47 protein-coding genes and 1 tRNA gene (1 of these 48 running past the window's edge) are annotated in these 56,024 nt (G+C 70.8%); 35 read left to right on the top strand and 13 right to left on the bottom strand.

Annotated elements, in window-relative coordinates; translation table 11 throughout:
• Positions 1–154 precede the first annotated feature (154 nt).
• The 4 genes from ACWCRD_RS32285 to ACWCRD_RS32270 all read right to left on the bottom strand — a co-directional run bounded on the left by ACWCRD_RS32285 (position 155) and on the right by ACWCRD_RS32270 (position 2,074).
• Positions 155–424 (bottom strand): hypothetical protein, encoded by a 270-nt coding sequence (locus tag ACWCRD_RS32285; RefSeq protein ID WP_450969273.1) that lies wholly within the window; start codon positions 422–424, stop codon positions 155–157.
• A 195-nt stretch (positions 425–619) separates the two neighbouring features.
• Positions 620–847 carry a DUF3107 domain-containing protein gene (locus tag ACWCRD_RS32280; RefSeq protein WP_030929216.1) on the bottom strand — a complete coding sequence of 76 codons (228 nt, stop codon included), beginning with the start codon at positions 845–847 and terminating at the stop codon, positions 620–622.
• Between the two features lie 152 nt (positions 848–999).
• Positions 1,000–1,644, bottom strand: coding sequence for a TetR family transcriptional regulator (locus ACWCRD_RS32275; RefSeq protein ID WP_115906081.1), 645 nt, complete (start codon positions 1,642–1,644; stop codon positions 1,000–1,002).
• Positions 1,645–1,849: 205 nt separating this feature from the next.
• Positions 1,850–2,074, bottom strand: coding sequence for a hypothetical protein (locus ACWCRD_RS32270; protein WP_450969272.1), 225 nt, complete (start codon positions 2,072–2,074; stop codon positions 1,850–1,852).
• Between the two features lie 164 nt (positions 2,075–2,238).
• Between ACWCRD_RS32270 and ACWCRD_RS32265 the strand changes: the two genes are divergently transcribed.
• The 13 genes from ACWCRD_RS32265 to ACWCRD_RS32205 all read left to right on the top strand — a co-directional run bounded on the left by ACWCRD_RS32265 (position 2,239) and on the right by ACWCRD_RS32205 (position 17,404).
• Entirely contained in the window at positions 2,239–3,300 is a 1,062-nt protein-coding gene (locus tag ACWCRD_RS32265; RefSeq protein WP_450969271.1) for an alpha/beta fold hydrolase, read from the top strand.
• A gap of 8 nt (positions 3,301–3,308) precedes the next feature.
• Complete coding sequence (locus ACWCRD_RS32260) at positions 3,309–4,610, top strand: DUF3152 domain-containing protein (RefSeq protein WP_450969270.1); 1,302 nt, start codon at positions 3,309–3,311, stop codon at positions 4,608–4,610.
• 56 nt (positions 4,611–4,666) lie between these two features.
• Positions 4,667–4,759, top strand: coding sequence for an Ms4533A family Cys-rich leader peptide (locus ACWCRD_RS32255; protein WP_311736786.1), 93 nt, complete (start codon positions 4,667–4,669; stop codon positions 4,757–4,759).
• A gap of 185 nt (positions 4,760–4,944) precedes the next feature.
• Positions 4,945–6,663, top strand: a complete 1,719-nt coding sequence (locus ACWCRD_RS32250; RefSeq protein ID WP_450969269.1) for an ABC transporter substrate-binding protein — start codon at positions 4,945–4,947, stop codon at positions 6,661–6,663.
• Positions 6,664–6,667: 4 nt separating this feature from the next.
• Positions 6,668–7,672 (top strand): ABC transporter permease, encoded by a 1,005-nt coding sequence (locus tag ACWCRD_RS32245; RefSeq protein WP_450969268.1) that lies wholly within the window; start codon positions 6,668–6,670, stop codon positions 7,670–7,672.
• Positions 7,669–8,667 (top strand): ABC transporter permease, encoded by a 999-nt coding sequence (locus tag ACWCRD_RS32240; RefSeq protein ID WP_450969267.1) that lies wholly within the window; start codon positions 7,669–7,671, stop codon positions 8,665–8,667. The genes ACWCRD_RS32245 and ACWCRD_RS32240 overlap by 4 nt, the downstream gene beginning before the upstream one ends.
• Positions 8,664–10,403, top strand: a complete 1,740-nt coding sequence (locus ACWCRD_RS32235; RefSeq protein ID WP_450969266.1) for a dipeptide ABC transporter ATP-binding protein — start codon at positions 8,664–8,666, stop codon at positions 10,401–10,403. The genes ACWCRD_RS32240 and ACWCRD_RS32235 overlap by 4 nt, the downstream gene beginning before the upstream one ends.
• 190 nt (positions 10,404–10,593) lie before the next feature.
• On the top strand, positions 10,594–12,321 hold the full coding sequence (locus ACWCRD_RS32230) for a DUF3492 domain-containing protein (RefSeq protein ID WP_450969265.1): 1,728 nt from the start codon (positions 10,594–10,596) through the stop codon (positions 12,319–12,321).
• Positions 12,318–13,823 (top strand): hypothetical protein, encoded by a 1,506-nt coding sequence (locus tag ACWCRD_RS32225; protein WP_450969264.1) that lies wholly within the window; start codon positions 12,318–12,320, stop codon positions 13,821–13,823. The genes ACWCRD_RS32230 and ACWCRD_RS32225 overlap by 4 nt, the downstream gene beginning before the upstream one ends.
• A gap of 175 nt (positions 13,824–13,998) precedes the next feature.
• Positions 13,999–14,958: an NAD-dependent epimerase/dehydratase family protein gene (locus tag ACWCRD_RS32220; RefSeq protein WP_450969263.1), complete on the top strand. Its 960-nt coding sequence runs from the start codon at positions 13,999–14,001 to the stop codon at positions 14,956–14,958.
• Positions 14,946–15,695: a spherulation-specific family 4 protein gene (locus ACWCRD_RS32215; protein WP_450969262.1), complete on the top strand. Its 750-nt coding sequence runs from the start codon at positions 14,946–14,948 to the stop codon at positions 15,693–15,695. The genes ACWCRD_RS32220 and ACWCRD_RS32215 overlap by 13 nt, the downstream gene beginning before the upstream one ends.
• Positions 15,696–15,758: 63 nt before the next feature.
• Positions 15,759–16,937: an adenylyltransferase/sulfurtransferase MoeZ gene (gene moeZ / locus ACWCRD_RS32210; protein WP_450969261.1), complete on the top strand. Its 1,179-nt coding sequence runs from the start codon at positions 15,759–15,761 to the stop codon at positions 16,935–16,937.
• Positions 16,938–17,179: 242 nt separating this feature from the next.
• Complete coding sequence (locus ACWCRD_RS32205) at positions 17,180–17,404, top strand: hypothetical protein (RefSeq protein WP_450969260.1); 225 nt, start codon at positions 17,180–17,182, stop codon at positions 17,402–17,404.
• A 163-nt stretch (positions 17,405–17,567) separates the two neighbouring features.
• On the opposite strand, the gene ACWCRD_RS32200 is transcribed toward ACWCRD_RS32205, so the two are convergent.
• The 3 genes from ACWCRD_RS32200 to ACWCRD_RS32190 all read right to left on the bottom strand — a co-directional run bounded on the left by ACWCRD_RS32200 (position 17,568) and on the right by ACWCRD_RS32190 (position 23,629).
• On the bottom strand, positions 17,568–19,124 hold the full coding sequence (locus tag ACWCRD_RS32200) for an alpha/beta hydrolase (protein WP_450969259.1): 1,557 nt from the start codon (positions 19,122–19,124) through the stop codon (positions 17,568–17,570).
• Between the two features lie 135 nt (positions 19,125–19,259).
• Positions 19,260–20,813: an alpha/beta hydrolase gene (locus ACWCRD_RS32195; RefSeq protein ID WP_450969258.1), complete on the bottom strand. Its 1,554-nt coding sequence runs from the start codon at positions 20,811–20,813 to the stop codon at positions 19,260–19,262.
• Between the two features lie 77 nt (positions 20,814–20,890).
• Positions 20,891–23,629: a lysylphosphatidylglycerol synthase domain-containing protein gene (locus ACWCRD_RS32190; protein WP_450969257.1), complete on the bottom strand. Its 2,739-nt coding sequence runs from the start codon at positions 23,627–23,629 to the stop codon at positions 20,891–20,893.
• A gap of 186 nt (positions 23,630–23,815) precedes the next feature.
• Between ACWCRD_RS32190 and ACWCRD_RS32185 the strand changes: the two genes are divergently transcribed.
• The 6 genes from ACWCRD_RS32185 to ACWCRD_RS32160 all read left to right on the top strand — a co-directional run bounded on the left by ACWCRD_RS32185 (position 23,816) and on the right by ACWCRD_RS32160 (position 34,702).
• Positions 23,816–24,202 (top strand): MGMT family protein, encoded by a 387-nt coding sequence (locus ACWCRD_RS32185; protein WP_450969256.1) that lies wholly within the window; start codon positions 23,816–23,818, stop codon positions 24,200–24,202.
• Between the two features lie 257 nt (positions 24,203–24,459).
• Positions 24,460–27,864, top strand: a complete 3,405-nt coding sequence (locus tag ACWCRD_RS32180) for an ATP-dependent helicase (RefSeq protein WP_450969255.1) — start codon at positions 24,460–24,462, stop codon at positions 27,862–27,864.
• Positions 27,865–27,983: 119 nt separating this feature from the next.
• Positions 27,984–31,556 (top strand): UvrD-helicase domain-containing protein, encoded by a 3,573-nt coding sequence (locus ACWCRD_RS32175; protein ID WP_450969254.1) that lies wholly within the window; start codon positions 27,984–27,986, stop codon positions 31,554–31,556.
• A gap of 10 nt (positions 31,557–31,566) precedes the next feature.
• Positions 31,567–32,979 carry a dipeptidase gene (locus ACWCRD_RS32170; RefSeq protein WP_450969253.1) on the top strand — a complete coding sequence of 471 codons (1,413 nt, stop codon included), beginning with the start codon at positions 31,567–31,569 and terminating at the stop codon, positions 32,977–32,979.
• Between the two features lie 156 nt (positions 32,980–33,135).
• The gene (nudC, locus tag ACWCRD_RS32165; protein ID WP_450969252.1) at positions 33,136–34,080 is read left to right on the top strand and encodes an NAD(+) diphosphatase; all 945 of its coding nucleotides are present in this window, start codon (positions 33,136–33,138) and stop codon (positions 34,078–34,080) included.
• Positions 34,081–34,093: 13 nt separating this feature from the next.
• Positions 34,094–34,702, top strand: coding sequence for a class I SAM-dependent methyltransferase (locus tag ACWCRD_RS32160; protein ID WP_450969251.1), 609 nt, complete (start codon positions 34,094–34,096; stop codon positions 34,700–34,702).
• 41 nt (positions 34,703–34,743) lie between these two features.
• Here ACWCRD_RS32160 and ACWCRD_RS32155 read toward each other — a convergent pair whose 3' ends face one another.
• Entirely contained in the window at positions 34,744–34,986 is a 243-nt protein-coding gene (locus ACWCRD_RS32155; protein ID WP_115906059.1) for a mycoredoxin, read from the bottom strand.
• Between the two features lie 183 nt (positions 34,987–35,169).
• Between ACWCRD_RS32155 and ACWCRD_RS32150 the strand changes: the two genes are divergently transcribed.
• The 5 genes from ACWCRD_RS32150 (at position 35,170) to ACWCRD_RS32130 (ending at position 39,064) form a co-directional block, all read left to right on the top strand.
• Positions 35,170–37,365 (top strand): ATP-dependent DNA helicase UvrD2, encoded by a 2,196-nt coding sequence (locus tag ACWCRD_RS32150; RefSeq protein WP_450969250.1) that lies wholly within the window; start codon positions 35,170–35,172, stop codon positions 37,363–37,365.
• Between the two features lie 166 nt (positions 37,366–37,531).
• Complete coding sequence (locus ACWCRD_RS32145) at positions 37,532–37,855, top strand: hypothetical protein (RefSeq protein ID WP_450969249.1); 324 nt, start codon at positions 37,532–37,534, stop codon at positions 37,853–37,855.
• A gap of 175 nt (positions 37,856–38,030) precedes the next feature.
• Entirely contained in the window at positions 38,031–38,399 is a 369-nt protein-coding gene (locus ACWCRD_RS32140) for a WhiB family transcriptional regulator (RefSeq protein WP_010984500.1), read from the top strand.
• Entirely contained in the window at positions 38,396–38,719 is a 324-nt protein-coding gene (locus ACWCRD_RS32135) for a hypothetical protein (protein WP_450969248.1), read from the top strand. The genes ACWCRD_RS32140 and ACWCRD_RS32135 overlap by 4 nt, the downstream gene beginning before the upstream one ends.
• 135 nt (positions 38,720–38,854) lie before the next feature.
• Complete coding sequence (locus tag ACWCRD_RS32130) at positions 38,855–39,064, top strand: hypothetical protein (RefSeq protein WP_450969247.1); 210 nt, start codon at positions 38,855–38,857, stop codon at positions 39,062–39,064.
• Positions 39,065–39,221: 157 nt separating this feature from the next.
• Here the strand turns inward: ACWCRD_RS32130 and ACWCRD_RS32125 are convergent, their stop codons facing one another.
• Both ACWCRD_RS32125 and ACWCRD_RS32120 read right to left on the bottom strand, forming a co-directional pair.
• Positions 39,222–40,583, bottom strand: coding sequence for an ABC1 kinase family protein (locus ACWCRD_RS32125; RefSeq protein WP_450969246.1), 1,362 nt, complete (start codon positions 40,581–40,583; stop codon positions 39,222–39,224).
• Positions 40,576–41,808, bottom strand: a complete 1,233-nt coding sequence (locus ACWCRD_RS32120) for a TOMM precursor leader peptide-binding protein (RefSeq protein WP_450969245.1) — start codon at positions 41,806–41,808, stop codon at positions 40,576–40,578. The genes ACWCRD_RS32125 and ACWCRD_RS32120 overlap by 8 nt, the downstream gene beginning before the upstream one ends.
• A 253-nt stretch (positions 41,809–42,061) precedes the next feature.
• On the opposite strand from ACWCRD_RS32120, the gene ACWCRD_RS32115 reads away from it, so the two are divergent.
• From ACWCRD_RS32115 to ACWCRD_RS32100, 4 genes are all read left to right on the top strand, one after another.
• Positions 42,062–42,658 (top strand): M48 metallopeptidase family protein, encoded by a 597-nt coding sequence (locus ACWCRD_RS32115; RefSeq protein WP_450969244.1) that lies wholly within the window; start codon positions 42,062–42,064, stop codon positions 42,656–42,658.
• Positions 42,659–42,775: 117 nt separating this feature from the next.
• On the top strand, positions 42,776–44,425 hold the full coding sequence (locus tag ACWCRD_RS32110) for a TerD family protein (RefSeq protein WP_450969243.1): 1,650 nt from the start codon (positions 42,776–42,778) through the stop codon (positions 44,423–44,425).
• An 11-nt stretch (positions 44,426–44,436) separates the two neighbouring features.
• Positions 44,437–45,117, top strand: coding sequence for an AIM24 family protein (locus ACWCRD_RS32105; RefSeq protein WP_030929135.1), 681 nt, complete (start codon positions 44,437–44,439; stop codon positions 45,115–45,117).
• Between the two features lie 18 nt (positions 45,118–45,135).
• The gene (locus tag ACWCRD_RS32100; protein ID WP_099931192.1) at positions 45,136–45,891 is read left to right on the top strand and encodes an AIM24 family protein; all 756 of its coding nucleotides are present in this window, start codon (positions 45,136–45,138) and stop codon (positions 45,889–45,891) included.
• Positions 45,892–45,972: 81 nt separating this feature from the next.
• Here the strand turns inward: ACWCRD_RS32100 and ACWCRD_RS32095 are convergent, their stop codons facing one another.
• Together ACWCRD_RS32095 and ACWCRD_RS32090 are read right to left on the bottom strand one after the other, a co-directional pair.
• The gene (locus tag ACWCRD_RS32095; RefSeq protein WP_450969242.1) at positions 45,973–46,494 is read right to left on the bottom strand and encodes an NUDIX hydrolase; all 522 of its coding nucleotides are present in this window, start codon (positions 46,492–46,494) and stop codon (positions 45,973–45,975) included.
• Entirely contained in the window at positions 46,491–47,945 is a 1,455-nt protein-coding gene (locus ACWCRD_RS32090) for a zinc-dependent metalloprotease (protein WP_450969241.1), read from the bottom strand. Before ACWCRD_RS32090 ends, ACWCRD_RS32095 begins: the two co-directional genes overlap by 4 nt.
• A 193-nt stretch (positions 47,946–48,138) precedes the next feature.
• Between ACWCRD_RS32090 and ACWCRD_RS32085 the strand changes: the two genes are divergently transcribed.
• The 4 genes from ACWCRD_RS32085 to ACWCRD_RS32070 all read left to right on the top strand — a co-directional run bounded on the left by ACWCRD_RS32085 (position 48,139) and on the right by ACWCRD_RS32070 (position 51,352).
• Complete coding sequence (locus ACWCRD_RS32085) at positions 48,139–49,251, top strand: SDR family oxidoreductase (protein WP_450969240.1); 1,113 nt, start codon at positions 48,139–48,141, stop codon at positions 49,249–49,251.
• A gap of 94 nt (positions 49,252–49,345) precedes the next feature.
• Positions 49,346–49,804: a molybdenum cofactor biosynthesis protein MoaE gene (locus ACWCRD_RS32080; RefSeq protein WP_450969239.1), complete on the top strand. Its 459-nt coding sequence runs from the start codon at positions 49,346–49,348 to the stop codon at positions 49,802–49,804.
• Between the two features lie 262 nt (positions 49,805–50,066).
• A complete protein-coding gene (locus tag ACWCRD_RS32075) occupies positions 50,067–50,198 on the top strand; it encodes a hypothetical protein (RefSeq protein WP_389076984.1) in 132 nt (43 codons plus the stop codon).
• A 59-nt stretch (positions 50,199–50,257) separates the two neighbouring features.
• Positions 50,258–51,352 carry a YlbL family protein gene (locus ACWCRD_RS32070; protein WP_450969238.1) on the top strand — a complete coding sequence of 365 codons (1,095 nt, stop codon included), beginning with the start codon at positions 50,258–50,260 and terminating at the stop codon, positions 51,350–51,352.
• A gap of 18 nt (positions 51,353–51,370) precedes the next feature.
• On the opposite strand, the gene ACWCRD_RS32065 is transcribed toward ACWCRD_RS32070, so the two are convergent.
• Positions 51,371–51,913: a PPA1309 family protein gene (locus tag ACWCRD_RS32065; protein ID WP_450969237.1), complete on the bottom strand. Its 543-nt coding sequence runs from the start codon at positions 51,911–51,913 to the stop codon at positions 51,371–51,373.
• A gap of 166 nt (positions 51,914–52,079) precedes the next feature.
• Here ACWCRD_RS32065 and ACWCRD_RS32060 point away from each other — a divergent pair, with 166 nt between their 5' ends.
• The 3 genes from ACWCRD_RS32060 to ACWCRD_RS32050 form a co-directional block, all read left to right on the top strand.
• A complete protein-coding gene (locus tag ACWCRD_RS32060; protein WP_450969279.1) occupies positions 52,080–55,013 on the top strand; it encodes a UPF0182 family membrane protein in 2,934 nt (977 codons plus the stop codon).
• Positions 55,014–55,054: 41 nt separating this feature from the next.
• Positions 55,055–55,128, top strand: a tRNA-Met gene (locus tag ACWCRD_RS32055).
• A 205-nt stretch (positions 55,129–55,333) separates the two neighbouring features.
• Positions 55,334–56,024: the 5' portion of a sel1 repeat family protein gene (locus tag ACWCRD_RS32050; RefSeq protein WP_450969236.1), read on the top strand. The gene runs 1,121 nt beyond the window's last position; only the first 691 of its 1,812 coding nucleotides appear in the window; its start codon is at positions 55,334–55,336; its stop codon lies off the right edge, out of view.

Raw genomic sequence — 56,024 nt, 5'->3', positions numbered from 1 at the left:
CTGGATCAAGACCTGGAACGAACAGGCCCGGCCCTTCAAGTGGAGCAAGACCGCAGACCAGATCATTGACCGCATCTGCCGCTACTGCGACAGGACCTCCGGACCGCCTCACTAGCTCTCGCTTCCCTGGTCGTCCCGGTCGTCCCGGTCGGGGTCACGCCGGCGCTGATCGCCGGCGGAGTCTCCCGGCCGGGCGCACCAGCAGGGAGAGTGAGGCCGCGGAGACGATCGCCGCGCCGAGCAGGATCAGCAGGAAGTTGCCGGGGTCCAGCGCGCTGTGGGTGACGAAGGCGCCGAAGAGGGCTCCGGCGACACCGGTCGCGAGCACCAGCGAACGGGTGGGCAGACGGTCGGACAGACGGTGCAGCGCCGCCCCTGCCAGCACAAGACCGAGAAGTGCGGAACCGAGCGCTTCGAACAACATCTTGGAGTCCCTCCCACACGGCCACACTGCCCATCACGGTCGTAGCCCGTCATACCCGTGACCTGCGGAATGCAATCCTCCTCTGTGAGCGAGTTGTGCTCCACCTGTGGAGAAAAAAATCTTGGGGGGGAAAGTGAGAGGGGCCCGGCGACCTTCGGTCGCCGGGCCCCTCTCCGGTGATGTGCTGTTGTGCGCCTACAGCGCTCCGAAACCCACCTTGCGCGGGGCCGGCTCGCCGAGCTCGACGTAGGCGAGGCGCTCTGCCGGGACGAGGACCTTACGGCCGTGCTCGTCCACGAGGGTCAGCAGCTGCGACTTCCCGGCCAGTGCCTCGGCCACGACCCGCTCGACCTCCTCGGCACTCTGACCGCTCTCCAGAACGATCTCGCGGGGCGCGTGCTGCACGCCGATCTTGACCTCCACGGCTATGTCCCTCCGACGGTCAGTGAAGTGCGCGACCTTTACGCGCCGTACCCAGCACACATTAGCCCGGTGAGGGGACGTACACCCTCCGCGCCTGCACGCCAGGAGCGAACAGTGGACGGGAACAAACGGCCTGTACGCGCGCGTGCGGGTCAGTGGTGCTGTTCGGTGCCGTGCAGCGGGAAGCCCGCGATACCGCGCCAGGCGAGCGAGGTCAGCAGCTGCACCGCCTGGTCGCGCGGGACGCTGCGGTCGCTGTGCAGCCAGGACCGGGCCACCACCTGGGCGAGGCCGCCGAGACCGGAGGCCAGCAGCATCGCCTCCGCGGGCGAGAGGCCGGTGTCCTCGGCGATCACGTCACGGATCGCCTCCGCGCACTCGTTCGTGACCTTGTCGACCCGCTCGCGGACCGCGGGCTCGTTCGTCAGGTCCGACTCGAAGACCAGGCGGAAGGCGCCGCCGTCGTCCTCGACGTACGCGAAGTAGGCGTCCATCGTCGCCCGTACGCGCTGCTTGTTGTCGCTCGTCGAGGCGAGTGCCCCGCGAACCGCCCCGATCAGCGACTCGCAGTGCTGGTCCAGCAGTGCGAGATAGAGGTCGAGCTTGCCCGGGAAGTGCTGGTAGAGCACCGGCTTGCTGACGCCGGCGCGCTCCGCGATGTCGTCCATCGCGGCCGCGTGGTACCCCTGCGCCACGAAGACTTCCTGTGCGGCGCCCAGCAACTGGTTCCGTCGGGCACGGCGCGGCAGGCGCGTGCCCCGCGGGCGTGCCGCCTCTGTCTGCTCGATGGCTGTCACGCCGCCTCCCAAAATCGTCCACATGCGGTGTGCGCCGCGCGGCCATCGTACTTTTCGGTAACCCGGTCGTGCGCGGTGCGAGCGCAGAATTTCACGGACCGGACGGCGGCGAAAGCCGTACAGAGGGTTTCAAAGCAGGCCGAAGCGGGCAGCGGGTCGCCCCGTTCCAGCTCAGCGCCACCCTCCGCCGCCCCGTAAGCGCTTGTCAGCGGTAGTCGTCCTCGTCGATGGAGACGACACGGCGCTGCTCGTCGAGGTCGGCCTCGTTCGCGCGGGCCGGGTCCACGTCCTCGAGAGGGTCGTCGCGGTCGGGCACGAGGTGGGCGTACTGTTCCGCGGCGTCGTTCTCGGGGGCCTCGACGTCGATCTCCTGGGCTTCCTGCGTGTCCTCGTCCTCGAACGTCTCGGGATCGGTGGGGTCTACGGCCATGGCTGGGCTCCCTTCCTACGACTGTCCCTGGAAGAAGCAGGGACCACAGCGGGTGCCCTCTTTATGAGCCTAGGAGACACCCGATCCGGACGCCATGCGCTGTGCGTGCGATCTGTGACGGCGAACACATGAGTCACTGCGTGATCGTCTCGTAACATTGCCGCATGTCTTCGACCGAGCTGCCCTCCGTGCCGGCGACCACAGCGCTCCCGAAGGTGGCGCCCGTCAGGGTCGCGGACGGTGAGCGGCTCAGGTCGGTCGGGCTGCCGGGGATCACGCTGTCGGTGCGGTCGAGACCGCCGGCCCGTGCGGGACTGCCGCCCGCGCTGTACGTGCACGGGCTCGGCGGCTCCTCGCAGAACTGGTCGGCGCTGATGCAGCAGCTGGAGGGCGTCGTCGACGGCGAGGCGATCGACCTGCCGGGCTTCGGCGACTCGCCGCCGCCGGACGACGGCGACTACTCGGTGACCGGGCACGCGCGCGCGGTCATCCGTTTCCTCGACGCGGCCGGACGCGGGCCCGTGCACCTCTTCGGCAACTCGCTCGGCGGCGCCGTCACCACCCGCGTCGCGGCCCTGCGGCCCGACCTCGTACGGACGCTCACGCTGGTGTCGCCGGCGCTCCCGGAGATCCGCGTCCAGCGGACCGCGGTCCCCACGGCGCTGCTGGCGCTGCCCGGTGTCACCGCGCTCTTCACCCGGTTCACCAAGGAGTGGTCCGCGGAGGAGCGGGTCCGCGGGGTCACGGCGCTCTGCTACGGCGACCCCGGGCGGGTGACGCCGGAAGGTTTCCGCAATGCGGTCGAGGAGATGGAGAGGCGCCTCCAACTGCCGTACTTCTGGGACGCTTTGACGCGCTCCGCGCGCGGGGTGGTGAACGCCTACACGCTGGGCGGCCAGCACGGCCTGTGGCGCCAGGCCGAGCGCGTCCTCGCCCCGACCCTGCTCGTCTACGGCGGCCGGGACCAGCTCGTCGGCTTCCGCATGGCCCAGCGGGCGGCCCGCGCCTTCCGCGACTCCCGTCTGCTCACCCTGCCGGACGCGGGGCATGTGGCGATGATGGAGTACCCGGACACGGTGGCCCGGGCCTTCTGCGAACTCCTCGGCGAGACGGGACAGTTGGCCGACGGAGTCCGGTCCGGCGAACCCGCGGCCGCGGTTTCCTCCGACGGAGGTGGTCCGGTCGTCGACGACGACGAGGCCGCCGCCGAGAGTGCGGGGAGCTGAGGGCCGACGTGGGACGCCACAGCCGCCGCGGGGGCGCCGCCGCCGCGAAGGGTGACGCCGGTGACATAGGTGCGGGGGGCCGCCGGGTGCCCGGGCCGTCGGACGGGCAGCAGCGGGCTCCGGGGTACGGGACGCCGAGGGCGGGGGACGGTACGCCTGCCCATGGGGTGCCGCGGTTCCCCGACGGCACCCCCGCGCACGGCACCCCCCAGGTCCGCGGCGGTCACCCCGAGCAGCGTGAAGCCGGTGGCGGCTGGGGCGAGTTGAGGGGGCCGGGCAGCCTAGCCGGTCCCGGTGTCGCCATACCGCGGCAGCGGCAGGCGCCGTCCCGAGGGCCGCGGCAGGACTACGTCGACGCCTTCGACGAGGACGACGACGTCTTCGCGCCCCGCACCGGTGCCTCGGCGCACGCCTCGGAGCCGTATCCCTCCGTCACCGGCGGGGACCTCCGCACCGGTGTCGGCGTGCCCTCCGAGACCGATGACGACGCGCCGCCCACCGGTGTGCCCGCGCAGACCAGGGGCAGCAAGGGGCGGACGTTCACCGGTATCGCGGCCGCCGCCGTCACCACCGTGCTGGCCGTCGTCGTCGCCGGCCAGGTCACGAACGGACGCGAGAACACCGGCGTCGGGACGCAGTCGGCCACCGACCAGGCACGCGACGCCCGGGACTCGGGGCCGTCGCCGATCTCCTCGCCCGGTGTGGCGACACTGACGTACGCGCAGGCGATGGGGGAGAAGTACCCGCTCAGCGCCACGCTCAAGGGGTCGGGGAAGTTCGATGCGGTCCCCGGGGTCGACAAGGCGCCGGGCACAGGGCAGAAGTACACCTACCGCGTGGACGTCGAGCAGGGGCTCGGGCTCGACGGTGCGCTCTTCGCCCGGGCCGTGCAGAAGACGCTCAACGACGACCGGAGCTGGGCCCACAACGGCGCCCGCACCTTCGAGCGCATCTACACCGGCAAGCCCGACTTCGTGATCACGCTCGCCAGCCCCGGGACGACCGCGAAATGGTGCGCGAAGTCCGGGCTCGACACCACCGAGGACAATGTCTCGTGCGACTCGGCCGCCACCGAGCGCGTGATGATCAATGCATACAGATGGGCGCAGGGATCGAAGACATACGGTGATCAAATTCACGCCTACCGGCAGATGTTGATCAATCACGAGGTGGGCCACCGGCTCGGCTACAGCCACGTCACCTGCACCAAGAACGGCCAGCTCGCGCCGGTCATGCAGCAGCAGACCAAGTTCCTGGACCATGACGGGATCCACTGTCTGCCCAACCCCTGGCCCTATCCCGCGAGTTGACAGGCGCCTCATATGTCACGTTGACATGCGCAGAAAGTTCATACATATTTCTGGGCATGTCGACCCCCCACGCCTCCGACCGCGCCGCTATCGAGCTGGCGCTCATCGGCGTGACCCCGCTCTGCGTGGCCGACATCCACTGTCGCTGACGCTCGCCCTGAGGCGTTCGCGTCGCGATCTTTTTCTCCCTCCGTGACTCGGTCACGGTTTTCGACGACCTGACGCCCGGGCAGAGGTCTGTTCACGTTCGTCTCACTCCTCGTCCATCCGTCTCACCATTCGGGCTTATCCCGGGTTCACCGGATCCCGATCACTCCGAGAGGTCGTCATTCCGATGCGTCAACCGTCCGTCAAAGCGCGCCGCTTGGCCGCCGCATCCGTAGGCCTGGTTCTGGCGGCGGGCGCCGCCGCCTGCGGGCCGAAGGACAACGATGCCAAGGGCTCCGGCGGCGACTCCACGCCGCACAAGGGCGGCACCTTGACGGTGCTGAACGCCGACCCGCAGGAGAACTTCGACCCGGCCCGCCTCTACACCTCCGGCGGCGGCAACGTCCCGTCCCTGGTCTTCCGTACGCTCACCACCCGCAACCGCGAGAACGGCGCGGCCGGCGCCAAGGTCGTCCCGGACCTCGCCACCGACACCGGGCGCCCCAACAAGGACGCGACCGTGTGGACTTACACCCTGAAGAAGGGCCTCAAGTACGAGGACGGCACCGCGATCACGTCCGCCGACATCAAGTACGGCATCGAGCGCTCCTTCGCGCCCGAACTGTCCGGCGGTGCCCCCTACTTGAGGGACTGGCTGGTCGGCGCGGCGGACTACCAGGGGCCGTACAAGGACAAGAAGGGCCTGTCCGCGATCGAGACGCCGGATGCCTCGACCATCGTCTTCCATCTGAACAAGCCCGAGGGCGAGTTCCCGTACCTGGCCACGCAGACGCAGTTCACGCCCGTCCCGAAGAGCAAGGACACGGGTACGAAGTACGCGGAGCACCCGGTCTCCTCCGGCCCGTACAAGGTCGTGAAGAACGAGAACAACGGCGAGCACATCGTCCTCGAGCGCAACACGTACTGGTCGACGGCGACGGACGCCGAGCGCAAGGCCTACCCGGACAAGGTCGACGTGAAGTCGGGTCTGGACTCGTCCGTGATCAACCAGCGGCTTTCGGCGTCCCAGGGCGCGGACGCGTCCGCCGTCACGACGGACACCAACCTCGGCCCGGCCGAACTCGCCAAGGTGACGGGCGACAAGGAGCTCGCCTCGCGCGTCGGCACCGGGCACTTCGGCTACACGAACTACATAGCGTTCAACCCGACCGTCAAGCCGTTCGACAACGTCAAGGTGCGGCAGGCGATCTCGTACGCCATCGACCGGTCGTCCGTGATCAATGCGGCGGGCGGTTCCGCGCTCGCCGAAACCGCCACCACCTACCTGCCCAACCAGAAGTCCTTCGGCTACACGCCGTACGACCTCTTCCCGGCGGGCAGGACGGGCAACCCGGCGAAGGCCAAGGAGCTGCTGGCGCAGGCCGGTTACAAGAACGGGCTCACGGTCACGCTGACGCACTCCAACGCCAAGAACTTCGAGACCAGCCCGGAGATCGCGACCGCCGTCCAGGACGCGCTCAAGCAGGCCGGCATCACGGTCAAGCTGCAGGGGCTGGAGGACAACGACTACAAGGACAAGATCCACAACGTGAAGACCGAGCCCGGGTTCTTCCTCGCCCACTGGGGTGCCGACTGGCCCTCCGGCGGTCCCTTCCTGGCCCCGATCTTCGACGGCCGGCAGATAGTGAAGGACGGCGCGAACTTCAACTCGGGCCTGCTCAATGACAAGTCGGTCAATGCCGAGATTGACGCGATCAACAAGTTGACCGATCTTGACGCTGCCGCCAAGAGGTGGGGTGCACTGGACAAGAAGATCGGCGAGCAGGCGCTGACCGTGCCGCTGTTCCACCCGGTCTACAAGCGCCTGGTCGGCAAGGACATCAGGAACGTCGTGATCAGCGACTGGACCGGTGTGCTGGACATCTCGCAGGTCGCGGTGAAGTAGCGCCGTGAGCGAGGCACTTGTCGCCACCCAGGTCCCCGAGGTGTCCTCCTCGGGGACCTCGGGGGCCCGTCAGTTCTGGCGGCGGCTACGCACGCAGCGCGCCGCCCTCGTCGCCGCGGCCGTCGTCGCGCTGCTGGTCCTGGTCGCGCTCGCCGCGCCCCTCCTCACCGCCCTCGAGGGCCAGGACCCCACCACGTACCACCCCTCGCTCGTCGACTCCGCGCGCGGCGGCGTGCCGACCGGCTCCTTCGGGGGCATCGGCGGGGACCACTGGCTCGGTGTCGAACCGCAGACCGGGCGGGATCTGTTCGCCCGGCTGGTGTACGGGGCGCGGGTCTCGCTGGGGGTCGCACTCGCCGCGACGGTCATCCAGGTCGTCGTGGGTGTGGTGATGGGCATCGCCTCCGCACTCGGCCGTGGATGGGTTGATCAACTGTTGAGCCGGATCACCGACATCTTCGTCGCCATGCCATTGATGATCATGTCGTTGGCCCTGCTCGCGATCGTCCCGTCGAGCTTCCCGCGACCTGTACTGGTCACCCTGGTCATCGGGTTCATCGCCTGGGGCAACATCGCCAAGATCGTGCGCGCCCAGACGCTCACCCTGAAGGGGCTCGACTACGTCTCCGCCGCGCGGCTCAGCGGCTGGGGCACCTGGCGTATCGCTCGCAGGGAGCTGTTGCCAGGGCTCGCCGCGCCGGTCATCACGTACGCAGCGATCCTCATGCCGGTCAACATCAGCGTCGAGGCCGCCCTGTCCTTCCTCGGCGTCGGAGTGAAGCCGCCGACGCCGTCCTGGGGACAGATGCTCACCGCCGCGGACGTCTGGTACCAGGCCGCCCCGCAGTACCTGCTGCTCCCGGCGGGCTCGCTGTTCGTCACCGTCCTCGCGCTGACCGTCCTCGGCGACGGCGTCCGCGTCGCCCTGGACCCGCGCGCGGCCTCGCGACTGAGCGTCGGCACGGGCAGCAGGCGCGAGGCCAAGGCCGGCAAGGAGGAAACCGCATGAGCGGCTTCGGAGGCTTCCTGCTGCGTCGCACCATCGGCGCCGTGGTGACCCTGCTGGCCATCTCGGTGATCGTCTACGTCGTCTTCTACGCCACCCCCGGCAACGTCGCCCAGATCACCTGCGGCCCGCGCTGCTCCCCGGAGCAGGTGCACCAGGTGGCGCAGCAGCTGAGGCTCGGCGATCCGCTGTACCTGCGCTACTGGCACTTCCTGGAGGGGCTGGTCGTCGGCCAGGACTACTCCACGGGCACCTCGGTGGAGCACTGCTCGGCCCCCTGCCTCGGGCTCTCGTACCAGAGCGACCAGCAGGTCATGGCCATCATCCTCACCAAGCTCCCGGTGAGCCTCTCGCTCGTGCTCGGCGCGATGGTGCTGTGGCTGGTGCTCGGCGTCGGTACGGGTGTGCTCTCCGCCTGGCGGCGCGGCCGGTTCACCGAGCGCGTGCTGACCGCCCTCACCCTGGCCGGCTGGGCCACGCCGGTGTTCGTCATCGGGCTGGTCCTGATGATCGTCGTCTGCGGCGAACTGCAGCTGCTGCCCTTCCCGCAGTACGTGAACCTCACCGACGACCCCGAGCAGTGGGCGTGGAACCTGCTCCTGCCCTGGCTCTCGCTCGCCCTCATCGAGGCCGCGGCGTTCGCCCGGCTGACCAGGTCGTCGATGCTGGAGACCCTGGCCGAGGACCACATCCGCACGTTCCGGGCCTACGGCGTCGCCGAGCGGACGATCGTGGGACGGCACGCGCTGCGCGGGGCGCTGGCGCCCGTCATCGCGCTGAACGCCAACAACGTCGGCTCGGCGATCGGCGGCGCCGTGCTCACCGAGACCCTCTTCGGCCTTCCCGGCATCGGCCAGGAACTCGTCCACGCCGTCAATGTGGTCGACCTGCCGGTCGTCGTCGGCATGGTCCTGGTGATCGGCTTCTTCGTGGTCCTCGCCAACGCCGTCGCGGACGTGCTGTACGCGGTGGCCGACCGACGGGTGGTACTGACGTGAGTCTCGTCCAAGTCACGGATCTCTCTGTCGAGTTCGGCGACCTGCGGGCCGTCGACGGCCTCTCCTTCCGCCTGGAACAGGGCGCCGCCCTGGCCCTGGTCGGCGAGTCCGGCTCCGGGAAGTCCACCGTCGCCTCCGCGCTGCTGGGGCTGCACCGCGGCACGGGCGCGCGGGTCGGCGGCTCGATCGAGGTCGCCGGCACCGACGTACAGCGGGCGTCGGAGGACGAACTGCGGCGGCTGCGTGGCGCAAAGGCCGCGATGGTCTTCCAGGACCCCCTGTCGTCCCTCGACCCGTACTACGCGATCGGCGACCAGATCGCCGAGGTGTACCGCGTGCACACGCGTGTGTCGCGACGGGCGGCACGCGCGCGTGCGGTGGAGGTGCTCGACCGGGTGGGAATTCCGGACGCACAGCGCCGGTCCCGTTCCCGTCCGCACGAGTTCAGCGGCGGCATGCGCCAGCGCGCGCTCATCGCCATGGCACTCGCCTGCGAGCCCGAGCTGCTGATCGCCGACGAGCCGACCACCGCGCTCGACGTCACCGTCCAGGCCCAGATCCTCGACCTGCTGCACACCCTGCGCGAGGAGACGGGCATGGGGCTGCTGCTCGTCACGCACGACGTCGGCGTCGCCGCCGAAAGCGTCGACGAGGTCCTCGTCATGCGGCACGGGCGCGTGGTCGAACACGGGCCGGTCACGGACGTACTGGACGCGCCGACAGAGCCGTACACACGGGCCCTGTTGGCAGCGGTCCCGCGCGTGGACGCGCGGCGGACGACACCCGGGGCCGTCCCGGAATCCGCGACGGGCAACGGCGGGATCGCCTCGCCGGAGGCTTCGGCGGAGGGCGCTCGGTCCGGCTCGTCGGGGGAGGGCACCGAGGCTGCCTCACCGGCCGATGTGACGGAGAACGCCCGGGGTGTCTCTTCGGCTGCTTCCGGGGACGTCGTTCTGGAGGCGGCCGGGCTGCGGCGTGAATTCGGGCGCGGCAAGCGGGCGTTCGCCGCGGTGGACGACGTGTCGTTGACCCTCCGCCGTGGCGAGACACTCGGCGTCGTCGGCGAGAGCGGCAGCGGAAAGACGACGCTCGGGCGGATGCTGGTCGGGCTGCTGGAGCCGACCGCGGGTGAGGTCCGTTACGAGGGGCACGCGCGCGTGGGCGTGAATCCGGCTGTCCAGATGGTGTTCCAGGACCCCGTCTCCTCCCTCAACCCCCGTCGCAGCGTGGGCGAGTCGATCGCCGATCCGCTACGCGCGCGTGGCGAACGGGACGAGAAGGGCATCAGGCAGCGCGTGACGGAACTGCTCGAGCGCGTGGGGCTCGAAGGGGCGCACTACGACCGCTACCCGCACGAGTTCAGCGGCGGCCAGCGCCAGCGCGTGGGCATCGCCCGGGCACTCGCGGCCGACCCGCGCGTCATCGTCTGCGACGAGCCCGTCTCCGCGCTGGACGTGACCACGCAGGCCCAGGTGGTCGCCCTGCTCGGCGAGCTGCAGCGCGAACTCGGGCTCGCCCTCGTCTTCGTCGCCCACGACCTCGCCGTCGTACGACAGGTCAGCGACCGGGTCGCGGTGATGCGCCGCGGCCGGATCGTCGAGTCCGGGCCCGCCGATGAGGTGTACGACAACCCCCAGGAGCCGTACACCAAGCAGCTGCTCGCCGCCGTACCGGCACTCGACCCCCAGGTCGCGGCCCGGCGCAGAGCCGCCCGGCGGGAACTGGCCGCAGCCTGACGTAACGTAACTGCTTGATCTCGTAGCGCGATCGAACGCGATCCGCACGGGAAAGTTACGACCGTTCACCCCTTTTGGTGGCGCGATGGACAACCGTCCGTCGCGCCACCGCCTTGTCCGCATACGTTCTTCCCGCTGCGAGCCGCCGGGTCAACGGCGGCTCCCCATACGGGAGATCGGGGGTGCGCTCGTGCGCATCGGACTGCTTACGGAGGGTGGCTATCCGTATGTGAGCGGTGACGCCAGGCTCTGGTGCGACCGGCTCGTGCGCGGGCTCGGGCAGCACGAGTTCGACGTCTACGCGCTCAGCCGCAGCGAGCGCCAGGAGAGCGAGGGCTGGGTCGCGCTTCCGCCGCAGGTCGGCCGGGTGCGGACGGCGCCGATGTGGACGGCCGAGGGCGACGGGACGAGCTATGGACGCCGGGCGCGGCGGCGGTTCGCCGAGTGCTACGGGGAGTTGGCGGCCGCGCTGTGCGCGGGGAACGCCGGAGATCCTTCCGGCGCTTCGGGGGAGACCCCCGCCACTGAGGCGGACCGTTTCGGCAGCGCGCTGTACGGGCTCGCCGAACTCGCCCGCGACGAGCGCGGCCTGGTGGGAGCGCTCCGCTCCGAGGCCGCCGTACGAGCTCTGGAACGCGCCTGTCGTGCGCCGGGCGCCTCGGGAGCGGCGCGGGAAGCGCGCGTACCGGATCTGCTCGCCGTGGCCGCGCACCTGGAACGCGCCCTGCGCCCCCTCTCGCTCGACTGGTACGAGGACGACGACCTCGGCTCGGCCGACCTGTGCCACGCCACCTCCGGCGGCCCCGCGGCCCTGCCCGGGCTGCTCGCTCGTCACTTCCACGGCGTACCCCTGCTGCTGACCGAGTACGGCGTGCGACTGCGCACGCACTACCTGGCCGCCACGGACGCGCCGCCCGCTGTACGGTCCCTGCTCGCCGCCTTCCACGGCAGGCTCGCCGCCGAGATCTACGACCGCGCCACGATCGTCACGCCGGGCAACGCACATGCCCGCCGCTGGCAGGAACGGTGCGGCGCCGACCGCGCGAAGCTCCGCACGGTCTACCCGGGCATGGACGCCTCCCGCTTCGCCGAGGTCGGCGAGTCCCCCCAGTCCGCGGACCCCGACACGCTGGTCTGGGTCGGCCGCGTCGAACCCGCCAAGGACCTGGTGTCGCTGCTGCACGCCTTCGCGGAGATCCGCAAGGAGGCGCCGAAGACCCTGCTGCGGATCGTCGGTGCCCCGGACGGCCCCGACGGCGAGGCATACCTCGGGCACTGCCGGGCGCTGGCCGCGCAGCTCTTCCCCGACGAGGCGGCAGGGCTGCACGCCGTCGGCGACAACCCCGTGTCCTTCGAGGAGATCGGCGGGCCGGAACTGCCGAGCCTCGCCGACGCGTACGCCGCCGGCGCCGTGACCGTGCTGTCCAGTGTCGTCGAGGGCTTCCCCATCAGCCTCGTCGAGGCGATGTTCTGCGGCCGCGCGACCGTCTCCACGGACGTCGGCGCGGTCGTGGAGGTCATCGGGGGCACGGGGCTCGTCGTACCGCCGCGCAACCCGCGGGCGCTCGCCGAGGCCTGCCTGGCCCTGCTGCGTGACCCTGAGCGCCGGGAGCGCCTGGGCGCCGCGGCACGCGCGCGTGCGCTCGAACTGTTCACCGTCGAGCAGAACACCACGGCATTTCACGGCATTTACCTGGAGATCGTCTCGCGCACCCCGGTGCGCCGCGTCGTCCTCGACGACACGGGAGAGCCCCTGCCGTTCGCCGTCCCCGCCGAGGCGCACCTCCCCGGCCGGTGGACCCACCCGGACGCGCGCGTGGTGGCCCGCGGCGGCCCCGGCTGGGCAACGGGCACCCCGGTACGCGCGACCTCACCGCGGCCCACACCCCCGATGCCGGCCACCGAGGGGGCGCGATGAGCGACCTGGGAGCACTGGACCGCCCCGGCACCCCGGACAGCCCCGGAGCCTGGGACGAACGGTCACAGGGATGGCTCGCGGGGGAGCCCACCGCCCCGGACGTCGCCGGAGGGGAGGCGGCATCCGGTGGGCACGGCGGCGATGACGCCGGGGCATGCGCGCGGGCCGATACCGAAGCGCCGGCACGCACGCGTGGCGGCGTCGAATCGCCGGCCCGCCCGGGCGTCGACGCCGAAGCCGCGGCACACACGCGTGGCAGCACCGAACCCCCGGCCCGCGCGCGTGTGGACGCCCAAGCCACGGCACACAGGCGTGCGGAGGCCGAAGCCGTGGCGCCTACGCGTGCGGAGGCCGAAGCCCCCGCGCCGGCGCAGGCAGACACCGACGCCCCGGCCGCTCCCCGCCAACCAGCTGCTCCGCGGCGGGCTGCCGCCGACCCCGTGAAGGCGCTGATGCACCGTCACCGCGAGTTGTGCGAGCGGGCGGTGGACCCCTTGGAGATCGCTGCGGGTCTGGAGGCGCACGGCGTCACCGACCGGACCGCCGCACGCTTCCGGCACCGGGACGTCTTCTCCCTGGCGGAGGAGATGTACGCGCGCGTGCCCCGCGACGACGGCGCCTCCGGCCGCCCAGCAGCCCTCGACCTGCCCAGGGCACGCGTCGACTGGGCCCTGCTCACGCTCCTGCCCGGAGCACTGTGCGCGGCGACCGTCACCGCCCTGCACCTCACCCACGGACAGGCCCGCGCGATCGCAGCCGCCGTCGGAGTCCTCGCCGTCGCTCTCGCCGTGCGCCCGGCGCTCACCCGCGGCCCCCTCGGCGCGACGGACCGCAGACCCCCGGGACCCCTCCCGCACGCACCCGCCAGCCGTGTGAGCACGTACTGGCTCCTCGGGTACGCCCTCCTCGGCGACGGCCTGCTGCGCGCAGCCCCCGCCGGAGGCCCCGACGGCCCTTGGCCCCTCGCCACGGCCCCCGTCCTGGCCCTCATGCTGGCCTGCGCACCCGCGGCCTGGAGCGCCCACCTCTTCGCCGTACACGCCCGCCGCAGACTGAGCGACAGCCGTGCCCTGGAGGAGTACGCGGCCTCCGTACGACCGCTCCTCATCGGCACGTTCGCCCTGTTCCTGTGCGCGCTGACGGCCCTGCTCGCCCTGTGCGGCGCGGCCCTGGGCGAGCCCGCGGCCTACGCCCAGACCGTCACCCTGGGCGCCCTGCTGATCCTCGCCCGACTCCTCACCACACACGGTTTCAGCCACGCCCCCGCGCTCGTCCTCACCACCACGGCCGCGGCCGAGATCGCCGCCACGGCCACCGTCTTCGCGGGCCACCTCCCCGGATGCGGCTTCCTCGCCGGCCCCGTGGAGACCCTCGTCGACCACTGGGGCCCCGGCAGCGTCCCGGCCCTGGCCTGCGGGGCAGCCGCGCTGACCTTGCTGATCCACGCGACCCGCACCCTCACCCGGGCCTCGGCCCAAGCACCCGCGGACCGGCCGTGCTGACGCGGCAGCCGTCCCCGGCGCACCCTCACGGGTCGCATGCACTCCGACGGGCGCCCGCCCACGCCCTGCCGCAGGCGCCCGGCCGCGCCGCCCGAGGCAAACGCACCACCCCCTCCGAAGGAGAACCCCAGATGATCACCTCCCGACCCGACATCTCGGCCCCGGGAGCCGCCCGATGAGAGTCCTGCTGATCGGAGCCAACGGCTACCTCGGCCGCTTCGTCGCCGACCGTCTGCTCGCCGACCCGGCCGTCCAGCTCACCGCGCTCGGCCGCGGCGACGACGCCGACGTCCGCTTCGACCTCGCGTCCGGCAGCCCCGGAGCCCTCACCCGCTTCCTCGACGCGGTCCACCCCGGCGTCGTCATCAACTGCGCCGGCGCCACCCGGGGCGGCGCACGCGACCTCACCCGCCACAACACCGTCGCCGTCGCCACCGTCTGCGAGGCCCTGCGCCGCAGCGGCTGCGGCGCCCGCCTGGTGCATATCGGCTGCGGCGCGGAGTACGGCCCGAGCCAGCCGGGTTCGTCGACGGCGGAGGACGCCGTCCCGCGCCCCGGCGGCCCGTACGGAGTGAGCAAGCTCGCCGCCACCGAACTGGTCCTGGGCTCGGGCCTGGACGCCGTCGTCCTCCGGGTCTTCTCACCGGCCGGCCCCGGCACCCCCGCCGGCTCGCCGCTCGGCCGGCTCGCCGAGGCCATGCGCCGCGCCATGCAGTCCGGCGACGGCGAACTCAAGCTCGGCGGCCTCGGAGTCCAGCGCGACTTCATCGACGTACGCGACGTGGCGCGCGCCGTGCACGCCGCCTCGCTGTCCGCCGCGCAGGGCGTCATCAACATCGGCTCGGGTCGCGCCGTCCGGCTGCGCGACGCCGCCGCCATGCTCGCCCGCGTGGCCGGATACGCCGGCGCGCTCCACGAACTCGACGGCCCGCCCGGCCCGCTGCGGGCCACCATCGGCCACCCCCGCAGCGAATCCGACCACGCGGCCCCGGTCGCGTACCCGTACCCCGACGGCTGCGGCAGCTGGCAGCAGGCCGATGTGCGCACCGCACGCGACCGGCTCGGCTGGCGGCCCCGCATCAACCTCGAAGAGTCCCTCGCCGACATCTGGATGGAGGCGGCATGCCGTATCTGACCAGCACCAAAGCGGGCACCGCGAGCACCGACGTCCGCACCGGGTTGGGCATCCCCGGCTACGCACACCCCCTCCTTGCACCCACCGAGTGGGGCGAACTCACCCGCCCCGGAACGCCCTTGCACTGGGTCGTCCTCAACGTGGCCGACGGGCCCGGCTCCCGCCCCGACCCGCACTGCCTTGAGGCCGCCGGCCGCCTGCGCAACGCGGGCGTACGGGTCCTCGGCCACCTCGACACCGCCCACGGGGCCCGCACCTTCGGCGAGGTGATCTCCGACGCGCACCGCTACCTCGACTGGTACCAGGTCGACGGCTTCCTGCTGGACCGCTGCCCGACCGAACGCGTCTCACTCCCCGAGGTCCGCCGCACCGTCACCGCGCTCCGCGGGATCCGTGACGATGCCCACATCGTCCTCGGCCACGGCACTCATCCGCACCCCGGCTACGCCGAGACCGCCGACCAACTGGTCACCTTCTGCGGGTCCTGGAGCGACTACCGCTGGTCGCAGGTGGCCGAGTGGACCGCGGACCACCCGCCGGAGCGCTTCTGCCACTTCGTCCACGGGGTGCCGCGCCCCCACCTGGAGGAAGCACTGCGCATCGCCCGCTGGCAGGGCGCCTCGACGATCTACTTCACCGACCACACCGACCGGGGCGGCCGCGCGGACCCCTGGGAGACCATGCCCGGCTACTGGGACGACATCGTCTCGCGGATCGGAACGGGTGTCTCGGAATGAAGAAGGCCGTGGCAGTGTTACGGACAGAACAACTGTAGTGATTGACCGACCAACGGAGTCCCCGTGTCGCTGCCACCCCTGGTCGAGCCAGCCTCTGAGCTCACCGTAGACGAGGTCCGCAGGTACTCCCGCCACCTGATCATCCCCGACGTCGGGATGGACGGGCAGAAGCGGCTGAAGAACGCCAAGGTGCTCTGTGTGGGCGCCGGCGGCCTGGGCTCGCCGGCGCTGATGTACCTGGCCGCGGCGGGCGTCGGCACGCTCGGCATCGTGGAGTTCGACGAGGTCGACGAGTCGAACCTGCAGCGCCAGATCATCCACAGCCAGGCCGACATCGGCCGCTCCAAGGCCGAGTCCGCGCGCGACTCCGTCCTCGGCATCAACCCGTACGTGAACGTGATCCTTCACGAGGAGCGGCTCGAGGCCGACAACGTGATGGACATCTTCAGCCAGTACGACCTGATCGTCGACGGCACGGACAACTTCGCGACCCGCTACCTGGTCAACGACGCGTGCGTGCTGCTCAACAAGCCGTACGTGTGGGGTTCGATCTACCGCTTCGACGGCCAGGCCTCCGTCTTCTGGTCCGAGCACGGCCCCTGCTACCGCTGCCTGTACCCGGAGCCCCCGCCGCCGGGCATGGTCCCCTCCTGCGCCGAGGGCGGCGTGCTGGGCGTGCTGTGCGCGTCCATCGGCTCCATCCAGGTCACGGAGGCCATCAAGGTCCTCACCGGCACCGGTGAGCCCCTCGTCGGCCGGCTGATGATCTACGACGCCCTGGAGATGCAGTACCGCCAGGTCAAGGTCCGCAAGGACCCGAACTGCGCGGTCTGCGGCGAGAACCCCACCGTCACCGAGCTCATCGACTACGAGGCCTTCTGCGGTGTCGTCTCCGAGGAGGCCCAGGAGGCGGCCGCCGGCTCGACGATCACTCCGAAGCAGCTCAAGGAGTGGATCGACGACGGCGAGAACATCGAGATCATCGATGTCCGTGAGATCAACGAGTACGAGATCGTCTCGATCCCCGGCGCCAGGCTGATCCCCAAGAACGAGTTCCTCATGGGCACCGCCCTGGAGACCCTCCCGCAGGACAAGAAGATCGTCCTGCACTGCAAGACGGGTGTCCGCAGTGCGGAAGTCCTCGCGGTCCTGAAGTCCGCGGGCTTCTCCGACGCCGTGCACGTCGGCGGCGGCGTGATCGGCTGGGTCAACCAGATCGAGCCGCACAAGCCGGTCTACTGATCACCGCTCTCGCCGACCAGCGAGACTGAAGAAGCCCACGGCATCTGACCAGCAGTTCAGATGCCGTGGGCTTCTGTCGTTGCCGGTCGGTGTCGAGCGCTCTCGCACGGCCCAGCGCCGGAACTGCCCAGTTCGGAAGATCGGGTACACCGATGATCGCTTGGTGCTCGCTGGTTCGGGCACGTGGGGGACACGACCATGGTGAGCCGTGTCTGGTGATTGTCATGGTCGTTGGAGCGAGCATGCGAAAGATCATCATGACCGCCACGCTGGCCGTGGCTGCTGTCGCCATGGCAGTTCCTGCTCATGCGGACAACAAGTCGACCCCCCACTGGACCTTCGCGCCGGGATCCGTCTGCGGGCTGGAAGGGGCAGAGGTGTCGGCGCTGCCGATTCTGACCGACTTCGTTCCCATCCACTCCAACAACTGCCCGAACGGCAACGTGCTCGACTACCCGACGATCTAGGTCGAACGGTCCCCTCAACTCCAGGTGGAGCGCGCCACTGTACGGACGACCTGGACGCCATGGGCCCGCGTCTGCTCTCTGCCCGGGGCGAGAGTGGAGGGGCTCGGCACCATGGGTGCCGGGCCCCTTTCCGCTGCCCGGGCTGCGAGTTCCGCCGCCCGGGCTACGAGGCGCAGACCTTTCCGTCCTTCGGCACCGTCCCGTTCAGCAGATACGCGTCCACCGTCGAGTCCACGCAGTCGCTCCCGTTTCCGTACGCCCCATGTCCCTCGCCCTTCCAGGTGAGCTCCACACCGACGCCCTTGCCCAGTTCGTCGGCCATCTTGCGGGCACCCTCGTAGGGCGTCGCCGGGTCGCCGGTGTTGCCGACCACGAGGATCGGGGCCGCGCCCGGCGCACTGGCCGGCGGGGTGTCCCACTGACCGGCCACCGGCCAGTCGTGGCACCAGCCGGCGGTGTCCCAGCCCATGAAGTCGCCGAAAACGGGCGAGATCTTCTCGAACTGCGCCAGCCGCTTCTTCGTTTCGGCGGGTGTCGGGCGCACCTTGCTGTCCAGGCACGATATGACCCGTTGTGAATGGGTCGTCGTCTCGTAGTGCCCCGAAGCGTCGCGGCCGTTGTAGCCGTCGGCCAGCGACAGCAGCTGCGAGCCGTCTCCGTCCTCGGCGGCGTTCAGCGCGCTGGTGAGACTGGGCCAGCTCTGCCTGGAGTAGAGGGGGTAGGTCAGTCCGGTCAGCGCGAGCGTCTGGGTGAGCTTGCGGCCTCTCGAGGTGGGCAGCGGGCGGCTGTCGATCCGCTTCAGCAGGGCCGAGATCTTCTGTGATCCCTGCGCCGGGTCCTGTCCCGTCGACTTGAGATAGTCGTCCAGGGCCCGCTGGAAGCCCCTGGCCTGGTTCTCGGCGTGACCCACCATGTCGGCGCTCGGGTCGACCACGGCGTCGAGGACGAGCCGCGCGACCCTCTTCGGGAACAAGTGGGCGTAGACACCGCCGAGTTCGGTGCCGTACGAGATGCCGAAGTAGTGCATCTTCGAGTCGCCCAGCACCTGGCGCATCAGGTCCATGTCGCGGGCGGTGTCGGTCGTCGACGCGTGCGACATCAGCTTTCCGGCGGCCTTCGCGCAGCCCTTGCCGAAGTCGAGGGCGTCCTGGAGATACGCCTTCTCCTCGGCCGGGGTGTCCGGTGTGGCGTCCACCGACTCCGCGGCCTGAATCTCCTTGTCGCTGCGGCAGCGGATTCCCCCGCTCGATCCGACGCCGCGCGGGTCCCAGCTCACCAGGTCGTACCGTTCACGCAGTTTGGCGAAGGTGGGGCCGAAGGACGGGAGGTACGAGACGCCCGGGGCGCCGGGGCCACCGAAGTTGAACAGCAGCGAGCCGATCCGCTTGCCCCCACGGGCCTCGGCGCGGATCAGAGCGACTCCCATCGTCTCGCCCTGTGGCTTCGACCAGTCCAGCGGCACCTTCAGTGTCGCGCACTGCCAGTCGTTGCCCGGCGCCGGGGAGTCGTCGGTGGCCTTGCAGCCGCCCCAGGCGAGTTTTTGCGCGGTGAGTGAGGAGGGCAGCGCGGCCGTAGTTCCGGAGGAGCCGGACGACGGCGAGGCGGCCGCGGTCGTGCTCCCGCCGCCCTTGCCGTCGTCGGACGACGAACCACTGCTGCAGCCCCCCACCAGGAGCGCTGCGGCGGCACCCAGAGCCGTCCACCGTACGAATCGCGCCATGTGCGTCCCCCCTCACGGGCCGTCCGCATCGAGCAGCAGACGGCTGTCAGGCCATCGTAGGCGGATCAAGGAAGACCTGCCGGAGCCTGTGGATAACCTCCTGACCTGCTGCTTTACCACAAGCCGCGTCAGGTCTCAGGAGCAGACGGTGCCGGCCGCCGGGACCTTCCCGTCCAGCAGATAGCCGTTCACCGCGGCCTGCACGCACTTGTTCTTGCTGTCGTAGGAGCCGTGCCCCTGCCCCTTGTACGTCAGCTCCACGCCGACGCCCTTGCCCAGCGCGTCCACCATCTTCTTCGCACCCTCGTACGGGGTGGCCGGGTCGCCGGTGTTGCCCACGACGAGGATCGGCGCGGCCCCCGGCGCGCTCACGTCCGGATGGTCGGCGGCCCCCGCGACGGGCCAGTCGGTGCAGCTCAGCATGGACCAGGCCAGGAAGTCGCCGAACAGCGGTGAGGCGGCCCGGAACTCGGGCAGTTTCTGCTCCACGTAGGCCGTGCTGTAACGGGGCTTCTCGTCGGCGCAGTTGATGGCGATGTTGGCGGCGGTGATGTTGCTGTACTCGCCGTTCTCGCTGCGCCCGTTCAGTGAGTCGGACAGGGCCATGAGGACCTTGCCGTCGCCGCTGTACGCCTGTTGCAGGCCCTCGGTGAGGTACTGCCAGTAGTCCTTGGAATACAGGGCCTGCGCGATGCCGTTGGTCGCGGCGGTCTGGGTCAGCCGGCGGGGGAGGATGCCGGAGATCGGCTTCGCGTCGAGATCCTTGAGCAGCTTGGCGATACGGTCCTTCACGTCCTGCGGGGTGTCGCCGATCGGGCAGGCACCGGCCTTCGACGTGCAGTCCGCGGCGAAGTTGTCGAGCGCGAGCTGGAAGCCCTTGGCCTGTCCGAGCGAGCTCTGCTCGGCGTTCTGCGTCGGGTCGACGACCGCGTCCAGTACGGCGCGGCCCACCTTCTTCGGGAACAAGTGGGCGTAGACACCGCCGAGTTCGGTGCCGTACGAGATGCCGAAGTAGTACAGCTTGTCGTCGCCGAGGACCTGCCGCATGAGGTCCATGTCACGGGCCGCGTCGGTGGTGCGCACATGGGGCAGCACCTTCTTGGAGTTCTTCTCACAGGCCGTGTTGAACTTCTTGGTGTTGTCCAGGTATGCGGTGCGTTCGCCGGCGTCGTCGGGGGTCGCGTCCTGCTGGAAGTACGCGTCGAGCTGCTGGTCGTTCTCGCATTTCACGGGGGCGCTGCTGCCGACGCCGCGCGGGTCGAAGCTGACCAGGTCGTAGCGGGTGCGCAGTTTCGCGTAGTCCTGGCCGAAGGCGGGCAGCGTGGTGACGCCCGAGCCGCCGGGACCGCCGAAGTTGAAGACGAGCGAGCCGATGCGCTTGCTGCTGTCGCCGCTGGTCTTCGCCCGGATCAGCGCGATGCCGATCGTGTCGCCCTTGGGCTTCGCCCAGTCGAGGGGCGCCTGCATGGTGGCGCACTGCCACTGGCCGCCGTTCGGCAGAGGCGACGGGGCGTTGCCGCCGCCTTCCGCCGCGGACGGGGCCGGACAGTCCTTCCAGTCGAGCTTCTGGGCCGACAGGTCCCCGTCCTTGGCGTCCTTGGAACTGCCGCTGCAGCCCGCCAGCACGGAGGACAGCAGCAGGAGGGTGGCGGTCAGGGCGGCCGCGCGCGGGCGAAAAGGGTTCGGCATGCTCCCATCCTGTCGTCACGCGCGCGTGGGCGCTCGGGACACGGGCCGTAAGAGGTAGGCCGGCTACGGTCTTCGTACTACAGCGCACCCTTGCGTGACAGCTGGTTGAAGGCCAGCCAGCCCGGCAGCACGGGCAGCCACAGGGTCAGCAGCCGGAACAGCAGCACGGCGGGGGCCGCCACTTCCTTGGGGAGGCCCACGGCGATCAGGCCGACCGTCAGGGTCGCCTCCACGGCGCCCACGCCGCCCGGGGTCGGGGCCGCGGAGCCGAGCGCGTTGCCGGCCAGGAAGACCACGGCGACGCTGGCGATGCTGAGCGAGGTCCCTGCCTGGCCGAAGGCGCGGATCGAGGCGTCCAGGCACATCACGAAGCAGGCGGTCAGCAGCAGCATGCCACCGATGCCGGTGACGAGCTTCTGCGGCCGTTGCAGCACGTCCAGCATGCGCGGCACGACACCGGCGAAAAGCGACCGCACGCGCGTGGAGACGAATTTCCGCAGGAACGGCACCGAGGTGACGACGAGGACGAGCACGGCCACCGTCAGCAGACCCGCGATGACGGTCCGGGACGGCGACAGGGACGGCGTCTTCTCGGTGCCGGTCAGATAGCCGAACGACAGCAGCATCAGGATGTGGCAGCCGAGCCCGAACAGCTGCGAGGCGCCGACGCTCGCCACCGCGAGCCCCGGGCGCACCCCCGCGCGCTGCAGGAAGCGGGTGTTGAGGGCGACACCGCCCACCGCGGCCGGCGCGACGATCTTGACGAACGACCCGGCGACCTGGGCCGCCACGGCCCGCAGGAACGGCACCCGCTCCGGCACGAATCCGAGCAGGGCCATGGCCGCCGCGACGTAGCTCAGCGCCGAGAACAGCACTGCTGCGACGACCCAGCCCCACTGCGCGTTGGCGACCAGAGGACCCAACTCGATGTGGGTGAGCTGCGTCAGCAGGAAGTACGCGCCGATGGCGCCGGCGATGAAACTGATCAGCGTCCGCGGCCGTACCCGCTCGAGCCGGGCCGGCTCGACCGGCGCCTGCGGCCTGATCAACAACACCTGGTGCCGGATCTGCGTGAGCAGGTCCTCCTCGCGCGCCTCGTCGATGGCCTCGTCGATCGCCCGCTTCTCGGCCCGCTGCTCAGCGCGTACGGCCTTCTTGCCGGGCTTTTCGAGTACGGGGCCGGTCTCGTCCGGGGCCTCTTCCAAGCGGACCTGTTTGGCCTGCCGGGACGCCTCCAGGACCGCCTCCCGCTCGCGCTGGGCCCGTTCCCGGGCCAGCTTGCGCAGGGTCGCGCGGGAGGTGCGGCTGAGCGCGATGGGCTGCAGCATCGGCAGGCAGTCGGCCACGTCGTCCGGGCCGAGCACACCCACCGCCGACGCCACCGCGCGCTCGGCGCCCACCCGCAGCCCGAGCGTCACCAGGAGCTGCGAGATGTCCATGCGCAGCAGCAGATCACCGGCCGCGATCTCGCCGACGCGCAGGTCGGTGAGGATGACCGTGCCGGAACGATCCACCAGAATCGCGTCGCCCACCAGCCTGCGGTGTGCGATGCGCCGGGACTGCAGTGCGCGTACCTGGTGCCAGGTGTCGTGCAGCAGCTCGTCGGTGATCTCCTCGTCCGCGAGGGTGTCGAGGGTGCGCCCGCCGGTGTGCTCGTAGACGAGCATCACGGCGTCGGGACCGAGCTCGGAGGTCGCGATCAGCTTGGGCGCGTTCGCGCCGGCCGCGATCGCCGCGTAGGCGAGCAGGGCCTCCTGCTCCAGTGCCTGGCGCAGCGACTGGAGGCTGCTGCGGGTGGCGAAGCCGCGCAGCGTCAGATTGCGCCACACGCGGTAGAAGAAGCCCTGCGCCTGCTGTTCGCGGTCGACGACCGTCACATCCAGGGGCGGGCCGTCCTCCAGTGTGACGAAGTAGCGCCGTCCGCGGTCGCCGGTCTCCGGTGTCTCCGGGAGTTCCTCGCGTGACGCGGTCACCGGGCGGAACCCGACGTGCCGCAGGCCCGCCATCAGCGTCCGTCCGGTGGGGCGGACATTGGGCGAGCCGACCGCGTACAGCGTCCCGTAGGCCACTGTCCAGCCGATCAGCACCGTCAGGATGATCGAGAACGGTGTCGTGTAGCCGGAGACGAGCATGGAGAACGCGTCGAGGAGCAGCACCGTCCACAGCACAGCGCGCCAGCGCGGCCGCCGTGACATGCCGACGGCCGTCATGTACGCGATGACCGGCGCGAGATAGCCGTGCACCGGGTCGGTCAGGGCGTGGATGTCGCCGGGGGAGGGCTGGGTGAGCGCCTCCTGGATGGAGCCGGGGGCGGCCTTGGCGACCCAGAGGTCTGTGGCGAGAGTCACTCCGTGCGCGAGGACCGCCGCGAGGACGCCGTCGGCGATGCGCAGCCCGTCGCGCTTGATCAGCCGTTCGATCGCGAACGCGACCGGTACCAGCAGGATCGCGATGCTGGAGGCCAGGCCGGCGATCTTGATGAGCAGATCGGGCGCCTGCCCGGTGCCCTTGTTGATGTCCTGTTCGAGGCCCGAGGTGGTGCCGTGGGCGAACGCGGCGATCGCCAGCAGCAGGATGATCCCGAGCACGCCCACCAGGAGGCGCATGAGGTCCGACGGACGGTGCACGCGCGCGGGGAGCAGCGGTTCGTCGCCCTCGACCTCGTCGATGTGGGCCTCGTCCAGGAAGCCGTCCTTGCCCGTGCCGACGTCCTTCGAAACGGTGTCCTTGCCGTCGGTGCCCGAGCCGGTGCCGGGGCGCGACGAAGCGTCAGAGGTGCTCTCGGCGTCCTCTGGGTGCGCACCCTGCTGCTTCATCGTCTCTTCTTGGTCTCGTATCACCGGTCACCGCCCGCATGATGGTGGCATGCTCCACCGACACACGGGGGCATCAGGGTGCAAGAGCGGGGGCGCACAGTCTGCCGGAAGCGCCGCCCGGGGGCGAGGGATACGCATCGTTGCGAGCGCGTCACGCTGTCGGTGGCATGCGGCAGGATGGGCCGGATGAGCGAGGAGAGCCTTCCGTGGGACGCCGGCCCGGGGCACACGGACGCGCTGCCGGAGTACGCCGAGCGGGTACTCGAGGTCGCCGAACTGATCCCGCCCGGGCGTGTCATGACGTACGGGGACGTCGCCGAATGGCTGGAGCAGGGCGGGCCCCGTCAGGTGGGCCGGGTGATGGCCCTCTACGGGGGAGCCGTCCCGTGGTGGCGCGTCGTGCGCGCGGACGGCGCCCTGCTCCCGGGGCACGAACTGCGTGCTCTCGATCACTACCGCGCCGAGGGCACCCCCCTGAAGGAGGCGAGCAGGACCGCCGAGGGCCACCTGCCGCGCCTCGACATGAGGCGGGCGCGATGGGACGGCGGCGAACGCGCAGACGGTCACACCTGAAAGCTTCCGCCATGGGACGGGCCGGTGTGTGACCCGTGATCCGTACGGGGGACGAGGGGCACGTTTGTGGCATGGCGTACGTTCGTGGGGCGAGGGGCCTGCGGGGTACGCGTGCCGCGAGGGAAGAAGCGGAAGCCCTGCTTCCGCAATCTGCGTCGGCGTAGCGTCGGCTGCACGCGCCCCCCTCACCTCCCGACCACCGCCCTGCACGCGCGGTGGTCCGACGACCAGCACAACCACCAGGACCGGCGAACCACGTGAGCTCCTCTTCCTCCACCAGGCGCCTGTCGCACCCCCAGGTGCGACAGGGGGGCCGTGGCGCCTACCGACTGCTGCGTACCCCGCCGATCCGGCAGGATCCCCCTCGTCTTGACGCGCCACAGCGCTCCGTGGTTGACCACGAGGCCGGACCGCTGCTCGTCCTCGCAGGTCCGGGCACCGGCAAGACCACCACGCTCGTCGAGTCCGTGGCGGCGCGGATCGCCCGTGGCGGGGACCCCGCGCGCATCCTGGTGCTGACGTTCAGCCGCAAGGCGGCCGTCGAACTGCGCGACCGCATGGCACTGCGCATAGGAGCGGCACGCGCGCCCCAGGCGACCACCTTCCACTCGTTCTGCTACGCCCTGGTCCGCGCCCACCAGGACAACGACCTGTTCGTGGAGCCGCTGCGGCTGCTGTCCGGCCCCGAGCAGGACGTGACCGTCCGTGAACTGCTGGCGGGCCAGGCGGACCTGGAGCGGCTCGGCCTCGCACATGTGCGCTGGCCCGACGAACTGCGGGCCTGCTTGACCACCCGGGGCTTCGCCGACGAGGTCCGCGCGGTCCTCGCCCGAAGCCGCGAGCTGGGCCTGGGACCCGGCGCCCTGGACGCCTTCGCCCGCCGCACCGGCCGCCCCGACTGGCGCGCCGCGGCCACCTTCCTCGCCGAGTACCTCGACGTGCTCGACCTGCAGGGCGTGCTCGACTACGCGGAACTGGTCCACCGCGCGGTCCTCCTCGCCCGCCGCCCCGAGGCCGCCGAGCGGCTCGCCGCGCGCTACGACGCCGTCTACGTGGACGAGTACCAGGACACGGACGCCGCCCAGGTACGGCTGCTGCACGCCCTCGCAGGCGGCGGCCGCACCCTCGTCGCCTTCGGTGACCCCGACCAGTCGATCTACGCGTTCCGCGGTGCGGACGTGGGCGGCATCCTCGAGTTCCCGGCCGCCTTCCCGCGCGCGGACGGCCGCCCCGCGCCCGTCGAGGTCCTGCGCACGTCGCGCCGCTCCGGTGCCGCCCTGCTCGCCGCGACCCGGCTGCTCACCCAGCGCATGCCGCTCACCCGGCTCCCGGCCGAGAAGGTACGCGCGCATCGCGACCTCGCTCCGGTGCGGGACGGCGGCCGCGTCGAGGTGTACACGTACCCGACGCCCGGCACGGAGCTGGACAACATCGCCGACATCCTGCGCCGGGCACATCTGGAGGACGGCGTCCCCTGGCGTGAGATGGCCGTTCTGGTACGGGCCGGATCACGCACGATTCCCACGGTCCGCCGCGCGCTCACCGCGGCGGGCGTGCCCCTGGACATCGACGGTGACGACCTGCCGCTGCGGCATGAACCGGCCGTGGCGCCGCTGCTGACGGCACTGCGGGCGGTGGCCGAGGCGGAGGCGACGCGGACCGAAGTGGCGGACGCCGCAGGTGCCGAGCCCGCCTCCGAAGGCGCCCTGCCCGAGGAGGACGGTTCCGAAGAAGCCGTCTCCCCGGGGGCCGTCTCCGAAGAGCCCGGGACGGCCGCGTGCTGGCTCGACACCGAAACCGCCCTGACCCTGCTGGCCTCCCCCCTGGCCGGCATGGACGCCGCCGACCTGCGCCGCCTCGGGCGTGCCCTGCGCGACGAGGAGCGGGCCGCGGGCAATCTGCTGCCGCCGCCCTCGGACGTGCTGCTCGCCCGGGCGCTGGCCGAGCCGGAGCGCCTCGTCGCCCACGACCCCGCGTACGCGCGGGGCGCCCAGCGGCTCGGCGCACTGCTGCGCGCCGCCCGCGAGCGCCTCGCGAGCGGCGGCACGGCCGAAGAGGCCCTGTGGGACCTGTGGGACGGCACGCCCTGGCCGGCCCGCCTGGAGCGATCCGCGCGGCGCGGCGGCGCCGCCGGGCGCAACGCCGACCGCGACCTGGACGCCGTGTGCGCACTGTTCGCGACCGCCGCGCGCGCGGAGGAGCGCACCGGCGGCCGGGGCGCCCTCAACTTCCTGGAGGAGATCGAGGCCGAGGACATCGCCGCCGACACCCTCACGCGGCGTGCCGTGCGCCCCGACGCCGTACGCCTGATGACCGCGCACCGCTCCAAGGGCCTGGAGTGGCGCCTGGTCGTCGTCGCGGGCGTGCAGGAGGGGCTGTGGCCGGACCTGCGCCGCCGGGGCTCCCTCCTGGAGGCCGACCGTATCGGCCGCGACGGACTCGCCGAACCGCTCACCCCGGGCGCGCTGCTCGCGGAGGAACGCCGCCTGTTCTACGTGGCCGTCACGCGCGCGCGTGAACGTCTCGTCGTCACCGCCGTGAAGGCCCCCGCGGACGACGGTGACCAGCCCTCCCGCTTCCTCACCGAACTCGGCGTCGAACCCAGGGACGTCACGGGCCGCCCGCGCCGCCCGCTGTCCGTCGCGGCGCTCGTCGCCGAACTACGCGCCACCACCGTCGACCCGCGCGTCTCGGACACCCTCAGGGAGGCCGCCGCCCACCGCCTGGCCCGGCTCGCCGCGCTCGCCGACGAGGACGGCCGCCCACTCGTCCCGTCCGCACATCCCTACCGCTGGTGGGGCATGTACGAGCCGACCGAGAGCAAGGTGCCGCTGCGCAACCGCGACCAGCCCGTCGTGCTCTCGGGCAGCGCCCTCGACCAGCTCGCCAACACCTGCGCCCTGCAGTGGTTCCTGGGCCGCGAGGTGAAGGCCGACGCGCCCGCGACGGCAGCCCAGGGCTTCGGCAACGTGGTGCACGTCCTCGCCGACGAGGTCGCCTCCGGCCACACCCCCGCCGACCTCGCCGTCCTCATGGAACGCCTCGACTCCGTGTGGAACGCACTCGCCTTCGACGCGCCCTGGAAGTCGGCGCAGGAGAAGGAGAACGCGCGCGTGGCGCTCGAACGCTTCCTGAAGTGGCACGTCATGGATCGCACCGGCCGCACTCCGGTGGCCAGCGAGCACGGCTTCGACGTCACCCTCGAAGCGGGCGACTACGAGGTCCGCATCCGTGGCTCCATGGACCGCGTCGAGGCCGACGGGGAAGGCCGCGCCTACGTCGTCGACTTCAAGACCGGCAAACAGGCGCCCACCGCCCGCGAGGTGGCACGCCACCCCCAGCTCGCCGTCTACCAGCTCGCCGTGCGCGAAGGCGCCGTCGACGAGGCCTTCGACGGCGTGCGTCCCGAACCCGGCGGCGCCGAACTGGTCCAGCTGCGCCAGGGCGCCGCCCGGCGCGACGGCGGCGAGACCCTGCCCAAGGTGCAGGCCCAGGACCCCGTCGAGGGCCAGGCGGGGGAGTGGGTCGGCGAGCTGCTTGCCAATGCCGCCGGGAAGGTCCTCGACGAACGGTTCACGCCCAGCGCCGGCCAGCACTGTGCACACTGCGCCTTCCAGGCGTCCTGCAGTGCGAGACCGGAAGGGCGACACGTGGTCGAGTGACGCGTGCGATCTTCCGGACCCTGTGTGATCGACCCCACCACTCGTGCTGACCTGCGCTTCTGCCCGCCCGCAGGCCGATCGGGCCTCCACTGTCAGTGGCCGCCGCTAGCCTCTCTGACGTGCCGCCCCGTATCACCGATCCCGATCAGCTCAAGGAGCTCCTCGGGATTCCGTTCACCCCGGAGCAGACGGCCTGCATCATCGCGCCGCCCGCCCCGCAGGTGATCGTGGCCGGAGCCGGATCGGGCAAGACGACGGTGATGGCGGCACGCGTGGTGTGGCTGGTCGGCACCGGGCAGGTCGCCCCCGAGCAGGTCCTCGGTCTCACCTTCACCAACAAGGCGGCCGGTGAACTCGCCGAGCGCGTCCGCAAGGCGCTCGTCAAGGCGGGCGTCACCGACCCGGACGTCATCGACCCGGACAATCCGCCGGGCGAGCCCGTGATCTCGACGTACCACGCCTTCGCGGGCCGCCTCCTGACCGACCACGGCCTGCGCATCGGCCTCGAACCGACCGCCCGTCTGCTCGCCGACGCCACCCGCTACCAGCTCGCAGCGCGCGTGCTGCGCGAGGCCCCGGGCCCCTACCCGGCGCTCACCCGCTCCTTCGCGGACCTGGTCAGCGACCTGCTCGCCCTCGACGCCGAACTCGCCGAGCACCTCGTACGGCCCGAGGATCTGCGCGCGTACGACACCGGGTTGCTGCGCGCCCTGGAGGGCGCCAAGCTCACCAACGCCGACCTGCGCAAGGTCCCCGAAGCCGCTGCCGCCCGCCGTGAACTCGCCGACCTGGTGGTCCGCTACCGCGCCGCCAAACGCGAGCGCGACCTCCTCGACTTCGGCGACCAGATCGCCCTGTCCGCGCAGCTCGCCCGCATCCCCGAGGTGGGCCGCATCCTGCGTGACGAGTTCCGTGTGGTCCTCCTCGACGAGTACCAGGACACCTCGGTCGCCCAACGCATCCTTCTGGCGGGCCTGTTCGGCGACGGAACCGGCCATCCCGTGACCGCCGTCGGCGACCCCTGTCAGGCGATCTACGGCTGGCGCGGCGCCTCCGTCGCCAACTTGGACGACTTCCCGGAGCACTTCGCGCACCCCGGCGGCCGCCCGGCGACCCGCCAGGCACTGAGCGAGAACCGCCGCAGCGGCGGCCGTCTCCTCGACCTCGCCAACGGCCTGGCGGAGCCCCTGCGCGCCATGCACGCGGGCGTGGAGGCCCTCCGCCCGGCCCCCGGCGCCGAACGCGACGGCATCGTGCGCTGTGCGCTGCTGCCCACCCACGCCGAGGAGATCGACTGGATCGCCGACTCCATCGCCCACCTCGTCAACACCGGGAAGGCGCCCGGTGAGATCGCCGTCCTGTGCCGCACGGCAACCGACTTCGCCGAGATCCAGGGTGCGCTCGTCGCCCGGGACGTCCCCGTCGAGGTGGTCGGCCTGTCCGGGCTGCTGCACCTGCCCGAGATCGCCGACCTGGTCGCCGTCTGCGAGGTCCTCCAGGACCCCGGCGCCAACGCCTCCCTGGTCCGCCTGCTGACCGGCCCGCGGTGGCGCATCGGCCCCCGCGACCTCGCCCTCCTGGGGCGCCGCGCCCGGCTGCTGGTCGCCCACGCGCGCGTGGGCGACCAGGACGACCCGGACCGCCGGCTCGCCGAAGCCGTCGAGGGGGTCGACCCCTCCGAGGTGACCTCGCTCGCGGACGCCCTGGACACGTTCCTGGAGATGCCGCTCGACGCCGAACAGGAGGACGACGGGCTGCCCTTCTCCCCGGACGCGCGCGTGCGGTTCGCCCGCCTGGCCGCCGAACTGCGCGACCTGCGCCGCTCGCTGGCCGACCCGCTCATGGACGTCCTGCACCGGGTCCTCGCCGTCACAGGCCTGGAAGTGGAGCTGTCGGCATCCCCGCACGCCCTGGCCGCCCGCCGCCGAGAGACCCTCTCCAACTTCCTGGACATCGCCGCCTCCTTCGCCGCCGGCGACGGCGAGGCCACCCTGCTCGCCTTCCTGGCCTTCCTGCGCACCGCCGCCCAGTACGAGAAGGGCCTCGACAATGCCCTCCCAGGGGGCGAGAACACCGTGAAGGTCCTCACCGCCCACAAGTCCAAAGGCCTGGAGTGGGACGTCGTCGCCGTCCCCGGCCTGGTCACCGGCACCTTCCCCAGCACCCAGGGCCGCGAGAAGTGGACCGCCCAGGGCAAGGTCCTGCCGCACGAACTGCGCGGCGACGCCGACACCCTGCCCGACGTCGACTCCTGGGACTCCCGGGGCCTCAAGGCCTTCCAGGAGGCCATGAAGGAACACCAGCACACCGAGGAACTCCGCCTCGGCTACGTCACCTTCACCCGCCCCCGCTCCCTCCTCCTCGGCTCCGGCCACTGGTGGGGCCCCACCCAGAAGAAGCCCCGCGGCCCGTCCGACTTCCTCCAGGCGCTCCACGACCACTGCGCGGCCGGATACGGCGAGATCGAGGCGTGGGCGGACGAACCCGCCGAGGGCGAGGAGAACCCCGCCCTGCACACGGCGAGCGCCGACCAGGTCTGGCCCCTGCCCCTGGACGAGGCATCCCTGGCACGGCGCCGGACGGCCGCCGAAACGGTCCTCGCCCACCTGGAGGACCTCGCCTCCCACGAGGACGGCCACCCGGCCGCCACGCACGACCCGGACAGCCACGACGACCCGGAGTGGCCCCCGCCACCGGACGACGAGGACCTGCCGTACGAAGAGGGGGACCCGTTCGCCGAAACGGAACCGTTCGCCGAGGAAGATCCCTTCGCCGAGGAGAACCCGGCCGACTGGGACGCCTGGTCCACGGCCCGCCCGACCGTCCCGCACCAGGCAGCGGCTCCGGAGGAAACCGGCAACCAGGGCGCACGCCCGCACCCCCCCACACCGAAAGCCGGTGCCGAGCGCGCCCGCACCACCCCTGGGCGACCCGCCGCTCCCACCCGCCTCACCCCGGAGGAGGCCCGCACCCTCGCCTCCTGGGACCGCGACCTCGACGCCCTCACCGGCGAACTCCTGCGCGCCCGGGCGGCCGTCACGGACGTCCCCCTCCCGGCGTCCCTCACCGCTTCCCAGGTGCTGCGCCTGGCCACGGACCCGGACGGTTTCGCGCAGGAACTCGCACGCCCCATGCCGCGCCCCCCGCAACCCGCCGCACGCCGGGGCACCCGCTTCCACGCCTGGGTCGAGACCCGCTTCGAAGAACTGACCCTTCCGATGCTGGAGCCGGAAGAACTGCCCGGCAGCGAGACCGAGATCGCCGACGAACGCGAGCTGGAAGCCCTCAAGGACGCCTTCGAACGCACCGAGTACGCCCACCGCACACCCCACCGCGTCGAAGCGCCCTTCCAGCTCGCCATCGCCGGCCGTGTCGTCCGGGGCCGCATCGACGCCGTCTACAAAGGCGACGACTGCAACGGGACGACGTACGAGATCGTCGACTGGAAGACCAGCCGCTCGCGCACCGCCGACCCCCTCCAGCTCGCCCTCTACCGGCTCGCCTGGGCCGAGCAGCAGGGCGTGCCCCTGGAATCCGTCAACGCCGCGTTCCTCTACGTACGCACTGGTGAGGTTGTACGACCGGACGGCCTGCCGGACCGGGCCGCACTGGAGCGGCTGCTGCTGGACGAGCCGGCCGCGGAAGCAAACTGTGAGGAACCGCCCACCGAGGATGTCAGTGCGGGCCGATAGGCTCGTGACCATGAGCCAGCCCGTTGACAGTGCCGTCAGCGCCGTCCGTACGTACATCGAGCAGCACCGCGCCGCCTTCCTCGACGACCTCGCCGAGTGGCTGCGCATCCCGTCCGTGTCGGCCCAGCCCGACCACGCACCCGATGTACGACGCAGCGCAGACTGGCTCGCCGCCAAACTCAAGGACACCGGCTTCACCACCGCGGAGGTCTGGGAGACACCGGGCGCCCCGGCCGTCTTCGCCGAGTGGCCCGCCACCGACCCCGCGGCACCCACCGTCCTCGTCTACGGCCACCACGACGTGCAGCCCGCCGCCCGCGAGGACGGCTGGGACAGCGACCCGTTCGAACCCGTCGTCCGCGGAAACCGTCTCCACGCGCGCGGGGCCGCCGACGACAAGGGCCAGGTGTTCTTCCACACACTCGGCGTCCGCGCCCACCTCGCCGCCACCGGCCGCACCGCCCCCGCAGTCAACCTGAAGCTGCTGATCGAGGGCGAGGAGGAGTCCGGCTCACCGAACTTCCGCACCCTCGTCGAACAGCACGCCGACCGGCTCGCCGCCGACGCCGTGATCGTCTCCGACACCGGCATGTGGTCCGAGGACACCCCCACCGTGTGCACCGGCATGCGCGGCCTCGCCGAGTGCGAGATCCACTTCTCCGGCCCCGACCAGGACATCCACTCCGGCTCCTTCGGCGGCGCCGTCCCCAACCCGGCCACCGCCGCCGCCCGCCTGGTCGCCGCCCTGCACGACGAGCACGCACGCGTGGCGATCCCCGGCTTCTACGACGGCATCGTCGAACTCACCGACCGCGAGCGTGAACTCTTCGCCGAACTGCCCTTCGACGAGCAGCAGTGGCTGCGCACCGCCAAGTCGTACGCCACCCACGGCGAGGCCGGACACACCACCCTGGAGCGCATCTGGGCCCGCCCCACCGCCGAGGTCAACGGCATCGGCGGCGGCTACCAGGGCCCCGGCAGCAAGACGATCATCCCGTCCACGGCCCTGGTGAAGCTCTCCTTCCGCCTGGTCGCGGGCCAGGACCCCGACCACATCGAGAAGGCCGTCCGCAGCTGGGCCGCCGAACAGGTGCCCGCCGGGATCCGGTACGAGATCACGTTCGCCGCGGCCACCCGCCCGTGCCTGACTCCGCTGGACCACCCCGCCCTGCAGTCCGTCGCCCGCGCGATGGGCCGCGCCTTCGACAAGCCCGTCCGCTTCACCCGCGAGGGCGGCTCCGGACCCGCCGCCGACCTCCAGGAAGTCCTCGGAGCACCCGTGCTCTTCCTGGGCATCTCCGTCCCCTCCGACGGCTGGCACGCACCGAACGAGAAAGTGGAACTCGACCTGCTCCTCAAAGGCGTCGAGACCAGCGCACACCTGTGGGCCGACCTCGCCGACACCTGGCGCCATGCACCCTGAGCGCCCCGCGCCGTCCGTAGCGGCACCGAGCGCGGGGCACACTGAAAGGGCCGCCCCGCACCGCCCAGCCCTGCCGGATCCGTTCGCCTCCCGCCGTCCGTACCGCCGTACCGCCCGCCAAAACAATCCGTTCCACTGGGGGAGTTGGAAGCACCCGTGACCACCTGGACCGACCACACCGCCGACCGCCCCATCTCCCTCACCGCCCCCAGCGGCATCGACCGCGCCGCCCACCACCGCCTCGACGAGGCCTGGCTCGCGGCGGCATGGAGCCACCCCACGACCCGCTGCTTCGTGGTCTCCGGCGGCCAGGTCCTCATCGACGAGACGCCCGACGGCCGGACCGAGCTCGTCATGACGCCCTCCTTCGAGGCACCGCTGACGGAGGCGCACCGCTACTTCCTGGGCACCGACGAGGAAGGCGTCAGCTACTTCGCCCTCCAGAAGGACGCCCTGCCCGGCCGCATCGACCAGTCCGCACGCCCCGCGGGCCTGCGCGAGGCCGGCCTCCTGCTGTCCCCCCGCGACACGGGCCTGATGGTGCACGCGGTGGGCCTGGAGAACTGGCAGCGCACCCACCGCTTCTGCTCCCGCTGCGGCGAACGCACGGTCATCGCCGCCGCCGGCCACATCCGCCGCTGCTCCGCCTGCGGCGCCGAGCACTACCCGCGCACCGACCCCGCCGTGATCATGGCCGTCACCGACGAGGAGGACCGCATCCTGCTCGGTCGCCAGGTCCACTGGCCCGAAGGCCGCTTCTCCACGCTCGCCGGCTTCGTCGAACCCGGCGAGTCCATCGAGCAGTCGGTGCGCCGCGAGGTCTTCGAGGAGGCCGGCATCACCGTCGGCGCGGTCGAGTACGTCGCCAGCCAGCCCTGGCCCTTCCCGTCCAGCCTCATGCTCGGCTTCATGGCCCGCGCCACCTCCACCGAGATCAACGTCGACGGCGACGAGATCCACGAAGCCCGCTGGTTCTCCCGGGACGAACTGGGCGCCGCCTTCGAAGCCGGCGACGTACTGCCCCCCTACGGCATCTCCATCGCCGCCCGCCTGATCGAGATGTGGTACGGCAAGCCCCTGCCGACGAGGAGCTTCGTCTGAACCGGACGCCGCGATGACAGACCCGTACTGGAACCACAACGTCCACTACCACCCCGTCGTCCTCGCAGCCGTCCCCGACGGCTGCCGGACCGCCCTGGACGTCGGATGCGGCGACGGGCTGCTCGCACGCAAACTGGCACACAAAGCCGAATCGGTGACAGGCGTGGACCGCTCACCGGAAATGATCCGGCTCGCGCGCGAGCAGACGCCGCAGAACGTCACATTCCAGGAGGGCGACTACCTCGACGACACCCTCCCCGAGGGCAAGTACGACTTCGTCAGCGCCGTCGCCGTGGTCCACCACGCACCGTTCGAGGACGCCGTGCGGGGCCTGGTACGACTGCTCGCCCCCGGCGGCCGACTGATGATCGTCGGGATGGCGTACAACCACACCGCCCTGGACTGGGTGATCAGCGGCTGCGGCCTGCCCGCAAGCCTGCTGAACGCACGACTGCACGGCGGCAAACGGGGCCCGGAGGGCATGCCCGTCAAGGACTCCGCCATGCACTGGGCCGAGGCGCGCAAAGCGGCACACCGCCTGCTGCCCGGCTGCCGCTTCCGCCGCCGACTGCTGTGGCGCTACACCGCAGTGTGGGACAAACCACAAGAGGGCGGTTCCTGAGCCGACCCAGGAACCGCCCTCCGAACAAAACCGTGCAGCGCCTACGCGCCGATCTTCTGCTTCACCTGCGCCAGCGACGGATTCGTCAGCGTCGAACCATCCGGGAACAGCACCGTCGGCACCGTCTGGTTTCCGCCATTCGCCTTCTCCACGAACGCCGCGGAATCCGGGTCCTGCTCGATGTTGATCTCGTTGTACGCGATGCCCTCACGGTCCATCTGGCTCTTCAGCCGACGGCAATAGCCACACCACGTCGTGCTGTACATCGTCACAGTGCCCGGCATGTCTCTCGCGCTCCTCAGCTGCTCGGGGATGCTTGGTCGCAGTGATGGAACGTACTTGAAACAGCCACCATTCCCACCCGCGCCACCGCACCCGACGTGACGCCTGCCGCATTAGTACGACTACAGGTACCTGCCTGTGGACAACCAACGCACCCGTCTCCGACGACCTGGCAGCATGGCCATGTGACAGCAGCAACGCACTCCACGCTCTTCCCGCAGGTACCGGACACACCCGATGCCGTGCTCGAAGGGCTCGACCCCGAACAGCGCGAGGTGGCCACCACCCTGCGCGGACCGGTGTGCGTACTGGCCGGCGCCGGAACCGGCAAGACCCGAGCGATCACCCACCGCATCGCCTACGGAGTCCGCGCCGGAATCCTCCAGCCCTCCAGCGTGCTCGCCGTCACCTTCACCAACCGCGCCGCCGGCGAGATGCGCGGCCGACTGCGCCACCTCGGCGCCGGCGGAGTCCAGGCCCGCACCTTCCACTCGGCCGCCCTGCGCCAGCTCCAGTACTTCTGGCCGAAAGCAGTCGGCGGCTCCATGCCCCGGCTCGTCGACCGCAAGATCCAACTCGTCGCCGACGCGGCTGCCGCCTGCCGCATCCGCCTCGACCGCGGCGAACTGCGGGACGTCACCGCCGAAATCGAATGGTCCAAGGTCACCCAGACCGTCCCCGCCGACTACGCCCCCGCCACCGCCAAGGCCGGCCGCGACACCCCCCGAGACCCGGCCGAGATCGCCCAGCTCTACTCCGTCTACGAAGACCTCAAACGGGACCGCTCCGTCATCGACTTCGAGGACGTCCTGCTGCTCACCGTCGCCATCCTCCAGGACCGGCACGACATCGCCGACCAGGTCCGCTCCCAGTACCAGCACTTCGTCGTCGACGAGTACCAGGACGTCAGCCCCCTCCAACAGCGACTCCTCGAACTCTGGCTCGGCGAACGGGACAACCTGTGCGTCGTAGGCGACGCCAGCCAGACGATCTACTCGTTCACCGGAGCAACCCCCGACCACCTCCTCGACTTCCGCACCCGCCACCCCGGAGCCACCGTCGTCAAACTCGTCCGCGACTACCGCTCCACCCCCCAGGTCGTCCATCTCGCCAACGGCCTCCTCGCCCAGGCCCGAGGCCGCGCAGCCGACCACCGCCTCGAACTGATCTCACAACGCGACCCGGGCCCCGAACCCGGCTACACCGAGTACACCGACGAACCCGCCGAAGCCGAAGGCGCCGCCCGCCGCATCCGCGAACTCATGGACGCCGGCGTCCCCGCCAGCGAAATCGCCATCCTGTTCCGGACGAACTCCCAGTCCGAGACCTACGAACAAGCCCTCGCCGACGCCGGAATCCCCTACCAGCTGCGCGGCGCCGAGCGGTTCTTCGACCGCCCCGAGGTACGCAAGGCAGGCGTCGCCCTGCGCGGCGCGGCACGCTTCGGCGGCAACGACTCCCTCCTCGACGACGCCGTGGACCTGCCCTCCCAGGTACGCGCCGTGCTCTCCGGAGAAGGCTGGACCCCCCAGCCCCCAGCAGGCTCCGGCGCGGTCCGAGAGCGCTGGGACTCCCTCGCCGCCCTCGTGAACCTCGCGCACGACTTCGCCGCCGCCAAACCCGCCGCCACCCTCGGCGACCTCGTCGCCGAACTCGACGAACGCGCGGGCGCCCAGCACGCCCCCACCGTCCAGGGCGTCACCCTGGCCTCCCTCCACTCCGCCAAGGGCCTCGAATGGGACGTCGTCTTCCTGGTCGGCGTCGCCGAGGGCATGATGCCGATCACCTACGCCAAGACCGACGAGCAGATCGAGGAGGAACGCCGCCTCCTCTACGTCGGCGTCACCCGGGCCAGGGAGCGCCTCCACGTCTCCTGGTCACTGTCCCGCTCACCCGGCGGCCGCCCCAACCGCCGTCCCAGCCGCTTCCTGGACGGCCTGCGACCGGGCTCCACCGCCACCGTCGGCCGGACCGCCGCGAGCGGCGCAGGGGGAGTCGAGCGGGGCTTCACCAGCAGACCGGACGCCGTACCCCGGCGCACACAGCGCACCCCGGCCCGCTGCCGGGTCTGCGGGCGCACGCTCACCGACGCCGGCGAGATGAAACTGATGCGCTGCGAGGACTGCCCCACCGACATGGACGAGGGCCTCTACGAGCGACTGCGCGAGTGGCGCGCGGACCAGGCGCAGCGCAGCGGACAACCCGCCTTCTGCATCTTCACCGACAAGACACTGATGGCCATCGCCGAGGCCGCCCCCGACGAGGAGGGCGAACTGGCGCGGATCCCCGGAGTCGGCGTACGCAAGCTCAACCGCTACGGCGCCGATGTCCTGGCCCTCTGCGCAGGTCGCGAACCCGGAGAACAGGACGAAGGGGACTGATTCAAACTCGTCGAAAAAATAGTTTGCGCATGCCCCAGCAATCCCCATAGGTTCTTAGCCACGGGGACGGAGGCCTTCTCGGAGGCCCTGATTCCGTGCTCTACTTGCATATCCGTCGGACTGGCTCACCCTCAGTCCCCCGAGACGCCGAGAGGAGGCGATTGAAGTGATCAGCATCAGCACCAGCTCCATCAGCACCGCCAAACTGACCGATCGCTCGGTCGTCTCCACGTGCATGCTCGGCGCCTCGAACCAGGGCACCGGTCTGTCCGGCATTCCTGCCGGTCGTCTGGCGTCCACCCCCGTTTCTCTCGCGGGTCTTCCCATCCGTGAGCGCAATGAGCGACCGACCAAGGCACTGGAAGCAGTAGTGGCACAGGCGCAGGCCTATGCCTTTACCGCGGTCGGTGCCGGAAACCGGAAGCAGACGACGCAGCACCACCTGATGTGGGCCTTCCGTGGGCCAGAACCCTGGAGTGATCCAGCCTGATCGCCGATCAGGCCGGCGCCTTCAGGGCCGCGGAACCCCATCCGGGATCCGCGGCCCTTCTGTTTTCCCCGAACGGGGACGACGGAGCGAAGGGGCCTCGGGACAAGAGCTGAACCCGGTACCAGCCGCCACCCGGTCCAACAGGACCGGAACGACCAGACGAGGAAGACGAACCGTGCAACTCGAAGCGCACGCCCCGTCCGTACCGCCTTCCGAAACGATCCCCCCGCCCGGCCTCACGGAGGACTCCACCTTGATCCCGCTCACTGCGCTCACCGCGCTCGACGACGCCATCGAGAACCTCGGCGTACCCGTCCCCTGCCGCTCCTACGACCCGGAGGTCTTCTTCGCCGAGTCGCCGGCCGACGTCGAGTACGCCAAGTCCCTCTGCCGCACCTGCCCGCTGATCGAGGCCTGCCTCGCCGGCGCCAAGGAGCGGCGTGAGCCCTGGGGTGTCTGGGGTGGCGAGCTGTTCGTCCAGGGTGTCGTCGTTGCCCGGAAGCGGCCGCGTGGCCGCCCGCGCAAGAACCCGGTCACAGCATGAACATCACAGGAACCATCGACCGCCCCCTCACGAACGACCCCAAGAAGCAGGCCCCGATGAAGCCGTCCACCAACGAGCCCGCCGGCTCCGCGATCGAAGATTTCACCACCACAGGCGCGACGGGCTCGCGTCAGAACAGGACCCGAGAGATGCAACTCCTCCAAGAAGCCCTGGCTCGTGCGCATATGCACGACCAACTGCATGAGGCCGAGCGGGAACGCCAGGCAGTGCGCCTGGCGACCGCCCGCCGGATGCAGCGCCGGGCCGAGCGCGCCTCGATGCGCGCCCGCCGCGCGCTCGCCATGGCGGTCATGCAGTAACCGATCACACCTGAAGCGGTGGCCTCCCGAACCCGGGAGGCAGTAGCTCCCCGCGGGGGCCGGTCCGTCCGAACGGACCGGCCCCCGCGGTGCGTTGTGCCCGCGATCCACCCACCGCGGCGTTATCGTCACCGGGTGACGAGTCTTCCCGGAGGCAGTGACGACTCAGGCTCCCCCGCGGAGCCCCAACCCCTGGTGTGCGGCCGCTGCGGCGCCCGGGCGGGAGGTCCGCAGCCCACCTGGACCTGCTCCGTGGAAAACGGCGCCCGGCAGTATTTCTGCGACGGCTGCTCGCGGGAGAACCTCAGGGCGATCGAGGGGCGGCTGGACTCCGCCCGGTGGTGAGACGTCCCTCTGGGGCCTCCCCCCGCCCCTGCCCCCCCACCCCTCCGAAACGCAGCCCCGCAGCGCACAGCGAGGCGGCACAGCCGGCCAGCCCCCAGCCCCTGGCCCGCAGCCTCGGCGCGGCAGCCCCCAGTAGGGGCCGGCCGCGCAGCCTCGATCAAGCCTCCGCGGCCGGCTCCTCAGTCGCTTCCTCCGCGAACCCCGGAAGCCACTCCTCCAACTCCTCGCGCAGTCGCACCGTCGACCCCAGCTGGCACAGGACACCGATGGTGCTCAAGGTCACCCGGTGTATCAGGAGGTACGCCGGTGGCAGGTTCAGCTGCTTGCCCAGCTGGTAGGCGGGGGAGCGGGGATCGGCGATGCGGGCCGCCTGGCTGCGCATCCAGCCGCGGGTGAAGGTGAACTCGTCGACCAGGGCCGGTTCGATGATCGGCAGGAGGTAGTCGAGGACGGCGCTCGGGTCCAGCTCGATGGATTCCTTGACGAAGCCCTCCGCGCAGAGGAGTTCATAGACAGCCTCCGCCTCGCCGTCGAGGGTCATGCGCAGAGAGTCGCCGATGGGGGTCGGCAGGCCGCCCGGGAGGCGGTCGACCGTGCCGAAGTCCAGTACGCCCAGACGCCAGTCGTCCTCGCCGCCGGGGCCGCCGGGCAGCAGTCGGAAGTTGCCAGGGTGCGGATCGGCATGGAGCAGGCCGGTGCGGGCCGGGCCCGAGAAGAGGAAGCGGGCCAGGAGCTGACCGGCCCGGTCCCGCTGTTCCCGGGTGCCGCCCGAGATGATCTCCGAGAGGGGGATGCCGTCGATCCATTCGGTGATCAGGACCTGGTCGCACTGGTGGACCACACCCGGCACCACCACGTCCGGGTCGTCCGTGAACTCCTCGGCGTGCGCCTGCTGGGCCTGGGCCTCCAGGCCGTAGTCCAGCTCCTCCGAGACACGGTCCCTGAGCTCCGCGATCAGAGGCTTGATGTCCATTCCGGGGATCAGCGGGCCCAGTAGACGGGCGAAACGGCTCAACTGGTTCAGGTCCGACAGGAGGGCCTCGCCGGCACCCGGGTACTGTACCTTGACCGCCACCCCGCGGCCGTCGTGCCACACCCCGCGGTGGACCTGTCCGATCGAGGCCGCGGCGGCGGGCTTGTCCTCGAACTCGAGGAAAAGATCGGGCCAGTCCTCGCCGAGCCGCTCACCGAGCACGCGGTGCACGGTGCTGGTCGGCATCGGCGGCGCAGCCTCCTGCAGCTTCGTCAGCGCCGCACGGTAGGGGCCGGCGACCTCCTCGGGCAGCGCCGACTCGAAGACGGACAGGGCCTGGCCGAACTTCATGGCTCCGCCCTTGAGCTCGCCGAGCACCTTGAACAGCTGCTCCGCCGTGCGTTGTTGCAGCTCGCGGCCGACGATCTCCGCGGACTCGCCGACGATCCGCTTGCCGAGTCCCCAGGTCGCCCGTCCGGCGAAGCCGAGCGGGAGCGCGGCCAGCTTGGCGGTCCGGGTGACCGCCTTGCGGGGAAGATCAGACATGCGCCCTCCAAGTCCCTGCCGGCCTCGCTGCTTGTGCCGTACGGCACAGCTCCTTCGGCGACCGTTGCCCCCTCATTGTCTCGTGTGACTCCTCGTCCTCGGAGGTGTGTTCTCCCTTACCTTTGTCCGCGGCCCCGCAGGGGCATGCCGGATGCGCCCAGACCGGCCGTGCATGCCAGGTCAGAGCGGGCAGGGACACCTCCCAGCGTGCTCCGGCACTCGTCGGGACCCGGCCGTCCAGGAAGGCGAGCGCGTGTGCTGCCGCGAGCCCGGCCACCGTCGTGGCCAGCGTAAGGTCGCACGGCCGGCCCTGGCGGGGTGTGCCGGAGCGCCACTGCGCGACCAGCCGCGGCCAGGCCGGATCCCGGTCGGTGCGGCCCTCGTGCAGACAGCCCGCGCAGCCCGTCTCACCGGGCAGGACGAGGGGTCCGACGACGCCGGTGGCCTCCACGACGCCGGCGTACAGATGCGGCGTACCCGAGGCGATGAGGGGTTCGGCGGTGGACGGGGCGGGGGCGTGGACGGCGACGTCGTCGCGTGGGGCGAGGATCACCAGGGAGAAGCCGGGCTCGCCGTCCGGGGGTGGGACCGTGTTGCTGCGGCGCGGTGGTCGGTCCGGGGCGGATCGGCGTACGGCCTGCCGGGCGGCTTCGTCCCTGCGGTCGCCGATGGACTCGGCGGGCAGGCCGCCCGGCGCCACGTCGCCGGCCTCGACCTTGCCGACGTCCCGCACATCGACCTCCCCGATGCCGGCGCCCGCCAGCAGTGAGGCCAGCACCGAGCCGACCCGGCCCGCACCCCGTACCTGCACCCGCAGTGAGCGGCGCGCGGCCAGGTGGCTGATGGCGTCGCCCGGTTCGGTGGTGGTCAGGGAGAGTGAGGCCAGGTCCGGGCGCAGCCGGGCGAGGACGTCCTTCTTCGCGCGCAGTGCGTCTGCGGCCGGCCCGCCGCCCTTTGCGTCGTCCAGGAGGCCGGCGCGTGCCAGTCGCTCCACCAGTCTGTCGACGTGACCGTCGGGCAGGTCCATACGGCGTCCCTCCTCTCGTAGGAGGGGCAGTCCGCGGGTGCCGTTGAGCAGGTCGAGAAAGCTGCCCGTCGCCGTGTCCACCGGTCCCAGCGTCAGGGCGTGCGCCGGTGCCATTCCGAACTGCACGGTGTTGAGATCGCGCCAGCCGCGCCTGAGCGCCGGCTTCACGATCGGCGCGAGCGGAACCATCGCTTCCATGACAGGCCCCCGTAGCCCTCGTAGAACATTCCCGTCCGCCGGTGGAGCTCGGTCGGCGGGCGGTCGATGGTCGGTCGACGGTCCGTCGTGGCTGTGCCGGCGGGAACCAGCATGCCCGGACGGGCGGACAGGTGCCGAAAGTTGTCCACAGGCGGTGGATGTTTGTCGTACAAATCAAACGCTTGGTGGCGGATCGAGACGGAACCGTCCAGGAGCCGGGACTTCCCCCATGTGCAGCGGGTAACGTCGGGGCGTGCCCGCCGACCCACTGCACCGCGCCGGAATGCCACAGCGCAGCAAGACGAGCCAGCCGCCGAGCCGCTCGGGGGCGAGCGCGATCGAGGTCCGCAGGAGCTCCCGTCGACGCAGGACGGTCTCCGCGTACCGCGAGGGCGATCGCACCGTCGTACTCATCCCTGCCCGGATGTCCGAGGCGGAGGAACAGCGCTGGGTGACGGTCATGCTCGACAAGCTGGCCGCCCAGGAGAGCAAACGGGTCCTCGGTGACGACGAGCTGGCCGAACGCGCCGAACGGCTGTCGGTCCAGTACTTCGACGGCCGCGCGCGGCCCAGCTCGGTGCGCTGGGTCACCAATCAGAACACGCGCTGGGGGTCATGCACCCCCGCAGAGGGCAGTATCCGTCTGTCGCACCGGCTGCAGGGCATGCCCGAGTATGTCGTCGACTACGTCCTCCTCCATGAACTCGCGCATCTGCTGGTGCCGGGGCACGGTCCCCGCTTCTGGCGGCTCCTCGAGGCGTATCCGCGCACGGAACGGGCCCGCGGGTATCTCGAAGGAGTGGTCGCCGCCGAACGGTTGCCGCATCTGCCGGGGGCTCGCGGGGAGTGACGGTCGCTGTGGGGCGGTGGTTGTGTACCGGGTCCGTACCGACTTCATCCGGTGTCCGAGTTAGCCGTTAACCTGGCGCGACGCACTCGCATTCGGGATGGGGGACGGTCGTTACGCATGGCCAGGGAATTCCAACGCGGCCACAAGGCCAGGATCAGTGACCTCACCGCGGGCACCGATCTGTACGTAGGCGTGCAGATCAGCGGCCCCGGACTGACCTTCGACATCAGCTGCTTCGGTCTTGACGCCGACGAACGGCTCTCGGACGACCGCTACTTCGTCTTCTTCAACCAGCCGAAGTCCCCCGAGGAGTCCATTCAGCTGCTGGGTGCCCAGGCGGGCGACACGGAGTCCTTCCGGGTCACGCTCGACCGGATCCCGGCGCAGATCCAGAAGCTGTCGTTCACGGCGACGATCGACGGCGCCGGGCAGATGTCGCAGATCGCCCCCGGATACCTCCGTATCGTCGCGGGCGGCGAGGAGGTGGCCCGGTACGCCTTCAACGGCTCGGAGTTCTCCACCGAACGGGCCGTCATGCTGGGCGACTTCTACCTCAAGGACGTGTGGCGGTTCGCGGCCGTCGGGCAGGGTTTCGACGGTGGCCTCGAGGCGCTGCTGAAGAACTTCGGCGGCGAGGTCATGGAGGAGGAGGCACCTGCGGCGCCTGCTCCGCAGCAGCCCCAGACCGGAGCCGCTCCCGCCTTCGCCCCGCCCGCGTTCGGCGCCCCCGCGGCCCCGGCTCCCGCGCCCGCCCCGGCTCCGCAGGGCTTCGCCCCGCCCCCGGCGCCGACTCCGCCCCCGGCACCCGCGCCCGCACCCGCACCCGCGCCGAATGTGCACGCCGCGCCCACCATCATCGCGCCCATGTCCCCGCCCGGCGGCGCCCAGGTGCCGCCCCCCGCCCCGGCGCCCGCACCCTACGGCCAGCCGCCCCAGCAGCCGTACGGCCAGAGCGCACCGCCGCCACCCGGCTACGCCCAGCCCCCGGCTCCGCAGGCCCCGCACGCCCCGGGCCCGCCGCCCGGCTACGGCCAGCAGCCCCCGTTCGGGCAGGTCCCGGGGCAGCAGGCGCCCTACGGCGCGCCTCAGGGAGCCCCCCAGGGCGGCGCCGGGGTGACTGCGGCGCTGCAGATGTTCAAGGAGACACCCACCGGGCAGCGCTGGACGCAGCAGAACAGCAAGCTGATCCGTGTCGACCTCGGCATGGGCGGCCAACCGGTGCTCGCCCGGCAGGGCAGCATGGTGCTCTACCAGGGTAAGGTCGACTTCGGCTACAAGGGCGCCGGCTTCGCGGGCCGGATCGTGGGCAACGCGACCGGCCAGGAGATGCAGTTGATGCGCTGCACCGGCCAGGGCCAGGTGTTCCTCGCCGAGAACGCCACCTATCTGCACCCCATCGAGCTCCAGGGCGACGCGATCTGCGTCTCCGCCGAGAGCGTCCTCGCCTTCGACGAGGGCCTCCAGTACGAGGTCCGCCGCATCGAGGGACACGGCATCCCCGGGGGCGCGCTGTTCACGATGCAGTTCCAGGGCACCGGCACCATCGTCGTCAAGACGCACGGCACGCCCGTGGTGCTGCCGGTCACGCCGACCACGTTCGCCGACGCCAACGCCGTCGTGGCCTGGTCGGCCGCCTCCCAGGTGATCGTCTCCAGCCAGGTCCGCATGCGCCGCAACGCCTACCCGGGCGACACCGGCGAGAGCGTCAACCTGCAGTTCCGGGGCGCGCCCGGCAACTTCATCGTCGTCCAGCCGTACGAGGTCTGAGGGAGCCCGTCATGAACCAGCCACTCGCGGGCTACGCCCCCGCACCCGTCACCGCCCGTATGGAGAACCACGGCGACCACATGCTCAAGGTCGCCATGCAGACCGGGAACGACATCCTCGCGCGCGTGGGCTCGATGATCGCCTACGAGGGCTTCATCCAGTACGAGCCCAACCCGCCTGCCGTGCGCCAGATCGCCCGTGACTGGATCACCGGCGAGGGCGCGCCCCTGATGAAGTGCTCCGGCGACGGACTGCTCTACCTCGCCGACTACGGCGCGAACGTCGTCGTGATCAACCTCAACGGCGACGGGATCTCCGTCAACGCCACCAACCTGCTCGCTTTCGACGCCCACCTCACCTGGGGAGTCGAGCGGGTCAAGGGGCTCGCGAAGTTCGCCGGTCAGGGACTGTGGAACACCAAGATCTCCGGGCAGGGCTGGGTCGCGCTGACCTCCCGGGGCAAGCCGATCGTCGTCGACTGCGGCGGCGGTGAGGACGAGACGTACGTCGACCCGGACGCGCTCGTCGCCTGGTCCCCGAACCTCAAGGTGAAGGGCAAGCGCAGCTTCAAGGCGCAGTCGCTGATCGGCCGCGGCAGCGGCGAGGCCTACCAGATGGCCTTCTCCGGTCAGGGCATCGTCGTCGTCCAGCCCAGCGAGGACAGCACCGACCGCCTGCGGTTCCGGGGCTGAGGGGGAGCGAGAGACACCATGCAGAGTCCGCTTTTCGCCTTCAACGACTCGCAGTCCCAGGAGCGCTACAGCCTGCAGAACAAGCAGATGCTGCGCGTCACCCTGGAGGGCCACGACGACATCCTGGCCCGCAAGGGCACCATGGTCGCCTACCAGGGGCTCGTCGAGTTCGACGCCGAGTACCGGAGCAACCAGCAGGCACGCGCGCGTGCGCACACCGGCGAGGGCCTCAGCCTGATGCGCTGCCACGGGCAGGGCACGGTCTACTTCGCCAACCTCGCCCAGCACATCCATGTGGTGGACGTGGAGCAGGACGGCCTGACCGTGGACAGCAGCTACGTCCTCGCGATGGACTCCTCGCTGCACCACGAGGTCATCGCCGTCGACAGCCTCTACGGCATCTCCGGCTCGGGGAAGTACCAGCTCAACATCACCGGCCGCGGCAAGGTCGCCCTGATGACCTCGGGCGCGCCGCTGATGATGCAGGTGACGCCCGACAAGTACGTCAACTGCGACGCCGACGCGATCGTCGCCTGGTCGACCGGGCTGCGCGTCCAGATGCAGGCCCAGACGCACTCCTCGGGCGTGTGGCGGCGCCGCGGCAACACCGGTGAGGGCTGGGAACTCAGCTTCATGGGCAGCGGCTACGCCCTCGTCCAGCCCAGCGAGCTGCTGCCGCCGCAGAACGCCCAGATCGGGCAGGGCCTCGCCGCGCAGTACGGCATGGGGCAGCACGGGGCGCGGGCCCAGAACCAGGGCAACGTCTGGAGCTGAGCGTCCGGAAAACCAACGTAAGGGGCGGCCGCAAGGGCGGGCGCCCCTTACACGTTGCCGAGAGCCGCAGGCTCCCCGAGCTCACAGCCTGGCGCGGGTCGCTTCCAGCAGCCGTACGACCGACTCGTCGGCCACGTCCGCCACCTCGTCATAGGCGAACCAGCGCAGGTCGAGGGACTCGTCGCTGATCTCCTGGACCGCTCCGGGCGGAGCCACGACCGCGTACTGCACGTCGAAATGCCAGTGGCAGGGCGCCGGGATCGGATGCCGGTCCAGGCGCACGGGGCCGCCCGGCAGCAGCGTCAGACCGGCGATGCCCGACTCCTCGGTGGCCTCGCGCAGGGTCGCCGCCCGGAGTGAGGTGTCCTCCGGCTCGCAGTGGCCGCCCATCTGCAGCCACATCCGGAGCTTCCTGTGAAGGGTCAGCAGCACGCGCCCGCGCGACGGGTCGACCACCAGGGCGCTCGCCGTGACGTGGCCCGCGTGGCAGGCCTTCCACATGCCGTCCGGATGGGCCGCCAAGTGGTCCAGATACGCCTGGCGCAGCTCTTCCTGGTCCTCGTACCCCTTCAGGACGAGGACCGCGTCGTCGTACAGGCTCACTCGGTGTCGTCGTCCTTGTCGTCGTCCTGGGGAGCGTCGTCCTTCTTCAGGTTCGGCTTCTGCGTCGAGCCGCCGCCCGCCGCCTCGCCGAGCATCTTGTCCAGCTCGGAGAAGTCCAGCTGCTCGCGGTGCACGAAGCCGTCCGGGTCGTCCAGGTCGGAGGCCGTCGGAAGCATGTCGGGGTGCGACCACAGGGCGTCCCGGCCGTCCACTCCGCGCGCGTCCGTGAGCGAGGCCCACAGGCGGGAGGCGTCGCGCAGGCGGCGCGGGCGCAGCTCCAGGCCGATCAGCGTGGCGAACGTCTGCTCCGCAGGCCCGCCCGTCGCACGGCGGCGGCGCAGCGTCTCGCGCAGCGCGTCCGCGGACGACAGACGCGGCTTCGCCGCCGCGTGCACCACCGCGTCGACCCAGCCCTCGACGAGCGCCAGGGCCGTCTCCAGACGGGCCAGGGCCGCCTTCTGCTCCGGGGTGTCCTCCGGCTGGAACATGCCCTGCTGCAGGGCGTCCTGCAGCTGCTCCGGGTTCTGCGGGTCGAACTGGCCGACCACGTCCTCCAGCTTGGCCGTGTCGACCTTGATCCCGCGCGCATACCCGTCGACCGCGCCGAACAGGTGCGAGCGCAGCCACGGCACATGCGCGAACAGGCGCTGGTGGGCGGCCTCGCGCAGAGCGAGATACAGCCGCACCTCCTCCTTCGGCACGCCCAGGTCCTTGCCGAACGCCTCGGCGTTCACCGGCAGCAGCGCGGCCTTGCCGACCGGGCCGAGCGGCAGGCCGATGTCGGTGGAACCGACGACCTCGCCCGCGAGCACCCCGACGGCCTGCCCGATCTGGGTGCCGAACATCGCGCCGCCCATGGAGCGCATCATGCCGATCAGCGGGCCCGCCATGGCCTGCATCTCCTCCGGCAGGACATCGCCCATCGCCGCGCCGACCCGCTCGGCAACCGGGTCGACGAGCTCCTGCCACGCGGGCAGCGTCGCCTCGACCCACTCCGCGCGCGACCACGCCACCGCGGAGCCGGCACCGGACGGCAGCGACGTCGCGTCGTCCAGCCACAGGTCGGCCAGGCGGACGGCCTCCTCGACCGCGGTGCGCTCGGCGGCGCCGACACTCGCGTCCTTGGTGCCGTCAGGGGTGCCCTGGGAGACCGTCTGGCGGGCGATCTGCTTGGCCATCTCCCAGTTCACCGGGCCGCCCTCGTAGGAGAGCATCTGGCCCAGCTGCTGGAAGGCGGCGCCCAGGTCGTTGGGGTTCAGCGAACCGAACATGGCAGCGAGCGGATTGTCCGCACCGGGGCCGCCGAAGCCTCCGGCCCCCGGCAGCCCGCCGAAACCGAACGGGTTGGCCGGTCCCTGACCACCACCGCTCTGCTGGTCCTTCTTCTTGCCCTCGTCGCCGTCTTCCGGCTCCTCCGGCGGAAGGCCGAATCCGAATGGGGTGTCACTCACGGGATTCCTCGGCTGGTAAGGCCGCCGGGTTTTCTCCGACGGCACGGCTGCCCGATAACACCACCCAGCGTAGACACCATGGGCGGTTCGGGCCTCGGTGCTTCGCCGACTCTTGGCCTGCGGCAGGATGGATGCCACCTGGTACGGACGCGTCACTCGCGTTCGTACTGAAGACAACCGCTGGAGACGCCCGGTGAGTTCCCCAGATCCGCAGGTTCGCGCAGCGCGAAACGAGTCAACCAATTCCGCCACGCGCGGGCCCGTCGTCGCGGTCACCGGTGCCGCGTCCGGCATCGGCGCACTGCTCACCGAACGGCTCGCCGCCTCGGACGAGATCAAGCAGGTCATCGCGATCGACGAGCGGCGCGGCGAGTGTGCGGGGGCGCAGTGGCACATCCTGGACGTACGGGATCCGGCCATCGCGGACAAGCTGCGGGGCGCCGACGTGGTGGTGCACCTGGCGCTCGATCTGGATCTGGAGACCGATCCCGCCGCCCGCACGGCCTACAACGTCCGGGGGACGCAGACCGTGCTGACCGCGGCCGCCGCGGCCGGTGTCCACCGGGTCGTGCTGTGCACGTCCGCCATGGTGTACGGGGCGCTGCCGGACAACGAGCTGCCGCTGTCCGAGGACGCGGAGCTGCGGGCCACGGCCGAGGCCACCGGCGTCGGTGACCTCCTGGAGATCGAGCGGCTCGCCCGGCGCGCGCCCCGCGCGCATCCGGGGCTCAATGTCACCGTCGTACGGCCCGCGGTGCTCGTAGGAGGCACCGACACCGCGCTGACCAGGTACTTCGAGTCGCCTCGGCTGCTCGTGGTCGCCGGGTCGCGGCCCGCCTGGCAGTTCTGCCATGTCGAGGACCTGTGCAGCGCCTTGGAGTACGCCGTCCTGGAGAAGGTCGAAGGGGAACTCACCGTGGGCTGCGACGGGTGGCTGGAACAGGAGGAGGTCGAGGAGCTCAGCGGGATCCGGCGGATGGAACTGCCGTCGGCCGTCGCGCTGGGTGCGGCGGCCCGGCTGCACCGGATCGGCCTGACACCGTCCCCGGCCGGGGACCTGGCGTACACGATGTACCCCTGGGTGGTCAGCGGCAGCCGGCTGCACGACGCGGGCTGGCGGCCGCAGTGGACCAACGAGGAAGTGCTGGCCGAGCTTCTGGAGGAGGTTTCCGGCAGGCACACCGTCGCCGGCCGGCGGCTGGGCCGCAAGGACGCGACGGCGGCCGGAGCCGCGGGCGCGACGGTGGCGCTGCTGGGCGCGGCGGCCGTGGTGCGCAGGGCCCGGAAGGCCCGGCGCCGGATCTGAGAGCGAACCTTGTAGGAGACTCCAAGCCCGCACACGCGCGTGCCGGGTGAAACGTCTGTTCCGGGTTGTCAGTGGCGTGCGGCACGATGGAGGCATGGCACCCACCAACGACCATCCCGGCGAGCAGGCCGCGCAGGACCCCATCAAGCTGATCGCCGTCCGGGAGACCGCGCTCTCCCTGGACGAGGTCTTCCAGGCCGTCGGGGACGACGCCGCGGGCGGGACCGCGCTGTTCGTGGGGACCGTGCGGAACCACGACGGGGGAGCCGATGTGGACCGGCTCGGCTATTCGTGCCACCCCAGCGCCGAGGCCGAGATGCGGCGGATCGCCGAGAAGGTCGTGGCCGGATACCCGGTGCGGGCCCTGGCCGCCGTTCACCGCATCGGTGACCTGGACGTCGGGGATCTCGCCGTGGTCGTCGCCGTTTCGTGTCCGCACCGGGGCGAGGCCTTCGAGGCCTGTCGGAAGCTGATCGACGATCTCAAGCACGAGGTGCCGATCTGGAAGCACCAGACCTTCTCGGACGGAACAGACGAATGGGTCGGCGCGTAGCGCCGTCGTTGAGGGGTGGTGGTCGGGCGACGGGAGGGCGGGTCGGCGCGTAGCGCCGTCGTTGAGGGGTGGTGGTCGGGCGACGGGAGGGCGGGTGGGGGCCTGCTGAGCCTCCTCCGCCACGCCCGGCTTGCGTAACCGCACCCCTGGCGTCAGCGTTCTCAGTGTGACTGGTTAATCTGCTGATCAGTCAGTTCTTGCGGTCGCTCACTGGGGTCGGGAGGTCGGCATGGGGGCGCTCCTGTGGTTGTTGATTCCGTTCATGGCAGCGATCGGAGCCGGTCTGTGGGGCACTTGGGCCAACCGGACCCGCAAGGTCCGCGGCGACGGGCCCGAACTCGACGGGTACGCCCGCTTCCGTGAGGCCATGGAGAAGCCGCACTCCCGTACGTGACATGACAACAGAGGTGGGGCTGACGGTGCGCTGACAGGACCTTCCCGTACTGTCTTGGCATGCCACGCCGCACCGCGACGATGCTCGCCTCCACCCTGATGCTGATCGCGCTCCTGTGCGCGGGAGTCTTCATTCCCGTGCCGTACTCGGAGATGTCCCCGGGCCCCACGGTCAACACGCTCGGGGACCACGACGGCGAGCCGGTGCTGCAGATCTCCGGGCGCAAGACCTACCCGGCCGACGGCCACCTGAACATGACGACCGTGCGGGTCACCAGCGCCGACTACAAGATGAACCTCGTCGAGGCCGTCTACGGCTGGCTGGCCCACGACAGCAAGGTCGTGCCGCACGACACGCTCTACCCGGACGGCAAGACCGAACAGCAGTCCACCCAGGAGAACGCCGAGGAGTTCAGCCAGTCCCAGGAGAGCGCCAAGGTCGCAGCGCTGAAGGAACTCGGCGTCCCGGTGAAGAGCTGGGTGATCGTCTCGACCGTGGTCAAGGGCTCCCCGGCGCAGGGTCAGCTGCACGCCGGGGACCTGATCAAGGCCGTGGACGGTACGGCCGTGAAGCAGCCCGCCGATGTCGCCGAACTCGTGACCAAGCACCAGCCCGGCGAGAAGGTCGACTTCACGATCGTGCCCGCGAAGGACCAGGCCGCCGCCGAGAAGAAGAACACGGCGGCGACCACCACCAAGGACATCACGATCACGACCACCACCTCCGACGACAGCGGCAAGAAGCGCGCCATCGTCGGGATCTCCGCGGGGACCGATCACACCTTCCCGTTCACCATCGACATCAAGCTCGCCGACGTCGGCGGTCCGAGCGCCGGTCTGATGTTCGCGCTCGGCATCTACGACAAGCTCACCCCGGGCGACCTGACCGGCGGCAAGTTCGTGGCCGGCACCGGGACCATCGACGACAACGGCAAGGTCGGCCCGATCGGCGGCATCGAGATGAAGACGGTCGGCGCACGCGACAAGGGCGCCCAGTACTTCCTCACGCCCGCCGAGAACTGCGCGGCCGCCGCCAAGGACACCCCGAGCGGGCTCACCCTGGTCAAGGTGAACACCATCGAGGACGCCCTCGGCGCGCTGAAGGACATCCGCACCGGAAAGACGTCCGACCTGCCGAAGTGCACGACCAAGTAGCCGAAGGGCTACGGCGGCCTACTCCTCGAAGGTCGCGGCCAGGGCCTGCGCAAGTCCCGGCACCAGGTCGGAGCCGGTGAGGACCTCCGTCGGGGTGTCCTTCTCGCGCAGCCGAAGCGCCGAGTCACGGGCGCCGTCGCGCAGCACCGCCACCGTCATCCGGACCTCCTGACGGTCCGGGTGCCCGGCCACCCACTTCGCCAGCCCCGCCTCGTCCAGTCCCTCCGGGACCTGGGACTCGGCGGACGGCGGCAGCATCAGCCGCTCCACGGTGAGCGCGCACCCGGCCACCGCGTCGGGCCAGGCGATCGTCGCGAGGAACTCGTCCAGCGCCTTGCCGGCCGGGATCTCGTCCTGCTCGACCGGGGTGAGCCCGGTGGTGTCGGGCTCGTCCGCAAGGCCCAGCTGAGCCGCGAGCGCGGGCTCCTGGGACCGCAGCCGAGCGGTGTCTACGAGGGCGAAGAGGCGGGCGGGCTGGTCCCAGCCGAGGCCGGAGGCGTACTCGTCGATCTCGAGTACGGCCCGGGTGAGCGGGCTCGCTGCCATGGGAGTGTTGGACATGGTCACAATCCTGCCTCGTTCATGGCCGGAATCGGGAACCGAGTAAACGGTGAGTAAGTTGCATAGGTGTGGGCCCGCGATCACGGGGGGCCACGGAGGGGCTCACGAACACGCGGGGGCCTGACGAACCGACAGCGACTTCGAGGTGCGCACCTTGGCTTTCCAGATGCCGGACCGCGGCGGAGGCCCGACGGGGCCACGGATCAGAGTGGGCCGCCCGTCCCGGCGAGTCCGGACCCTGCTGATGACACTGGGCGTCCTCGCCGTCCTCGGCATGGCGTTCACCATGTTCGCGGGCTTCTGGACGGACTGGCTCTGGTACCGCTCCGTGAAGTACTCGTCCGTCTTCACCATCACCCTGTGGACCAAGATCGGCCTGTTCTTCGTCTTCGGTCTGCTGATGGCCCTCGCGGTCGGCTTCAACGTCTGGCTGGCGCACCGGCTGCGGCCGCCGCTGAGCGCCATGTCCATGGAACAGCAGAGCCTGGACCGCTACCGGATGGGCATCGCGCCGTACAAGACCTGGCTGTTGCTCGGGATCACCGCCCTGGTCGGTCTCATCGCCGGCGCCTCGGCGTCCAGCCAGTGGCGCACCTGGCTGATGTGGGTCAACGGCGTCCCCTTCCACCAGGAGGACCCGCAGTTCCACCTCGACGTCTCCTTCTATGCCTTCGACCTGCCCTGGTACCGCTTCCTGCTGGGCTTCGGCTTCGCCGCCGCGATCCTGTCCCTGATCGCCGCCGCGCTCACCCACTACCTGTACGGCGGCCTCAGGATCACCTCCCCGGGCGCGCGCGCCACTGCCGCCGCGACCGGTCATCTCTCGGTGCTGCTCGGCATCTTCGTGGCGCTGAAGGCCGTCGCGTACTGGCTCGACCGGTACGGCCTCGCGGTCAAGTCCAGCGACTTCAAGGCGACGGACAACTGGACGGGCCTCAGGTACGTCGACGCGAACGCCTATCTGCCGGCGAAGACGATCCTGTTCTGCATCGCCGTCATCTGCGCGCTGCTGTTCTTCGCCACCCTGTGGCGCCGCACCTGGCAGCTGCCCGTGATCGGCTTCGGCCTGATGGTGCTCTCGGCGATCCTCATCGGCGGGCTCTACCCCGCGATCGTCCAGAAGTTCCAGGTCGAGCCCAACGAGCAGGCCAAGGAAGCGCCGTACGTCCAGAAGAACCTCAAGGCGACACGTGAGGCGTACGGCATCGACGACACCAAGGTGACCGACTACTCGGGGACGAGCACCACCAAGGACAAGACGAAGCTGCGCGACGGCGTCGACGACGCGGCGAGCATCCGCATCCTGGACCCGAACATCGTCTCGCCCACGTTCCAGCAGCTCCAACAGATCAGGAACTACTACGCGTTCCCGAACAATCTGGACGTCGACCGCTACAGCAAGGACGGCAAGGAGCAGGACACCGTCATCGGTCTGCGCGAGCTGAACCTCAACGGCATTCCGAAGAACAACTGGATCAACGACCACTTCCGCTACACCCACGGCTACGGTGTGGTCGCCGCCAAGGGCACCGAGGTCCAGGACGGCCAGCCCGTCTTCACCGAGTCCGACCTGCCGTCCACGGGCGACCTCGGCAAGTACAAGCAGCAGATCTACTACGGGGAGAAGACCACCACCTACTCGATCGTCGGCGGTCCCCAGCAGGAGATCGACTACTCCGACGACAGCGGCGAGAAGACCACCAGCTACAAGGGCAACAGCGGCGTGAACCTCGCCAACCCGATCAACCGGGCCGCCTACGCGGTCGCGTTCAACGAGCCGCAGATGCTCTACTCCGGGGCGATCGGCAAGGGTTCGCGGATCCTGTACAACCGCACTCCCAAGGAGCGCGTCGAGGCGGTGGCGCCCTGGCTGACCATCGACGGCGACGCCTATCCGGCGGTGGTGCACGGCCGTATCCAGTGGATCGTCGACGCCTACACGACGACGAACGGATACCCGTACGCCTCCCGGACGACCCTCGGCGACACCACCGCCGACTCGCTGACCGCGACCAACACCAACCGCGCGGTGGTGGCCCAGCAGAACCAGGTCAACTACATCCGCAACTCGGTGAAGGCCACCGTCGACGCGTACACCGGCGAGGTCAAGCTCTATCAGTGGGACACCGCGGACCCCGTCCTGAAGACGTGGATGAAGGCCTTCCCGGGCACGGTGAAGCCCAAGCAGGACATCTCGCACGACCTGCAGGCCCACTTCCGTTACCCGCAGGACCTGTTCAAGGTCCAGCGCGAGCTGCTCAGCCGCTACCACGTGACGGACGCGCAGACCTTCCTCACCGGCAGCGAGGTGTGGCAGGTGCCGAACGACCCGACCAACAAGTCGGGCAACGCGGTGCCTCCGTACTACCTGAGCATGAAGATGCCCGGCCAGTCCTCGCAGGCGTTCTCGCTGACGACGACCTTCACGCCGAACGGACGGGACAACCTCAGTGCGTTCATGGCGGTCGACGCCGATGCGAGCACCAGTGACTACGGCAAGATCAGAATCCTGAAACTACCGACGAGCACGACCGTCGACGGCCCCAAACAGGTGCAGAGCAAGTTCAACTCCGAGCAGGACATCGCCGCGGCGATCAAGCTCCTCAAGGGCGGCGACTCCGACATCGAGTACGGCAACCTGCTGACGGTGCCGCTCGACGGAGGACTGCTCTACGTGGAGCCGGTCTACGTACGCGGTGGTGGACTCAAGTACCCCCTGCTGCGCAAGGTCCTGGTGACCTACGGAGGCAACACCGCCTTCGAGGACACCCTCGACCAGGCCCTCAACAAGGTCTTCGGAGCGGAGAGTTCGACCCCGCCCCCGTCGGACACCGGGACGAACCCACCGCCGACGTCGAGCAATCCCACGGTCCAACAGGCGCTGAACGACGCCCAGAAGGCCTTCGACGCCGGCCAGGAAGCACTGAAGAAGGGCGACTGGCAGGCGTACGGACAGGCCCAGAAGGACCTCCAGGACGCCCTCAAGCGGGCCGAGGACGCGCAGTCCAAGGCCGGCAAGACGGGGGGCGGCGGCAGCAAGAGCAGCAGCCCCGCTCCGAGCGGCAGCCCGAGCCCGAGCAGCAGCTCAGGCAGCGGCTGATCATGCCCGCCCCGCGTCGTGGTACGGTTGCCACACAACGACGCGGGGTGGAGCAGCTCGGTAGCTCGCTGGGCTCATAACCCAGAGGTCGCAGGTTCAAATCCTGTCCCCGCTACTGCAGTCGAAGGCCCGGATCCTCAAGGATCCGGGCCTTCGTGATGTGCGAACGCATGTGCCGGTCAGGGGGATCGTCATGCCGCCTCCGGGAGTTGGGGGGAACTGTGTTTGACTTGTCTCTCTGTGGGCATGTCGACAAAACGCTGAAGTGACCTCACTGGCTGCGGTATACCAGGTGTACCCGGGTTGCAGGTGGTGCGACGATGGACGTTATGGGGGACAAGGCAACTCTGTTCGAGACAGGGCGATTTGTGCAGCCTTCCGAACCGGGCGAAGCCGGGGAGGTGGCTGAGGAGGCCGTCGAGGAAGTTCGCCAGCGGCTCGCCGCCGAGGCCGGCGACGTCGAGGCGATGAGTGTCCTCGGGGCCATGCTGCTGCGCCGTGGTGATCTCGACGGAGCCGAGCCCCATCTGCGTGCCGCCACCGCCGCGGGCGACCGGGCCGCCGCCAACAACCTGGGGGTCCTTCTCCACCAGCGCGGATACGCCGATGACGCCGCCGGCTGGTGGCGGATCGCCGCCGTCGCCGGGTCCGCGGCGGCCGCGCATGCGCTGGGTCGTCATCACCGCGAGCGCGGGGACGAGCCCGCCGCCGAGTACTGGCTGCGGCAGTCCGCCGAACAGGGGCACGCCCTGGGTGCCTACGCGCTCGCCGACCTGCTGGAGCACCGCGGGGACGCCGGAGCCGAGGACTGGATGCGGGCCGCGGCGGAGCGCGGGCACCGGGAGGCGGCCTACCGCCTGGCGCGCGCGCTCGACCGCAGGGCGGCCCGCCAGGGCGAGGGCGGGGCTGACAACGGTGTCGAACTGCTGGCCCAGGCCGAGCAGTTCTACCGGCAGGCCGCCGCGCGCGGACACCGGCGGGCCGCGCTGCACCTCGGCGCGATCCTGGAGA

The sequence above is a fragment of the Streptomyces sp. NPDC002092 genome (assembly GCF_053593775.1).
The sequence above is the reverse complement of the archived record's forward strand: the minus strand, read 5'-3'. Positions and strand labels throughout refer to the sequence as shown.

Bases quoted from the DNA above. Each gene is read 5' to 3' on its own strand.
- ACWCRD_RS32125 (WP_450969246.1), bottom strand. From the start codon at position 40,583: ATGTCTGATCTTCCCCGCAAGGCGGTCACCCGGACCGCCAAGCTGGCC.
- ACWCRD_RS32100 (WP_099931192.1), top strand. From the start codon at position 45,136: ATGCAGAGTCCGCTTTTCGCCTTCAACGACTCGCAGTCCCAGGAGCGC.
- ACWCRD_RS32105 (WP_030929135.1), top strand. From the start codon at position 44,437: ATGAACCAGCCACTCGCGGGCTACGCCCCCGCACCCGTCACCGCCCGT.
- ACWCRD_RS32110 (WP_450969243.1), top strand. From the start codon at position 42,776: ATGGCCAGGGAATTCCAACGCGGCCACAAGGCCAGGATCAGTGACCTC.
- ACWCRD_RS32075 (WP_389076984.1), top strand. From the start codon at position 50,067: ATGGCAGCGATCGGAGCCGGTCTGTGGGGCACTTGGGCCAACCGGACC.
- ACWCRD_RS32060 (WP_450969279.1), top strand. From the start codon at position 52,080: ATGCCGGACCGCGGCGGAGGCCCGACGGGGCCACGGATCAGAGTGGGC.
- ACWCRD_RS32160 (WP_450969251.1), top strand. From the start codon at position 34,094: ATGACAGACCCGTACTGGAACCACAACGTCCACTACCACCCCGTCGTC.
- ACWCRD_RS32255 (WP_311736786.1), top strand. From the start codon at position 4,667: ATGTCGACCCCCCACGCCTCCGACCGCGCCGCTATCGAGCTGGCGCTC.
- ACWCRD_RS32205 (WP_450969260.1), top strand. From the start codon at position 17,180: ATGCGAAAGATCATCATGACCGCCACGCTGGCCGTGGCTGCTGTCGCC.
- ACWCRD_RS32195 (WP_450969258.1), bottom strand. From the start codon at position 20,813: ATGCCGAACCCTTTTCGCCCGCGCGCGGCCGCCCTGACCGCCACCCTC.
- ACWCRD_RS32220 (WP_450969263.1), top strand. From the start codon at position 13,999: ATGAGAGTCCTGCTGATCGGAGCCAACGGCTACCTCGGCCGCTTCGTC.
- ACWCRD_RS32225 (WP_450969264.1), top strand. From the start codon at position 12,318: ATGAGCGACCTGGGAGCACTGGACCGCCCCGGCACCCCGGACAGCCCC.
- ACWCRD_RS32250 (WP_450969269.1), top strand. From the start codon at position 4,945: ATGCGTCAACCGTCCGTCAAAGCGCGCCGCTTGGCCGCCGCATCCGTA.
- ACWCRD_RS32240 (WP_450969267.1), top strand. From the start codon at position 7,669: ATGAGCGGCTTCGGAGGCTTCCTGCTGCGTCGCACCATCGGCGCCGTG.
- ACWCRD_RS32135 (WP_450969248.1), top strand. From the start codon at position 38,396: ATGAACATCACAGGAACCATCGACCGCCCCCTCACGAACGACCCCAAG.
- ACWCRD_RS32185 (WP_450969256.1), top strand. From the start codon at position 23,816: ATGAGCGAGGAGAGCCTTCCGTGGGACGCCGGCCCGGGGCACACGGAC.
- ACWCRD_RS32200 (WP_450969259.1), bottom strand. From the start codon at position 19,124: ATGGCGCGATTCGTACGGTGGACGGCTCTGGGTGCCGCCGCAGCGCTC.
- ACWCRD_RS32265 (WP_450969271.1), top strand. From the start codon at position 2,239: ATGTCTTCGACCGAGCTGCCCTCCGTGCCGGCGACCACAGCGCTCCCG.
- ACWCRD_RS32065 (WP_450969237.1), bottom strand. From the start codon at position 51,913: ATGTCCAACACTCCCATGGCAGCGAGCCCGCTCACCCGGGCCGTACTC.
- ACWCRD_RS32070 (WP_450969238.1), top strand. From the start codon at position 50,258: ATGCCACGCCGCACCGCGACGATGCTCGCCTCCACCCTGATGCTGATC.
- ACWCRD_RS32190 (WP_450969257.1), bottom strand. From the start codon at position 23,629: ATGAAGCAGCAGGGTGCGCACCCAGAGGACGCCGAGAGCACCTCTGAC.
- ACWCRD_RS32080 (WP_450969239.1), top strand. From the start codon at position 49,346: ATGGCACCCACCAACGACCATCCCGGCGAGCAGGCCGCGCAGGACCCC.
- ACWCRD_RS32155 (WP_115906059.1), bottom strand. From the start codon at position 34,986: ATGCCGGGCACTGTGACGATGTACAGCACGACGTGGTGTGGCTATTGC.
- ACWCRD_RS32270 (WP_450969272.1), bottom strand. From the start codon at position 2,074: ATGGCCGTAGACCCCACCGATCCCGAGACGTTCGAGGACGAGGACACG.
- ACWCRD_RS32285 (WP_450969273.1), bottom strand. From the start codon at position 424: ATGTTGTTCGAAGCGCTCGGTTCCGCACTTCTCGGTCTTGTGCTGGCA.
- ACWCRD_RS32170 (WP_450969253.1), top strand. From the start codon at position 31,567: ATGAGCCAGCCCGTTGACAGTGCCGTCAGCGCCGTCCGTACGTACATC.
- ACWCRD_RS32120 (WP_450969245.1), bottom strand. From the start codon at position 41,808: ATGGAAGCGATGGTTCCGCTCGCGCCGATCGTGAAGCCGGCGCTCAGG.
- ACWCRD_RS32215 (WP_450969262.1), top strand. From the start codon at position 14,946: ATGCCGTATCTGACCAGCACCAAAGCGGGCACCGCGAGCACCGACGTC.